The organism is Castellaniella denitrificans (assembly GCF_042653765.1).
In the GTDB taxonomy this organism is placed as follows: domain Bacteria; phylum Pseudomonadota; class Gammaproteobacteria; order Burkholderiales; family Burkholderiaceae_B; genus Castellaniella; species Castellaniella denitrificans.
This window is the reverse complement of the sequence record NZ_JBHSEZ010000006.1, coordinates 1-53,978: the sequence shown is the minus strand read 5'-3', so window position 1 is coordinate 53,978 and position 53,978 is coordinate 1. Positions and strand designations below refer to the sequence as shown.

The window sequence follows — 53,978 nt, the reverse complement described above, 5'->3', positions numbered from 1 at the left end:
CACAGCCCTCGCGCTGCAGCAGCAGGCCGGGGCGGCGGCCTTCGCGGGCGACCAGGGCGAAGTTGTCCTGGCTTTCCTGGCAGAAGCCGGGCGGCGGGAACAGCGGGCTTTCCTCGACCGCGCAGTACAGCAGGAAGGCGTCCAGGAACCGGCTGGTCCCGGCCGCGATGCCGGCGGGCGCCCAGGGGTCGATGTCCATGCAGCGGACCTCGATGTACTGGATGCCGCGCTGGCGCAGCACGGTGTTGGGCCGTTCGCAGCGGCCCGTGGTCTGCTTGGGCCGGATGCTGGAATAGTATTCGTTCTCGATCTGCAGGATGTTGGTGTTCAGCTGGATGCGGCGGCCATCGCGGTGGGTGCCGATGGCCTCGTAGGCGGGCCACGGGGTGGTGACGGCGCGGTGGATGCGGGCGGTGAAGGTGTCCAGGTCGTTGTAGCAGAGCTGCAGGTCGGACTGGATCGGGCTCTTGTAGCCCAGGTCGCTCATGCGCAGGCTGGTGGCCCAGGGCATGCAGTAGGTGTCCGGGCTGAGCCGCGTGAGCCGCGTCTCGTAGCCCGCGCGCTGCAGGAAGCTGCGGGATACGGCGGGCGATGCGCCGAACAGGTACATCAGCAGCCAGGCGTGGCGCGTGAAATTGCGGATCAGGGCCATGTAGCCGGTGTTGCGGCGGTCCTGCGGCGTGTCGCCATCGGCCAGCCGGTCCCAGGCGGCCTCGGGCAGCGAAAAGTTGTAGTGCACGCCCGCGATGCATTGCATGACCTTGCCGTAGCGCCAGGCCAGGCCCAGGCGGTAGACGTGCTTGAGCATGCCGGTGTTGGACGTGCCGTACCAGGCGACGGGGATGTCGGCCTCCGGAGGCAGGTGTGCCGGCATGGACTGGTTCCAGATCGGCTCGCCGGGGTTGCGCAGCGCGACGAAGCTGTGGATGTCGGTCAGTTCGCCGATCAGCGCCTCGGCGTCGGGCAGGGGGCTGGTGATGAGTTCCAGCAGGGATTCGGAATAGTCGGTGGTGATGCGGGGGTTGGCCAGCGCCGAGCCCAGGGCGGGCGGGTGCGGAGTCATGGCCAGGTTCCCCGATGCGTCCACCCGCAGCCCTTCTTTTTCGATCCCGCGCCGGATGGCGCGCAACAGTTCTGGTTGCGCCGCCAGATGGGCGCGCCGTTCCGAGGCCAGGCTCATGATGAATGGGTACCGGGTTGGTCTGAATAAAGAGGGATTTTAGCTGCATCGACGGTGCGTCCCGGATCGCCGCCGGGGCGCCGGGCCGGAGCGCGCGACGTACAATGCGGCCGATGGGCGCCCGGCGCCGCAAGCGGCCGGGCGGGATCGGGAAACGGGCGGGAGACGCGCATGCTCAGAGTGCTGATGGTGGGGTGGTGCGCGATCCTGCTGGCCGCCTGTTCGCCGACCTTCGACTGGCGGCCGGTGGCCTTCGGCCAGTGCGGCGCGGCCGGCGTGCTGCCGGATACGCCGCAGACGCAGACCCGCCCGGTGACGTTCGAGGACCGGACGCTGAACCTGACGATGCGCTCGGCGCGGGCCGGCGGCGTGCTGTTCGCGCTGGGGTCGGCGGAACTGCCGTCCGGATGGGCCGCCGACGCGGCGGCGCGCCGGCGCCTGGCCCGCTGGGCGGTCGATGCCCTGTACCGCAACGCCGGGGCCGAGCCGCCCGGCCCGGACACCGATCCGGAACAGCGGTTTTCCTTTCAGGGGCGCGGGCCGCAAGGCCCGGTGCGGGTCGAGGCGCAGGTCAGGGTGACGTCGTCCGAGTGGCTGGAGGCCGTGGTGATTGCCGGGCCCGACGACCATGCGCGCGCGCCGGTGAATGATTTCTGGCTGTCGCTGCGCTGGCCTGACGGGGCGGGGACAGCAGTTCCTGGCGCATCGCCGCGGTGATGGCCGCTTGGCGAGTGCGCACGTCCAGCTTGTCACAGGTGTTGGCGATGTGGAAATTGGCGGTCCGTTCGCTGATGCCCAGGATGCATCCGATCTCCCAGCTGGTCTTGCCCTGTGCCGCCCAGTACAGGCAGTCGTGTTCCCGCTCGGTCAGCAACTTCATGTGACGCGTCCTCCCGTCGGATCTATCTATGCCTTAATGAAAGCTATCGTGAGCAAATGTATCATCGTCATTCCTGTTGTCGAATGAAGAATCCAGAAAACGTTGATGTGCCTTAATTCCAGGGCGGCCGCGGGTTGTGCCGGCGGGTTCGCGGTGCGCGGCCGTGCCCCGAGCCGCCTTCGTTCCGGATGGGCCGGACGGGCGGACCCGGGCTTGCCAGCGCGGTGGGGCGCGGTGCTAGAATGAAAAACGAATTCGCGCCGATTTGCCTGATCCGCTTGCGGGCGCTCCATAAATCCAGCTAAAGAGGTCTCATGACCACGACCGCCGTTTCTCCCGTGCCCGCCTCCGCGCCGGCCGTTTCCCCCATCGATCCACGCATCGTGCCGGAAGGCAGCGTCGGGTTCGTTTCGCCGGAATTCCTGCATTTCTCCGAACCCCTCACGCTGTCCAGCGGCCAGGTGCTGCCGTCCTATACCCTGGCGGTGGAGACCTACGGCCAGTTGAACGCCGCGCGCAGCAACGCGGTGCTGGTCTGCCATGCCCTGAACGCCTCGCATCACGTGGCCGGCATGGACGCCGAGCGGCCGGACCAGGTCGGCTGGTGGGACAACATGGTCGGCCCCGGCAAGGCCGTGGACACCGACCGGTTCTTCGTCATCGGCATCAACAACCTGGGTTCGTGCTTCGGCTCCACGGGGCCGGCCACGATCGATCCCGCCACCGGCCGCCCCTGGGGGGCGTCGTTCCCGCTGCTGACGGTCGAGGACTGGGTGCATGCCCAGGCGCGCGTGGCCGACCATTTCGGCATCGAGCGCTTCGCCGCCGTGATGGGCGGGTCGCTGGGCGGCATGCAGGCCCTCAGCTGGGCGATCACCTGCCCGGAGCGCGTGGGCGACTGCATCGTGATCGCCAGCACGGCGCGCCTGTCGGCGCAGAACATCGCCTTCAACGAAGTCGCCCGCCGCGCCATCCTGACCGACCCGGATTTCCGCGGCGGGGATTACCATGCCCACGGCGTGGTCCCGGCCAACGGCCTGTCGGTGGCGCGCATGGTGGGCCACATCACCTATCAGTCCGACGAGGTCATGGCCTCGAAGTTCGGCCGCGCGCAGCGCGCGCCCGGCCCCACGGGCGACTACCGCTACAACTACGACGTCGAATTCGAGGTCGAGTCCTACCTGCGCCACCAGGGGGAAAAATTCTCCCGCTACTTCGACGCCAACACCTATCTGCTGCTGACCCGCGCCCTGGACTACTTCGATCCGGCGCGCGCGCACGGCGGCGACCTGGCGCGCGCCCTGGCGGCGGCCCAGGCGCGCTTCCTGCTGGTGTCCTTCACCACCGACTGGCGCTTCGCGCCCGAACATTCGCGCGAGATCGTCCGCGCCCTGCTGAAGAACCAGCGCGAGGTCACCTACGCGGAAATCGACGCGCCGCACGGCCACGACGCCTTCCTGCTGGGGGACCGGCGCTATCATGCGGTGGTGCAGGGCTATTACGACGGCATTGCCGCCCGCCTGGGCCTGGGCGAGCGGCGCCGCGTCGCGGGGGTGCTGGCATGACGGCGATACAGGCTTCGGTGCCGGCGCAGGCCGCGCCGGATGCGGCGGGAACGGACCAGCCGCTGCGGATCGACCTGCTGCGGATCGCCGAATGGATCGAGCCGGGCAGCCGGGTGCTGGACCTGGGCTGCGGCGACGGCCGGCTGCTGGATTATCTGCAGCGGACCCGCCAGGTGCGCGGGGCCGGGGTCGAGCTCGACGACGAGCGCATGATCGCGGCCGTGCGGCGCGGGGTGCGCGTGATCCAGCAGAACCTGGAAGAAGGCCTGGCGCTGTTCGACGACAAGCAGTTCGACACGGTGGTGCTGTCCCAGACCCTGCAGTCCATGCACCATACGGAACACATCCTGCGGGAAATGGCGCGGGTGGCCCGCTACGGCATCGTGTCCTTCCCCAACTTCGGCTACTGGCCGCATGGCTGGTCGATCCTGCGCGGGCGCATGCCGGTCAACGACCAGATGCCCTACCAGTGGTACGACACGCCCAACATCCACCTGTGCACCCTGCGCGATTTCCAGGACCTGGCGGCGCGGCTGGGGCTGCGGGTGACGCACCTGGCGGCGTTCCGGGGCGATCGGGAAATTCATTGGCTGCGCGGCTGGCGCAGCCAGCTGGCGGTCTACCGCTTCGAATCGCCCGGGGTCGGGCGCGCATGACGCAGGCGCGAGGGGCGGATCCCGGCGCGGCCGGCGCCGAGGCCTCGACGCGGGGCTGGCGGGTCTACGGCGGCCGGCGCGTCGCCCCGCTGCTGATCCTGGGCTTCGCCAGCGGCCTGCCGCTGGCGCTGACCTCCGGCACGCTGCAGGCCTGGGCCACGGTGTCGCAGGTCTCGCTGCAGAGCATCGGTTTCCTGACGCTGGCGGGCACGGCCTATACGCTGAAATTCCTCTGGGCGCCGCTGGTGGACCGCTACGCGCCCCCCTGGCTGGGGCGGCGGCGCGGCTGGGTCTTCCTGACGCAATGGCTGCTGGCGGCCTCGATCGCCGCCATGGGCCTGTTCGATCCGGGGTCGGAACTGCGGGTTCTGGCCCTGCTGGCGGTCTGGGTGGCCTTCCTGTCCGCGACCCAGGACATCGCCTTCGACGCCTACAGCACCGACGTGCTGCGCCAGGACGAGCGCGCGGCGGGGGCGGCGCTGAAGGTCATGGGCTACCGGCTGGCGATGGTGGTGTCCGGCGGCCTAGCGCTGATCCTGGCCGACCAGTGGCTGGGCTGGGGCGCCATGTACATGCTGATGGGCGGGCTGATGGCGCTGGCGTCCCTGGCGACGCTGTGGGCGCCGGAGCCGGAGAGCGCCGCGCGGCCGCCGCGCACCCTGCGCGAGGCCGTGGCCGAGCCGCTGAAGGAATTCTTCGGTCGCCGGGGGGCCTGGGCCATCCTGCTGCTGATCGTGCTGTACAAGCTGGGCGACGCGTTCGCGGGCGCGCTGTCCACCACCTTCCTGATCCGGGGGGCCGGCTTCGACGTCACCGAGGTCGGCATGGTCAACAAGGTCTTCGGCCTGGCCGCCACCATCGTCGGCGCGCTGGCCGGCGGCGCACTGATGACGCGCCTGGGCCTGTACCGCGCCCTGATGGCCTTCGGGCTGCTGCAGGCGGTCTCGAACCTGGGCTACTGGATGCTGGCCGTCACGCCGCCGCACTTGTATTCCATGGCCCTGGTGGTGGCGGTGGAGAACCTGTGCGGCGGCCTGGGCACGGCGGCCTTCGTGGCGCTGCTGATGGCCCTGTGCCGGGTCGAGTTTTCCGCGACGCAGTTCGCGCTGCTGTCGGCGCTGTCGGCCGTGGGCCGCACCTACCTGGCCGGGCCGCTGACGCCGGTGCTGGTCGCCGCGTTCGGCTGGCCGGTCTTCTTCATCCTGACCGTGGCGATCGCCCTGCCGGGGCTGGGCCTGCTGTGGTGGATGCGCGGGCGGGTGCGGGAGCTGGATGCGCGGGACTGAAGCCGCGCCGGGCTTGCGTCCGGGCGGTTCGCATCCCGCCGGATCGCCGTGTTCCGGCGGTTCAGCCGGGGATTGGCGGGTCGTCTTCCCGCGCGCCGGCGGCGAACGCCCGGGGCGTGACGCCGGTGTGCGCGCGGAAGGCCGCGATGAAGGACGACAGGCTGTCGTAGCCGCAGGCCAGCGCCACGTCGGTGATGCGGTCGCCGCGTTCCAGCAGCGGCAAGGCGTGCACCAGCCGGGCGCGCTGGCGCCACAGGCGGAATCCCAGGCCAGTCTGCCGCTGGAACAGGCGCGTCAGGGTCTTGTCCGAAACCCCCAGGCGGCGGCTGAACGCGCCCAGGTCCGGCGCGCTGTCGGGATGGCTCTGCAACTGGCGGCACACGGATTGCAGGCGCGGATCGGTGGGCCAGGGCAGGATCAGCCCGGCGTCCGGGCTGACGGCGATCTGGTCCGCGAGCACCCGCGCCAGGCGGCCGTCCGGGCCATCGGGGTCGTATTCGACGGGCAGGGTGCTGAAGCGCCGGATCAGTTCGTGCAGCAGCGGGCTGACGGCCAGCACCCGGCACGCGGGCCAGTCCAGGCCCAGCGCGTCGGCGTCCAGGTACAGGCTGCGGATGACGGTGTGGGGCGATTGCCGCACCTGGTGCGTCACCCCGGCCGGAATCCAGACCGCGCGCTGCGCCAGGGCGACGAAGCGGGCGTCCGGCGTCCAGACCTGCAGGTAGCCCTGGGTGGCGTAGGACAGCTGCGCCCAGGTGTGCTTGTGGTGCCGGGGGATCAGGATGTTCGATTGGCTGTCGATGTGGCCGTAGACAGGGCGGGGCAGGCGGCGCAGGCCGCCGCGCCGGCCCGGGACGGCGGCGTTGCCGGGGGCTTTGCCAGGATTGCTGCCGGTTCGGACGGTGTTCGCAGGGCCCTGGATGACGCTTTGCATGTCCGTTCGCGAATGTTTCATAGCTGTTTACCGCCAAACATGGCTTCCAGCCCAGTTTAACCTTCTCTTCGAGAGCCCCGGACCGCCGGAGCACCCACTTCCATGATGTCGAAATTACGTCTGCTGTTCGATCGTTTCACCCTGATCCTGATCGCGGTCGTCACGGCCGCCACGGTCTTGCCGGCCCACGGCCAGGGCGCGGTGTTCTTCGAACGGCTCACGGCTGCGGCAATCGCCTTGCTGTTCTTCCTGCATGGGGCCAAGCTTTCCCGCGAGGCCATCATCGCAGGCGCGACGCACTGGCGGCTGCACGGCGTGATCTTCATTTGGACATTCGTGATCTTCCCCATCATGGGGTGGGTGCTTCGGCCGGTTCTTCTGCCCTTGCTGGGCGAACCGCTCTACGTGGGCATCGTCTACCTGACGGTACTGCCCGGCACGGTCCAGTCGGCCATCGCCTTCACGTCGATCGCGCGCGGCAATGTGCCCGCCGCCGTCTGCGCCGCCTCGGCGTCCAGCATCGTCGGCATCGTCATCACCCCCCTGCTGCTGCAGCTGTTCCTGGGCGCGGACACGTCGGCCCTGGGCGGCAGTTCGCTGCTGCAGGCGATCGGCCGCATCAGCGTGCAGATCTTCCTGCCTTTCGTCGCCGGCCACCTGATGCGTCCGGTGATCGGCCGCTGGATGGACGGCCACCGCAAGCTGGTCACCAGCGTGGACCAGAGTTCGATCCTGCTGGTGGTCTACACGGCGTTCAGCGAGTCGGTGATCGGCGGGCTGTGGCAGACGGTGGATACGGTGTCGCTGGTCTGGCTGGTAGTGGCCTGCGGTGCGCTGCTGGCGCTGGTGCTGGTGCTGAACACGTGGTCGGCGCGGCGCATGGGTTTCAACCGGGCGGATGAGATCACGATCGTGTTTTGCGGGTCGAAGAAGAGCATGGCCACGGGGGTGCCGATGGCCGGGGTGCTGTTCAGCGCGGGCGCCATCGGGCCGGTGCTGCTGCCGCTGATGATCTTCCACCAGATCCAGCTGATGGTGTGCGCGGTGCTGGCACAGCATTATTTGCGGGTGGGGCAGCAGGATCAGGGTTCCGGGCGGCGTCGTGCCGCTGCTTGATTTGGGTTTTTAACCCGCCCGCCGCCCCCGCACCCCGACGGGGCCTGGTCGGTGCGGCTCGGACGCAGGTCGTGCGCCTTCGGCCTACGGCTTCCCGCCCCTCCAACAGGCCCCGTCGGGGTGCGGGAGCGTCGGGCTGATGGTAGTGGATGCTGGGTTATTGATATAACGCACGGCAATCCTCCGGGAGATTTCGAAACTCTACTGGCTGGTGTCTACTCAGAGGGGGCTTACGATTACGCATCGAAGTTTGCTCAAATGCCAAGAGCCTTGATGTACTGCATTGCCTTGTCCAGAAGATATTTCTTCATATGTGAAGCAGCCAGGGTGTTTTGCCCGCCGTCCAGTTCTCCTGGAATGCCCTTATCCGTCGAACGCCATGTTGGTTCGATGCAGATGTAGTCTAGGTCATTAATGTGCAGACAAACATCAGGCTTCAGATCGCAGTTCGGAAGTGATTGCTTTTCGCTCACAACCTTGACTGTCGGGGCATCTTCTTTCAGGCACTCAGAAAGCAGAAGTCCGATAGCTTTATTCAAAGACTTGTCGCCTTTGGATGCAACTGCTTGTATCCGACGATACTCATTTGACGTTTCCTCTACGTCCCGACTAGCGCCAGCGAACGGTGTTTTGTTAATACCAAGTTCCGCTTCAATCTCTTTGTAAAGTTTGCTATTGCGCATAGCAGTCTTAGCATCTTCAAGTTTGGCTGCGGGCTGTTTAAGCTTTTCCTTGACGGAGGCCTCACCATATGCGCGGACGGCCGCGAGGGAGACATTCGGCGGTAATTCGAATAGCCGCAAGTCAATTGCCCTAAGAATGTGTGCCATCGCGGAACGTCTTGCCTTCCAATCGGCAACATATATGGGTGCCTTCTCGTCAGGCTGATCAATAAACTCTGCCACCAACTCAATGTCTACTCTATTTCGCGAACCCTGAGTTAGTGACAAAACGGTAGAGCGGATTGCAGAAGGAACGTCGCCCGGCAGTACAACCCAAAGGCGAGCCCGTACCTTTGTCTTGAGAATCGACCAGGTTTTTTCTCGCTGCATTTCGGCATAGAGATCGACGGCGTTGAAGAAATCTGCAATAGTTTGAGCTTCAGCCAATAGATCGTTCGCTACTTCAGGCGTGACGCCAAAGGTTTCGAGGCCGTCTCCGGTTAAATTTCGGGTGGTGGTGTCTGCGACTGCATAGAAGCGCTCTTTTGGGAGTCCGGTGAAGTTATAGAAACCTCTAGAGCGAGTGTCGGCCATGGAATCGCGTCCGGTCGTCCAAGCCTCCTCCGCGATTTTATGTGCAGAAGGCTCACGAGTAACGGGCCAGAGGACAAGTGCAGCCCCTTTGGGATCACGAAATACCTCGAGCAGTTCCGCGAAGGTTTCACTAAGGTTCTGCATATCTCGCTGCGATGGATTGTCTCGGCGCTCGATCAAGATGACTCGGGCACTCGTGTCCCCCGGAACGTACGTATCGTGAATGAACGTTGGAAGCGTGCTTAAATCCATGTCCTTCGGAAAAGACGAGACTCGAATCTGCTGAAACTGTTTGGGGAGTGTTTTGAGAAAAGTTGTCTTGCCACTGCCGGACAGGCCATAGAACACTTCAAATAGACCTCCACCGCCGGTTTTCACGCGTTGCAGAAGGTAATCGATGCGATCTGCCGCACTATCGACTCGCTCAACAAAGAGACCAGCGTCAAGCCCGGCTGCCTGCGCTCTTTGTTCCAGCAATTCCCAACGCTTCGGTAATTCAAGTTTTGTGAGTGTGTTCATTAAGTTGCTCTGTGTTTAAGGGCGCGACGGTTAGTTGTACTAGAAGGCTGATATTGTGCTGGAGCTGCAGTATCCGTAGGGTCTGCCTGTAAGCCGGCATCTGCTGGTTCGTTCAAATATACCAGGTGTGGATAACACTACCTGTAAACAGACGTCTGCCAGATGGAGCTGGAATGGGCCTGCTACGAAAAAATGGGTGGGTTGTTTACATCATGTCCGAAGTTCCCTTGATCATGGTGGTCTGATTTGGTTGCGATTAACGCGGACGAAGGTTGGCATCAATCCTCGCCACCATGTCCAGTACATCTGACTGTTCCTGGCCGAAAGCAGTCTGTGCAATGATCGAGCCACCCCAACCACCCACGAAAAAGGGCCTGGAAACCCAGGCCCCAATCCACGGAGAAAAGCTTTCGTCAGGCGGTCGTGTGCAGCAGCGTGCCCACCATGCCGCCGTTTGCCAGTTGCGGGACCGAGGGCACCGAGTTGACCAGGCTGAGGATGGTGTTGGACTGGCCGTCCAGGACCTTGCGCAGCAGCAGGTTGTCTTTTTCCTGCATCATGTTCCAGTTTTGCAGGCCGGTCGCCGCGGCGACTGTGCCTTCGATGGAATCGGACATGGGGGCTCCTGTAAAAATGCGGCCTTCACGCGGTGAGGCGGGCGGCGAAAAACGGATCTGCTCTCTTCTACGACATCGAGTGTACTTTCTTTAGGCCGCGGTTTTATGACCAATCGTAATCGATGGTCAGTGGCGCGTGGTCGCTGAACCTCGGTTCGCGGTGGATGGAGGCGGCGCGCGCGCGGGCGGCGATGCCGGGGGTGGCGATGTGGTAGTCGATGCGCCAGCCGACGTTCTTGGCCCAGGCCTGGCCGCGGTTGCTCCACCAGGTGTAGGCTTCGCCGGTGGCGTCCGGGTGCAGGCGGCGGTAGACGTCCACCCAGCCGTGTTCGTCGAAGATCTTGCTCAGCCAGGCGCGCTCTTCGGGCAGGAAGCCGCTGTGCTTCAGGTTGCCTTTCCAGTTCTTCAGGTCGATTTCCTTGTGGGCGATGTTCCAGTCGCCGCAGATGACGAATTCACGGCCGGTGTCGCGGTGTTCCCGCATCAGTCCGTCCATCCAGGTTTCGAAGTGGTCCAGGAAGCGGTATTTGGCCGTCTGGCGTTCGTCGCCGCTGGATCCTGAGGGCAGATAGGCGCTGATGACGGTCAGGCCGGGCCAGTCGGCGCGCAGGATGCGGCCTTCGGCGTCGAATTCGGGGCAGCCCATGCCTTCGGTCACGGCGTCGGCCGGGCGGCGCAGGTAGAGGCCCACGCCGCTGTAGCCCTTTTTTTCGGCGTGGTGGAAATACCCGGTCAGGCCGTCCGGATGCCGCAGGTCGTCGGCCAGGTCGCCGTCCTGGATCTTGATTTCCTGCAGGCAGACGATGTCGGGGCGGGCGTCGGCCAGCCAGTCGGCCAGCCCTTTGCGGAAGGCCGAGCGGATGCCGTTGACGTTCAGGGAGGTGATGCGCAGCACGTGGGTGTCCGGTTGGTCATTGCAAGCTTGAACTTTAACCTACCCGGCTCACGAGGCTTGAGACGAGGCGCCCGCCAGCCGGGAGGCGGCCCGGGCTCAATCGAAGCGGAAGCTGGACACGGTCAGCCCGCCCGCGGCCTCGGTTTCGTGGTGGCAGAGGCTGGCGGGGCCGTCGCCCGCCGCACCGTTGGCGACGAACAGGGGCACCAGGTGGTCCTCCATCGGATGGGCGATCCGGGCGGCAGGGGCTTCTTCCCAATCCCTCAGCCGCTCATGGCGCGCCGCCGCCGTGGCGGGCGCCATGGCTTCCTGGAGCCAGGCGTCGAACTGGACGGAGGGCTCGCGGCCCGCCGGGCCGAACAGGCGCAGGTTGTGGTAGCTGAGCCCGCTGCCGACGATCAGGATATTCTCGTCGCGCAGCGGAGCCAGGGCGGCGCCCAGCCGGTGGTGCCAGTCCGGATCGAAGCCGCGTTCGATCGAGAGCTGGACCATGGGGATGTCCGCTGCCGGGAACATGACGTGGGCGGGCACGAAGGCACCATGGTCGAAGCCGCGTTGCGGATCGAAATCCACGGGGATGCCGTCGGCCCGCAGCAGGTCCGCCGTACGCGCGGCCAGTTCCGGCGAGCCGGGCGCGGGATAGCGGATCTCGTAGGTGTGGGCGGGAAAGCCGTAGTAGTCGTACAGCATGCCGGGCTGCGGGTGGCTGCCCAGCAGCACGCCGCCGTGCGTGATCCAGTGCGCCGACACCATCAGGATCGCGTCGGGCCGCCGGGGCAGGGCGGCGGGAATCGCCCGCAGTGCGGCGGTCAGGGGCGCGTAGGCGTCCCGCTTTTCGGGCATCCAGGGCCAGGGGCCGCCACCGTGGGACAGGAAATAGACGGGTTGGCGCATGAGATGGCCTTGCGGGTCGGCAGGAACGAAAAGGACATGATAGCCGCACGGCCGTGTTTTATCCGTTCCAGGGCGACATGCGCCCGCCATGGCGCACAGGAGCATGCTCCGTCTCCATTCACGCTCGGGTCCCGCTCAAATATCCGATAATGTCGCCTTTCCCGCACAGAGATCATTCGCCATGCCCGGTTCCCGCGCCCAAGCCTTCGTCCGTTTCGCCCTGGAGCAGGGCGTCCTGAATTTCGGCGACTTCACGATGAAATCCGGCCGCCGCAGCCCGTATTTCTTCAACGCGGGCCTGTTCAACGACGGCGCCAGCGTCGGCCGCCTGGGCCAGTTCTACGCCCAGGCCCTGGCGGATTCCGGGCTGGGTTTCGACATGCTGTTCGGCCCCGCGTACAAGGGCATCCCCCTGGCCACCACCGCCGCCATCGCCCTGTCGAACCACCCCGCGATGGCCGACCGTCCGGTGCCGTTCGCTTTCAACCGCAAGGAAGCCAAGGACCACGGCGAAGGCGGCACGCTGGTCGGCGCGCCGTTGAAGGGCCGCGTGGTGATCATCGACGACGTGATCACGGCGGGCACGTCCGTGCGCGAATCCGTCGCCCTGATCCGTGCCGCCGGCGCCCAGCCCGCCGCCGTGCTGATCGCCCTGGACCGCATGGAACGCGCCGGCGCGGACGACGCGCTGTCCGACGGCTCGGCCGTCCAGGAGGTCGAACGGGCCTACGGCATCCCCGTGGTCAGCATCGCCTCGTTGGCCGACATCATGGCGCTGCTGGAAGACGACGCCACACTGGCCAAGCACCGCGACGCCGTGTCGGCGTACCGGGGCAAATACGGGGTGTGAGTTTGCGTCAGGACGGCGAGCGCCCCGATGCGGTCATGATGCCCGGGCAGTCCCGGCAAAGCCGGGACCGGGCGAGCTGCGCGCCGGGCGGGGGCGCGCGCCGGCCGAGATACCGGACCACGGCCCAGATGCCTGAACAGCCCCCGCCAAGACCGATCAAGAATCCAGCTTCCGCTTCAGGATCTCGTTCACCTGCTGCGGATTCGCCTTGCCCTTCGCCGCCTTCATCACCTGGCCCACCAGCGAATTGAACGCCTTCTGCTTGCCAGCCCGGTATTCCTCCACGATCGCCGGATGCGCCGCCAGCACCTCGTCGATCATCGCCTCGATCGCCCCCGTGTCGCTGATCTGGCGCAGCCCGCGCGACTCGATGATCGCGTCCGGATCGCCGCCCGATTCCCCCGTCCACATCGCCGCGAACACATCGCGCGCGATCTTCGTCGAGATCGTCCCGTCCAGCACCCGCGCGATCAGCGCCGCCAGCCGCTGCGGGGACACCGGCGACGCGCCGATGTCCAGCTCGTCGCGGTTCAGCGCCGCCGACAGCTCGCCCAGGATCCAGTTCGCGGCCTGCTTCGCCTGCCCGGACGGCAAGGCCGCGGCCGCCGCCTCGAAATAATCCGCCGTCGCGCGGTGCAGCGTCAGCTGGGCCGCGTCGTAGGCCGACAGACCCAGGTCCGCCTCGAAGCGCGCGCGCTTGGCCGCCGGCAGTTCCGGCATCGCCTGGCGCACCCGCTCGATCCAGTCCGGCGCCACCACCAGCGGCGGCAGGTCCGGATCGGGGAAATAGCGGTAATCGTCGGAATCCTCCTTCGTCCGCATGCTGCGCGTCTCGTCGCGGTCGGCGTCGTACAGGCGCGTTTCCTGCACCACCTTGCCGCCGTCCTCGATCAGCTCGATCTGGCGGCGCGCTTCGTACTGGATCGCGCGTTCCAGGAAGCGGAAGGAATTCAGGTTCTTGATCTCGCAGCGCGTGCCGAATTCGGCCTGGCCGCGCGGGCGCACCGACACATTGGCGTCGCAGCGGAACGAGCCTTCCTGCATGTTGCCGTCGCAGATGCCCAGCCACACCACCAGGCCGTGCAGCGCGCGCGCGTAGGCCACGGCCTCGGCGGCCGAGCGCATCTCCGGTTCCGACACGATTTCCAGCAGCGGCGTGCCGGCGCGGTTCAGGTCGATGCCGCTGGACGATTCCCCGTGCGGCCCGGTGAAATGCTCGTGCAGCGACTTGCCCGCGTCCTCTTCCAGGTGGGCGCGCGTCAGGTTCACCGTGTGTTCCTGCTCGCCGACGAAGAACGACAGCTTGCCGCCCACCACGATCGGCAGCTCGAACTGGCTGATCTGGTAGTTTTTCGGCAGGTCGGGGTAGAAATAGTTCTTGCGCGCGAACACCGAGCGTTCGGCCACCCGGGCGCCCACGGCCAGGCCGAACTGGATCGCGCGTTCCACCGCGCCCCGGTTCATGGCCGGCAGCGAGCCGGGCAGGGCCATGTCCACGGCGTTGGCCTGGGTGTTGGGCTCGGCGCCGAAACGCGTGCTGCTGCGGGAAAAGATTTTCGACCGCGTGGAGAGCTGGGTGTGGGTTTCCAGCCCGATGACGATTTCCCAATCCATTATGCGTGTTCCGGAATGCGTTGGTGCCAGTCGGTGGCCTGCTGGTAGCGGTCGGCCAGGGCCAGCAGGCGGCCTTCGTCGAAGTACCGGCCGATGAGCTGCAGCCCGATGGGCAGGCGGCCCGATTCGCCGCCGAAGCCGCAGGGGACGGACATGCCCGGCAGGCCCGCCAGGCTCACGCCCAGCGTGTAGACGTCGCCCAGCCAGTCGGCGATCGGGTCCTGGCGGTTGTCGCCGATGCGGCGGGCCACGGCGGGCGTGACCGGCCCCATGATCACGTCGCAGTCCTCGGTCAGGACCCGGCGGAAATCGTCGGCGATCATGCGCCGCACGCGCTGGGCCTGCAGGTAGTAGGCGTCGTAGTAGCCGTGCGACAGCACGTAGGCGCCCACCAGGATGCGGCGGCGGACCTCGTCGCCGAAGCCTTCGGAGCGGGACCGGCTGGTCATGTCGAACAGGTCGCCGTATTCGGCCGCGCGGTGGCCGTAGCGCACCCCGTCGTAGCGCGACAGGTTGCTGGAGGCTTCAGCCGGGGCGATGACGTAGTAGGCCGGGATCGACAGGCGCGTGCGCGGCAGGGACACGTCCACGCGGACCGCGCCCAGGGATTCGAAGACCTTCAGGGCCGATTCCACGGCGGCGCCGACCTCGGCGGACAGGCCCTCGTTGAAGAACTCGCGCGGCACGCCGATGCGCAGCCCCGCCAGCGGACGCTCGCCGCCCGCCTGGAAGCCGGCCTGCGCGGCATCGAACGCGGCCTGGACGCGGCCGGCGGCGTTGGCCGCGCCGTCGCAGGTTTCCAGGCTGGTGGAGTCGCGCGGATCGAAGCCGCTCATGGCGTCCAGCAGCGGCACCAGGTCGCGGGCGCTGCGCGCCAGGGGACCGGCCTGGTCCAGACTGGAGGCGTAGGCGATGATGCCGTAGCGCGAGACCGTGCCGTAGGTGGGCTTGATGCCGCTGACCCCGCACAGGGCGGCGGGCTGGCGCACCGAGCCGCCGGTGTCCGTGCCGGTGGCGCCCAGCACCAGGCCGGCGGCCACGGCGGCGGCGGAGCCGCCGGACGAGCCGCCCGGGATCCGTTCGGGATCCCAGGGGTTGCGTACCGGTCCGAAAGCGGAATTTTCATTGCCCGAGCCCATGGCGAACTCGTCGCAGCTGAGCTTGCCCAGGGATACGGCGCCAGCCGCGCGCCAGCGGTCGACCACGGCGGCGTCGAAGGGGCTGACGTAGCCGGCCAGCATCTTGCTGGCGGCGGTGGTGCGCCAGCCGCGCGTCACGAACAGGTCCTTGTGGGCGACGGGGATGCCGGTCAGCGGCCCGGCGGCGCCTTCGGCCAGCGCCCGGTCGGCGGCGCGCGCCTGTTCCAGGGTCAGTTCGTCGTCGATGTGCAGGAAGACGTTGGGGTCGGCGTATGCGCGGGCCGCGCGCAGGGCGTCGGCGGCCAGCTCAAAGGCGCTGACGCGCCGGGCGCGCAGGGCTTCGCCCAGCGCCTGGATGCTGCGGAATTCTGAAAGCTGGGTCATGGCATCATTCGATGACGGTGGGCACCAGGAACAGGCCCTGATGGGAGGCCGGGGCATTGGCCATGCAGGCGTCGCGCTGCTCGGGCGTCTGCGCCGGATCGGGCGTGTCGTCGCACAGGCGCAGGGCGATGTCCTGGTGGGCGGCCAGCGGGTGGGCCATGGGTTCGACGCCGGCCGTGTCCACGGCCTGCAGTTCCTCGATCAGGCCCAGGATGCGGTCGAGCTCCTGGCGGGCGCGGATCTGGTCGCTGGAATCCAGCCGCAGGCCCGAGAGCCGTGCCAGCCGGGCGATGTCCTGTTCGGTGAGTGCCATGTCGTCGTGCCTACGTTCCGCCGCCGGGAAGGGGGCGGCCGGATTGAGTGTGTGCGGATGTGACCGGAGCGGCGAAAAGCGGGAATTTTGCAAAACATTCCCCTCTGATCCGGGTCTAGCCGTAGGGGATTATAAGTTATCATTGCTGATTCCATGCGGTTTGCCCGGCCTGCGCCTTCGTTCTGGCGGTCTTGGTACAGTCGGCACCGGGTCGCTCGCGCGGATCCACAGACACCCCATTTTATTAGTGCGCCCATGTTCGGATTCCTACGCAGCTACTTTTCCAGCGACATGGCGATCGACCTCGGCACGGCGAATACGCTGATCTATGTCCGCAGCAAGGGCATCGTGCTCGATGAACCCTCGGTCGTCGCCATCCGCCATGACGGCGGCCCCAATGGCAAGAAAATCATCCAGGCCGTCGGCCGTGAGGCCAAGCAGATGCTGGGCCGCGTGCCCGGCAACATCGAAGCCATCCGGCCCATGAAGGACGGCGTGATCGCCGACTTCACCGTGACCGAGCAGATGCTCAAGCAGTTCATCCGCATGGTGCATCCGCGCAGCATGCTGGCCCCCAGCCCGCGCATCATCGTCTGCGTGCCCTGCGGCTCCACCCAGGTCGAACGCCGCGCCATCCGCGAATCCGCCCTGGGCGCGGGCGCCAGCCAGGTCTACCTGATCGAGGAACCCATGGCCGCCGCGATCGGCGCCGGCCTGGCGGTGTCCGACGCCAGCGGCTCGATGGTGGTGGACATCGGCGGCGGCACCACCGAGGTCGCCGTCATCTCCCTGGGCGGCATGGTCTACAAGGGCTCGGTGCGCGTCGGCGGCGACAAGTTCGACGAAGCCATCATCAACTACATCCGCCGCAACTACGGCATGCTGATCGGCGAACCCACGGCCGAGCTCATCAAGAAGGAAATCGGCTCGGCCTTCCCCGGCTCCGAGATCCGCGAGATCGAGGTCAAGGGCCGCAACCTGTCCGAAGGCGTGCCGCGCAGCTTCACGGTGTCCTCCAACGAAATCCTGGAATCCCTGACCGACCCGCTCAACCAGATCGTGTCGGCGGTGAAGACCGCCCTGGAGCAGACCCCGCCCGAACTGGGCGCCGACATCACCGACAAGGGCATTGCCCTGACCGGCGGCGGCGCGCTGCTGCACGATCTGGACCGCCTGCTCCAGGAAGAAACCGGCCTGCCCGTGGTGGTCGCCGAAGACCCGCTCACCTGCGTGGTGCGCGGCTGCGGCGAGGCGCTCGAACATCTCGAGCGCCTGGGCGGGGTGTTCATCTACGACTGATCGGCCGGGCAGGCGTTCCTCGTCATGCGTGAACCGGGAACCCTGAGACTCTTCAAGCGCGGTCCCAGCATCGAAGTCCGGCTGGTCCTGCTGCTGGTCCTGTGTCTCGGGATGGTCGTGACCGACGCGCACTGGCCCGTGCTGGGCCCGGTGCGCAGCGCCCTGTCCATGGTCCTCTATCCCTTCCAGCGCGTCGCGCTGGCGCCGCGCGACGCGCTGGAATATTTCGACAGCTGGTCGCAGGCGGCCGCGCTGGCGCGCGACGAGCAGGAAGCCCTGCGCCGCCAGCGCATCGAAATGGCCCAGCTCTCGACCCACGCGGCCCAACTGGCCACGGAAAACGAGCAGCTGCGCCGTCTGCTCAACGTGTCCGAGTCCATCGCCCAGCAATCCGTGGCGGTCGAAGTCTTCTACGTGCCGTCCAACGCCTTCAGCCATCGCCTGATCTTCAACAAGGGCTCGCGCGCCGGCATCGCCCCGGGCATGCCGGTGATCGACGAGGGCGGGGTCGTGGGCCAGATCGTGCGCGTCACGCCCTTCACCTCCGAGGCCGCCCTGCTGATCGACGACCAGGTGTCCATCCCCGTCCAGGTGCTGCGCAACGGGCTGCGGCTGATCGCGTTCGGCGGCAACGAGGTCGGCAAGCTCGAAGTCCGCTACCTGTCGGCCGGCGTGGACGTGCGCGCCGGCGACGTGCTGGTGACCAGCGGCATCGGCGGGCTGTTCCCGGCCGGCCTGTCGGTCGGCCGCGTGGAAAAGGTCGATCGCGATCCGGGGACCGGCTTCGCCATGGCGATCGCCGAGCCGCTGTCGCACCCCGAACGCTACCGCCATTTCCTGGTCCTGCGCGTGGACGTGGCCGACGTGCCCCGGCCCGAGGAGATCGAGCATGCCCTCGACGAACAGTAGGCGCCCGGGGGGCTCTTCCCTCATGGACCTGCAGCCGGTGGACGCCGGCGCGTTCCAGAGCGCCGCCTCCGGCTGGCTGGTGTGGGGCTCGCTGATCCTGGTGTGGGTGGCGTCCCTGCTGCCCTGGCGGCTCTGGCAGCCGGTGCCCGACGTGCTGCTGCTGCTGCTGCTCTATTGGTGCCTGCACGCGCCCGCCCGGGTGGGGCTGACGACGGCCTTCGTGTTCGGCCTGCTGATGGACGTGCAGGATGCCGGCCTGCTGGGGCTGCATGCCCTGTGCTACGTGCTGGCCGCCTATGGCGTGCTGCGGCTGAGCCATCGGCTGCGGCATTTCAGCGCCTGGCTGCAGACCCTCCAGGTCCTGCCGGTGTTCGTGGCCGCGTGCACGCTGTCCAGCCTGCTGGGCGCCTGGCTGAACGGCGCCTGGGAAGGCTGGGACTGGCTGTGGTCGGCGCTGTTCACCGGGGTGCTGTGGCCCCTGCCCGACATCCTCATGTCCCTGCACCCGCGCCGCCTGGGCGGCGACGGCGCGGGACCCGTCTAGGACGGGCATGTTCGAGTTCCGCAAGACCGGCCACCGCCAGCGCCAGACCGTGCTGCTGCGCGCCTGGGTGGCGGGGCTGTTCGCCCTGGCGTGCCTGCTGCTGCTGGCCGGGCGCCTGTGGTATCTGCAGATCGTGCGCTACGACACCCTGTCGGCGCGCGCCGAGCAGAACCGCATCACCATCGTGCCCGTCCCGCCCCGGCGCGGGCAGATCGCCGACCGCAACGGCGCGGTCCTGGCGCAGAACCTGCGGGACTACACGCTGACGGTGACGCGCTCGCAGATCCGGGGCGACATCGGCGACGTGCTCGACCGGCTGGGCGAGCTGGTCTACCTGAGCGAGGGCGACCGGCGCAAGTTCATGCGCCTGTACCAGCAGAGCGGCCGCTACGCGCCGGTCCTGCTGCGCAACAACCTGAACGACATCGAGGCGTCCTGGTTCGCCGTCCACGCCTACCGCTTTCCCGGCGTCAGCCTGGAGGCCCGCTGGGTGCGGTCCTATCCCATGCACGAGTCGGCCGCCCACGTGCTGGGTTTCGTCGGGCGGATCTCCGAGGAAGACCAGCAGGAGCTGGAAGACTCCGGCCAGCTCGGCAATTACCGGGGTACGCTGGTCATCGGCAAGAAGGGGGTCGAGAAGACCTGGGAAAAGGCCCTGCATGGCCGCACCGGGGTCGAGGAACTGGAAGTCACGGCGGGCGGGCGCCCGGTGCGCGAGCTGAGCCGCACGGACCCGGTGCCCGGTTCCAACCTGGAGCTGTCCCTGGACATCGGCCTGCAGCAATTGGCCGAGGCCCAGTTCGCCGGCCGGCGCGGCGCGCTGGTCGCCATCCAGCCGCACACGGGCGAGATCCTGGCCTTCGTGTCCTCGCCGTCCTTCGACCCGAACCTGTTCGTGGACGGCATCGACGTGGAGAACTGGCGCAAGCTGAACGAATCGCCGGACCATCCGCTCATCAACCGGCCGCTGTACGGCACCTACCCCATCGGTTCGACCTACAAGCCCTTCGTGGGGCTGGCTGCCCTGGAAATGGGGCTGCGCTCGGCCCGCGAACTGGTGCCGGACCCTGGCTACTTCGAGCTGGCCGGACAGAAATTCCGCAATGCCGGCGGGGCGGTCTACGGGCCGACCGACATGCACCGGGCCATCGTCGTGTCCTCCGACACCTATTTCTTCTCGCTGGGCGCCCAGATGGACGTGGACGCCCTGCACGATTTCACCAAGCAGTTCGGCTTCGGCCAGATCACCGGCATCGACCTGGACGGCGAGCGCCGCGGCGTGCTGCCGTCCCGCGATTGGAAGCGCAAGACCTACAAGAAGCCCGAACAGCAGCACTGGTACCAGGGCGAGACCGTGTCGGTCACCGTGGGACAGGGCTACAACGCCTTCACCCTGCTGCAGCTGGCGCAGGCGACCTCGGTGCTGGCCAACGACGGCATCTACATGAAGCCGCACCTGGTGCGCCGGATCATCGACCCGCTCACCGGCCGGTTCAGCTACCCGGTGGTCGGGCCGCAGTACACCATCGACCTGAAGCCGGACAATCTGCGCGTGATCCGCGAGGCCATGGTGGACGTCGTGCGCAAGGGCACGGCGCGGCGTGCTTTCGAGGGCGCGGCCTACCAGGCGGCCGGCAAGACCGGCACGGCCCAGGTCTACAGCCTGCGCGGCGCCAAGTACAAGGCGCACTCGGTGGACGAGCGCCTGCGCGACCACGCGCTGTTCATGGCCTACGCCCCGGTCGACGACCCCCAGATCGCGGTGGCCCTGATCGTGGAAAACGGCGGCTGGGGCGCTTCCGTGGCCGCGCCGATCGCCCGGACGGTGTTCGATTACTGGCTGGATCCGGCCCGCGCGGCGCAGCGGCGCGAGCGCCTGCGGGCGGAGCGGGCCGCGCGGGATGCCCAGGCGGGTCCGGCGCCGGCGGCCTCCCCGGGCCGGCCCGACGCGCAGCCGGCTCCCGACGATGAAGGGGCGCCCGAACCGTCCCCCTTGCCCGACGAGGCCTCGGCGCCCGAGGACGGCGCCCAGGAGGAGAACCCATGAAACTGATCGTGCAGGCGGTGCGCCGCATGTTCGCCGTCCTGGACTGGCCGCTGCTGGTCCTGCTGGTGATCATGGCCCTGGTCGGCATGGCCACCATGCATTCGGCGGTGGGCAATACCGATTGGCGCTTCGCCGACCAGCTGCGCAATTTCCTGCTGGCGTTCGCGGCCATGTGGGCCGTCGCGCTGCTGCGCCCGGCCTGGATCATGCGCTCGGCGCCGCTGTTCTACGCGCTCGGGGTGGGGCTGCTGGTGGCGGTCATGCTGTTCGGCGAAACCAGCAAGGGCGCGACCCGCTGGCTGAACCTGGGCATCGCGCGCATCCAGCCCTCGGAAATGATGAAGATCGCCGTGCCGCTGATGCTGGCCTGGTACTTCCAGCGCCAGTCCGCGAACCGCTTCCGCGTCCTGGACTTCCTGGTGGCCGGCGTGCTGCTGGTGGTGCCGGCGGGGCTCATCATCGACCAGCCGGACCTGGGCACGGCGCTGCTGGTGCTGGCCTCGGGCTTCTGCGTCATCTATTTCGCCGGCCTGTCGTTCAAGCTGCTGATCCCGGCGGTGCTGGCGGTCACGCTGGCGCTGGGGACGCTGGTGGCCTACGAGGACCAGATCTGCCAGCCGGAGGTGGACTGGGTGGTGCTGCACGACTACCAGAAGTACCGTGTCTGCGTGCTGCTCAATCCCGGCTCGGATCCGCTGGGCAAGGGCTTCCACACCATCCAGTCCATGATCGCCGTGGGCTCGGGCGGCCTGTACGGCAAGGGCTACATGCAGGGCACCCAGACGCACCTGGATTTCATCCCCGAGCGGACCACGGACTTCATCTTCGCCGTGTTCGCCGAGGAATTCGGCCTGTACGGCGGCGTGACGCTGCTGGTCCTGTACGCGCTGCTGGTGCTGCGCGGCCTGACCATCACCGCGCGGGCGCCCACCCAGTTCGGGCGGTTGCTGGCCGGCGCCATGTCCATGATGATGTTCGTCTACGTCTTCGTGAACATCGGCATGGTGACCGGGGTGCTGCCGGTGGTGGGGGTGCCGCTGCCCTTCATGAGCTACGGCGGCACGGCGCTGATGACGCTGGGCGTGGCCTGCGGCCTGCTGATGAGCATCGGCGCGCACCAGCCGCGCCCGGATCCCTGACCGGTCAGCGCGGCAGCGGCGTGTCCGCGTACAGCCCGGCCAGCAGCCGGGCGACCGGCGCCGGCATGCCGTGGGCGTCCAGGTTCCCGATGGGTGCCCAGGCCCGGCCCTCGCCGGCCGCCGTGGGCGCGGCGCCCGGCAGCCGCAGCCAACAGGGCTGGATGCGCAGCCGGAAATGTGTGAACACGTGGTCGATCGCCGCCAGCGCCAGCGGCGTCCCGGCCGCGGCCAGGCCGGCGCAGGCGGCTTCCAGCGCGGCGGCGTCCTCGAATTGCGGCAGGGTCCACAGGCCGCCCCAGATGCCCGTGTCCGGCCGGCGCTCCAGCAGCACCCGGCCATCGCACTCCGCGATCAGCATCCAGCAATGGCGCAGCGGCTGCGCCCGGCGCGCGCGCGGCGTCGGCAGTTCGTCCTGGCGGTTCCGGATCCGCGCCTGGCAGTCCGGCGCCAGCGGGCAGCGCGCGCAGTCGGGCCGCGTCCGGGTGCAGATCGTGGCGCCCAGGTCCATCTGGCCCTGGGTGTAGGCCGCCATGTCCAGGCCGGCGGGCGCGGCGTCGATCAGCGCCCGCGCGTGCTCCCAGAGCCGCCGGACCGTGCGTGCCGCCGCGGGGTCGCCCTCGACGGCGAAATAGCGCGCCAGCACCCGGCGCACGTTGCCGTCCAGGATCGGCGCCCGCTCGCCGTAGGCGAAGGCGGCAACGGCGGCGGCGGTCGAGGGGCCGATGCCGGGCAGCCGCGCCAGTTCGGCGGCGGTGGCGGGGAAGCGGCCGCCGTGTTCGTCGCGCAGGACCTGCGCGCAGCGGTGCAGGTTGCGCGCGCGGGCGTAGTAGCCCAGGCCGGCCCAGGCCCGCAGGACCGCGTCCTGCGGCGCGTCGGCCAGGTCGACGACGGTGGGGAACAGGGCCAGGAAGCGCTCGTAGTACGGGACGACGGTGGCGGCCTGGGTCTGCTGCAGCATGATTTCGGACAGCCAGATGCGGTAGGGATCGCGGGTGCGCTGCCAGGGCAGCCCGTGGCGCCCGGCCCGGCGCTGCCAGGCGGCGATGCGGGAAGCGGCGTCGGCCGGCGCGCCCGCCGGCCCGGCGGGCGGGGCGGAGGCGTCCGGGCGCGGGGCCGTGGCGGTGCGGCGCGCCATCAGAACCGGGTGCGCCGCGTGACCGACAGGCGTGCGGCGACGGCGCCCAGCAGGGCGACCAGCAGGCCGGACAGCAGCAGGTCCGGGGCGGCCGGCAGGCGGATGGCCCAGTCCACGCCGTAGCTGCGGGCGAAGCCGCCCAGGATCGTGTTCAGCGGGGTCAGCGCCAGCCAGGCCAGCAGCAGCGCCAGCAGGCTCGCGGCCAGGCCCGTCAGGGCGCCCAGGTACAGGAAGGGGCGGCGGACGAAGGACTCGGTGGCGCCCACCAGCCGGGCGACGGCGATTTCCTCGCGCTGGGTCAGGGCCTGCAGGCGCACGGTGTTGAACACGGTCGCCAGCACGACGACGACCACCGCGCCCGCCAGCATGCCCAGGCCCATCCGCACGAAGGAGAGCAGGGATTCCAGGCGCCGCACCCATTCGCTGTCGAGCTGGATTTCCTCGACCTCCGGCCACTGGCGCCAGGCCTGCGCCAGGTCGGCCGCCTCGCGCGCCGGGGCGTCGGAATCGCGCAGGGTGACGATGAGGGCGTCGGGCAGGGGGTTGTCGGGCAGGGCGTCCAGCGCCCGGGCCCAGGTCGGATCGGCGCGCAACTGGGCCATGGCCCGGTCGCGCGGCATCAGCCGGGCCTGGGCGATCCGCTCGCCGGCCTGCTCGCGCACGCGTGCAAGCAAGGCTTGCTGGGCCGCGGGCGGCGTGCCGGATTTCAGGAACAGGGTCAGCTCCGGCGCGACCGCCAGTTGCCGGGCCAGCGGCTGGCTGGACTGCAGGACCGAGGCGCCCAGGATGGGCACGGCCAGCATCAGGGCGATGACCGCGATGTTGGCCAGGGACGAGAAGGGGTGCTGGCGCAGGCGCCGCAGCGCCACCCCCAGGGCATAGCGGTGGTGCCGCAGCCACTTGTTCATGCGATCACCCCCGGGATGTCTTCGAAGCGGCCGGCGTCGATGCGCAGGGTGCGCCGCGCGTAGCGGGCCATGAGGGCGGTGTCGTGCGAGGCGATCAGGGTCGTGACGCCGACCTGGTTGAAATCGCGGAATACGTCCATGATGCGGGTGGCGCTGTCGTGGTCCAGGTTGGCGGTGGGCTCGTCGGCGATCAGGATGGCGGGCCGGCCCACGATGGCGCGGGCGATGGCCAGGCGCTGCTGCTCGCCGCCGGACAGTTCGATGGGCGACAGGTCTTCCTTGCCGCGCAGGCCGACCTTTTCCATGGCGGCGCGGGCGCGGGTCGCCGCCGTGGCGCGGTCCAGGCCCAGCACGGCCAGCGGCAGCATGACGTTGTCGAAGGCGTTGCGGTCGAACAGCAGGTGGGCGTCCTGCAGGATCAGGCCCACGGTGCGGCGCAGGTAGGGCAGCGTGCGCGCCGACAGCCGGTCGATGCGGTGGCCGTTGACCGTGACGGCGCCCCGGCTGGCGGGCTCCAGCCCGCCGACCAGCTTCAGCAGGGTGGACTTGCCCGCGCCCGAAGGCCCGGAGACGAAGACGAATTCCCCGGGCGAGATGCCGAAATTGACGTCGGCGAGGATGTTGCGCCCCCGGCCGAAGGATTTGAAGACGTGCTGAAATTCGATCATGCGTGCCTGGTGTGCCTAGCGGGTCGATCCGGGTCCGGGCCGGCGGGTTCCCGGGCCATGACGAAACCCGGTCGCCATGATGGGTGCAGGGATATCCCGCATGTTTCACGCCTGCGGTGGCAGGCTACGATCTAGGCCAGACGGACCAATTCCACGAGATTGTATTCCGTGTTGTTCAACGCCACTTGCTCAATCGGGAAAGGATGACTATGAAATTGATGAAACTCGCAGCCGTCAGCGCGGCGCTGCTGTTCGCCGGCACGACCGCCCAGGCAGGTGAAACCTACAACGCCGTCAAGGCGCGCGGCTTCGTCCAGTGCGGCGTGAACGCCGGTCTGCCGGGCTTCTCCCAGGCGGACAGCAAGGGCGTCTGGAAGGGCATCGACGTCGACATGTGCCGCGCCGTGGCCGCCATGGTGTTCGGCGACGCCACCAAGTTCAAGGCCACCCCGCTGACCACCCAGCAGCGCTTCACCGCCCTGCAGTCCGGCGAAGTCGACGTGCTCACCCGCAACACCACCGCCACCATGACCCGCGACACCACGCTGGGCCTGATGAGCGCCGGGATCAACTACTACGACAGCCAGGGCGTGCTGGTCAAGAAGAGCCTGGGCGTGAAGAGCGCCACCGAACTGGGCGGCGCCGCGGTCTGCGTGCTGCAGGGCACCACCACCGAGCTGAACCTGGCCGACTGGTTCCGCGCCCACAAGCTCGACTTCAAGCCGGTCGTGATCAACACCTCCGAAGAAGGCTTCCGCACCTTCGAGTCCGGCCGCTGCGACGTGGTCACCAGCGACAAGTCCCAGCTGGGCAGCCTGCGCGCCTCCTCGGCCACGCCGGACGACTACATCATCCTGCCGGAAGACTTCTCCAAGGAACCCCTGGGTCCCATGGTCCGCCAGGGCGACGACGAATGGTTCATGGTCGTGCGCTGGGCGCTGAACGCCATGATCGAAGCCGAGGAATACGGCATCGATTCCAAGAACCTGGACGAGATGCTGAAGAGCCCCAACCCCAACATCCAGCGCATCCTGGGCGTGTCCGGCGACATGGGCAAGGGCCTGGGCCTGGACAAGAAATGGGCCTACAACATCATCAAGCAGGTCGGCAACTACGGCGAATCGTTCGAGCGCAACATCGGCATGGGCTCCCCGCTCAAGCTGGAACGCGGCCTGAACGCCCAGTGGACCAAGGGCGGCGTGATGTACGCCTGGCCGATCCGCTGATCGCCTGATCCGGTCTTCGGTCCTTTCGGCCGCCGGGGTTCTCCCGGCGGCCGGGTTCCGGCGGCGGCCGCCGCCTTCACCGCCCGCATCCTATGACTCAAACAACACATCGCGCACCCAGGGCGCCACGCAGGCGCTGGTCCTGGAACGATCCGGCCACGCGCGCGCTGATCTACCAGGTCCTGATCCTGGGCCTCGTCGCCCTGGGCGTGTGGTACCTGGCTTCCAACACGCTGCACAACCTGGCGGCGCGCAACATCTCCACCGGCTTCGCCTTCCTGCACGAGGAAGCCGGTTTCGCCATCGGCGAATCGATGGTGGAATATTCCCCCGCGGACACCTATGGCCACGCGGTCGTGGTCGGCCTGCTGAACACCCTCAAGGTCTCCGTGATCGGGGTGATCGCCGCCACCCTGTTCGGCACGCTGCTGGGCATCAGCCGCCTGTCGAAGAACTGGCTGATCTCGCGCCTGGCCGGCCTCTACATCGAGGTCATGCGCAACATCCCGCTGCTGCTGCAGCTGTTCTTCTGGTATGCCCTCATCACCGAGATCATGCCCGGTCCCCGGCAGGCGCTGCAGCCCTTGCCGGACGTCTTCATCTCCAACCGTGGCCTGAAGATCCCCTGGTTCAAGGGCGACGCCATGGACTGGATCTTCGGCGGGCTGGCGCTGGCCATCGTGCTGAGCGTGCTGCTGGCCCATTGGGCGCGCCGCCACCAGGACGCCACCGGCAAGATCTTTCCCCTGGGGCGGGCCGCCCTGGGCCTGCTGGTCGTGGTGCCCCTGCTGGCTTTCTGGGTCAGCGGCGGTTCCCTTGAACTGGACCGGCCCGAGCTCAAGGGCTTCAACTTCCAGGGCGGCCTGAACATGTCGCCGGAATTCTCGGCGCTGCTGCTGGGGCTGGTGACCTACACCTCGGCCTTCGTGGGCGAGGTCGTACGTTCCGGCATCCAGGCCGTCAACCAGGGCCAGTGGGAAGCCGCCTCCTCGATCGGCCTGTCGCGGGCGCGCACCCTGCGGCTGGTGGTCCTGCCCCAGGCCATGCGGGTCATCATCCCGCCCATGACCAGCCAGTACCTGAACCTGACGAAGAACAGTTCCCTGGCCGTGGCCATCGGCTATCCCGACATCGTGGCCGTCACCAACACCATCCTGAACCAGACCGGGCAGGCCATCGAGGGCATCATGATCATCATGGCGGCCTATCTGGTGGTCAGCCTGTCGATCTCGATCTTCATGAACTGGTACAACAAGCGCATCGCGCTGGTGGAGCGATAGATGGACCGCACACTCCCTGGCACCGATCGCCTGCCGCCGCGCGCCGACATGGGCGTGCTCGGCTGGCTGCGCAGCCGGCTGTTTTCCTCGCCGCTGAACGCGATCCTGACGATCCTGGCCCTTTGGGTCCTGCTGCTGGCGATTCCGGCCCTGATCGACTACCTGTTCGTGAAGCCCGACTTCGCCGCCACGACGGCGGCCCAGTGCCGGGAAACCGGCGGCTACTGCTGGGCCTTCGTGCGTGAAAAGCACCGCCTGATCCTCTTCGGCATCTATCCCTACGACGAGCAATGGCGCCCCCTGCTGGCCTCCCTGATCCTGATCGCGACGATCGTCTGCAGCTGCATCCGCTGGTTCTGGAAGCCGTTCCTGGGGCTGATGTGGGTGGTCGCCCTGGTGGCGGTCGGCGTGCTGATGTGGGGCGGGATTCTGGGCCTGACCTACGTGGAAAACGCCAAGTGGGGCGGCCTGCCGCTGACCCTGATCCTGTCGACCTTCGGCATCGCCTTCGCCTTTCCCTTCGGGCTGCTGCTCGCCCTGGGACGGCGCTCGCACATGCCGGGCGTCAAGGCCGTATGCGTGGTCTACATCGAGCTGATCCGCGGGGTGCCCCTGGTCAGCCTGCTGTTCATGTCCTCGGTGATGCTGCCGCTGTTCCTGCCGGAAGGCTTCTCCATCGACAAGCTGCTGCGCGCTCAGATCGCCATCATCCTGTTCGCGGCGGCCTACGTGGCCGAGACCGTGCGCGGCGGCCTGCAGGCCATCCCCAAGGGCCAGTACGAGGGCGCCGATTCCCTGGGCCTGGGCTACTGGCAGCAGATGCGCAAGATCATCCTGCCGCAGGCGCTGAAGATCGTCATCCCGCCGCTGGTGGGGATCTTCATCTCCCTGTTCAAGGACACGTCCCTGGTGGTGATCATCGGCATCTTCGACCTGACCCAGGCGGCCAAGGCGGCCGTGTCCGACGCCGTCTGGCGCGGCTTCAGCACGGAATCCTACCTGTTCATCTCGGTCATCTACTTCATCTTCTGCTACTCGATCTCGCGCTACAGCCTGTCGCTGGAACGCAAGCTGGATCAGGGGCAGCATCGTTAATCTTCGTACCGGCGGGGCCCTGGTCCCGCCGCAGGAGCCTCCGCCCATGTCGGAACCCATCATCCGCCTGCAGAACGTCAACAAGTGGTACGGCCAGTTCCACGTCCTGAAGGACCTGAACCTGGACGTCGCGCCCGGCGAGCGCATCGTGATCTGCGGACCCTCCGGGTCGGGTAAGTCGACCATGATCCGCTGCATCAACCGCCTGGAGGAACACCAGGAAGGCCAGATCATCGTCGACGGCACGGAACTGACCAACGACCTCAAGCAGATCGAGGCCATCCGCCGCGACGTCGGCATGGTGTTCCAGCACTTCAACCTGTTCCCCCACATGACCGTGCTGGAAAACCTGACGCTGGGGCCGGTCTGGGTGCTCAAGCGCCCCAAGGCCGAGGCCGAGGCGACCGCCATGAAGTACCTGGAACGGGTGCGCATCCCCGACCAGGCGAACAAGTTCCCGGGCCAGCTGTCCGGCGGCCAGCAGCAGCGCGTGGCCATCGCCCGGTCCCTGTGCATGAACCCCAAGATCATGCTGTTCGACGAGCCGACCTCCGCCCTGGATCCGGAAATGGTCAAGGAAGTGCTGGACGTCATGGTCGAGCTGGCCGAGGAAACCGGCATGACGATGCTGTGCGTGACCCACGAAATGGGCTTCGCGCGCAAGGTCGCCGACCGGGTGATCTTCATGGACCACGGCGAGATCATCGAGGAGAACGCGCCGGACGAATTCTTCGACAATCCGAAGAACGAGCGCACCAAGCTGTTCCTCAGCCAGATCCTGCACTGAGCGCGCGGTTCCGGCCGCCGGGGCGGATCACCGCGCCCGGGCGGCACCCCGCGAGTGCCTGCCTGGCCGCGGCGCATGCCAGCCGTCCGGCCCGCCCGCCTGGCGGAAATTTCCTGTCTCGTTTGGCAGCATCGGCTTACACCGCCGCCGGGGCTTCTTGCTACGCTGTCCACGTCCCCACAACAAGGAGAATGCGATGCGCACAGCAACGGAACGGGCCGCCCGGACGGCGGTGATCGGCAGCCTGGTGCTCTTGACGGCCTGCGCCAACATGTCGCCCCAGGGCCAGAACACGGCGGTCGGGGCCGGCGCGGGCGCCGCGCTCGGCGCGGGGCTGGGGGCGCTGATCGGCGACAGCAGCCAGGCCGCCCTGATCGGCGCCGGCATCGGCACCGTGGTGGGCAGCGTCGTCGGCTACAACTGGAAAGGGGTCAAGCAGGACGTCGAGAAGTCCGGCGCGTCCAGCCTGGGGATCGCCGTCATCGAGATGCCCGACGGCACGCTGAAGGTCAACATCCCCAGCAACGTTTCGTTCGACACCAACAAGGCCGTGCTGAAGCCGGAACTGCTGCCGGTCCTGGACAGCGTGGCCCGGGCCCTGAGCCAGCATCCCGAACTGCGCGCCAAGGCGATCGGCTACACCGATTCCACCGGCACCGACGCCATCAACGTGCCGCTGTCCCAGCGCCGGGCCGGCGCGGTGACGCAGTACCTGGCGGGGCAGGGCGTGGCCGCCGACCGGCTCACGGCCGAGGGCCGCGGCGCCGCCAACCCGGTGGGCGACAACAACACCGTGGAAGGCCGCGCCCTGAACCGGCGGGTGGAACTGTTCCTGTACGCGGTGAAATAGGGACGAGGCGTCAGCCAGTCTCCGCGGGCTGGCCGGCGCCTGGCGCAGCCTTCACGCCTTCTGGTAGATTTCCGCCCCCTGGCTGATGAACTCCGCCGACTTCGCCGCCATGCCCTGTTCCAGCGCGGCGGCCTCGTCCAGGCCGTTTTCCCTGGCGTAGTCGCGCACGTCCTGGGATATCTTCATGCTGCAGAACTTGGGTCCGCACATGGAGCAGAAGTGCGCCACCTTCATCGAGTCCTTGGGCAGGGTTTCGTCGTGGAAGGCGCGCGCCGTGTCCGGGTCCAGGCCCAGGTTGAACTGGTCTTCCCAGCGGAACTCGAAGCGCGCCTTGGACAGGGCGTTGTCGCGGATCGCCGCGCCTGGGTGGCCCTTGGCCAGGTCGGCCGCGTGGGCGGCGATCTTGTAGGTGATGATGCCGTTCTTCACGTCCTTCTTGTTGGGCAGGCCCAGGTGCTCCTTGGGCGTCACGTAGCACAGCATGGCCGTGCCGTACCAGCCGATCAGCGCCGCGCCGATGCCCGAGGTGATGTGGTCGTAGCCCGGCGCGATGTCCGTGGTCAGCGGGCCCAGGGTGTAGAACGGCGCCTCGTGGCAATGCTTGAGCTGCAGGTCCATGTTCTCGCGGATCATCTGCATGGGCACGTGGCCCGGTCCCTCGATCATCACCTGCACGTCGTGCTTCCAGGCGACCCGGGTCAGTTCGCCCAGCGTGCGCAGCTCGGCGAACTGGGCCTCGTCGTTGGCGTCGTAGCCGGACCCCGGACGCAGCCCGTCGCCCAGCGAGAAGCTGACGTCGTAGGCCTTCATGATCTCGCAGATGTCCTCGAAGCGTTCGTAGAGGAAGCTTTCCTTGTGGTGCGCCAGACACCACTTGGCCATGATCGAGCCGCCGCGCGACACGATGCCCGTCATGCGGCTGGCCGTCATGGGCACGAAAGGCAGGCGCACGCCCGCGTGGATGGTGAAGTAGTCCACGCCCTGCTCGGCCTGCTCGATCAGCGTGTCGCGGAAGATCTCCCAGTTCAGCTCCTCGGCGATGCCGCCGACCTTCTCCAGCGCCTGGTAGATCGGCACGGTGCCGATGGGCACCGGCGAATTGCGGATGATCCATTCGCGCGTTTCGTGGATGTGCTTGCCGGTGGACAGGTCCATCACCGTGTCGCCGCCCCAGCGGATCGCCCAGGTCATCTTCTCGACTTCCTCGCTGATGTCCGAGCGGATGGCGGAATTGCCGATGTTGGCGTTGACCTTGACCAGGAAGTTGCGCCCGATGGCCATGGGTTCGACCTCGGGGTGGTTGATGTTGGCCGGAATGATGGCGCGGCCGCGGGCGACCTCGTCGCGCACGAATTCGGGCGTGATGCGTTCGGGGATGGACGCGCCGAAGGACTGGCCGGGGTGCTGGCGGGTCAGGCGCTCGGCCAGGCGGGCGCCGTCCGGGCCGCTGCGGCGCAGGGATTCGACGTACTGTTCGCGGCGCAGGTTTTCGCGGATGGCGACGAATTCCATTTCCGGGGTGACGATGCCCCGGCGGGCATAGTGCATCTGCGACACGTTCGCGCCGGGGCGGGCGCGGCGCGGGGGGCGCTTCAGGTCGAAGCGCAGCGCGTCCAGCTCCGCGTCGGCCAGCCGGGCGCGGCCGTACTGGCTGGTCAGGCCGGGCAGCTCCTCGGTGTCGCCGCGCTCCAGGATCCAGGGCAGGCGCGGGGCGGGCAGGCCCTTGCGGATGTCGATGACGGCGTCGGGGTCGGTGTACGGGCCGCTGGTGTCGTAGACTGTCAGGGGCGGGTTGGCTTCGCCGCCGAACAGGGTGGGCGTGTCGTCCTGGCGGATTTCGCGAAAGGGCACGCGGATGTTGGGCCGGGATCCGGTTTCGTAGATCTTGCGGGATTGCGGCAGCGGTTCGATCGCGGCCAGGTCGACGGTGGCGCGGGCGGCCAGGAATTGCGGATTGGCGTTCAAGATGTAGCTCCAGGTTCGAAAAGGATTCGGAAATGGAGCCGAGTCGGGGAGGGGGGAAGCGCGTTCCGGAGGGAATGGTTCCGGGCATGGATGGAACCGGTGAGGAAACCGCGCACGCTCCCAGCATCGGCATTATCCGTACTGGTACGAAGGGTTTCTCTCAACACGCCGGCCAAGCCGGCGAGTACCCCTGCGTGGAAGGGAGTATACCTGCCTTTCGCCGCCGGGCCGTCCCTACTTTTTTCCTGAAATCAGCAGGCTGTCGATCAGCGCGCCGACGGCGCTTTCCACCACCAGGCGGTCCTTGCGGGTCAGGGTCCAGAATTGCCGGGGATCGATCGAGGGGAAGGGCCAGGCGCCTTCCCCCACGGAGCCGGCCGCGCCGGGCGCCGGCGTCATGTCGCCCAGGCCCCGGCTCAGCCAGTAGATGTCCACTTCCAGGACCTGGGCCAGGTTCAGCAGCTTTTTCGGCGATTGGCGGGTGCCGTTCTCGTAGCTGGAGATGGCGCTTTGAGACAGGCCGCAGGCGCGCGCCAAGGTCTCCTGCGACAGGCCGCGCAGGAGCCGGGCGTGCCGGAGCCGTTCTGCAAAGGTTTCCACCCGCCCATTGGACTAAAAATGACAATCACGTTGGTGTTCGTGAAATAATACTTTTGTAATATTTAGCAGACATTCGGGGGAGAAATGTATGCGAGACCGCCGGGTTTGGGCGTTGGCGCCGGACGACAACGCCGAGTTGCAGTATCTGCGGGCACTGGGCTGCCAGGTGCGGCGCTGCGGGTCCATCGAGGACGCCGACCGGGAAACGATCCGGACCGGCCTGCTGTCCAGCGATGCCGTGCTGCTGATGGCGGACGCGGCCTCCAATTGCAGGACGGCGCGGCTGGCGCGCGGCATGGGCCTGCCGCTGGACATGGTGGCCGTCATGGGTCCCGCGCGCCGGGGCGAGCTGACGGCGCTGCTGCGGGTCGGGGTGGACTGGGTCATGCGGCAGGACGACTCGCCGGCCCTGCTGGCCGCCGTCCTGCGGACCTTGCGCCTGCGCCGCCTGGATCATGCCGCGGACGCGGCGGGCCTGGTGCGCCATGGCATCGGGCCCTGGACCCTGGAGGACCAGGGCTGGAGCCTGCGGCATCGCGACGGGGCTTCGCTGCGCCTGACGGTCTCGGAGCGCGCGATCCTGGTCTGCCTGTTCGAGGCGCCCGGCCACGTCGCCAGCCACGCCATGCTGAACCAGGCCCTGCTCCAGGGCTGGCGGCACGCCTACGGACGCCGGCCGCACGACCCCAAGCCGCGCGGCGTCATCAGCCGCCTGCGCTGGCGGGGCTTGCAGGCCGGCATGGAACCGCCGATCGAATCCCTGCGCGGCTATGGCTACGTCTGGGAAATCTGATCCGGCTGCCGCCGGCCCGGGCGTTCAGCGGTAGCGCTGGACGCCCAGGTCGTCGTGACGGATGTCGGTCGGCTTGCCGGACACGATGTCCGCGATCAGCCGGCCGCTGCCGCAGGACATGGTCCAGCCCAGCGTGCCGTGGCCGGTGTTCAGGAACAGGTTGCCCAGCCGGGTGGGGCCGACGATGGGGGTGCTGTCGGGGGTCTTGGGGCGCAGGCCGGTCCAGAAATGCACGTCGCCCGGGGTGTAGCTGCCCGGGAACAGATCGTTCAACACCATTTCCAGGGTCCGCTGGCGGCGCGGATCCAGGGCCGTGTCGTAGCCCACGACCTCGGCCATGCCGCCGACGCGGATGCGCTGGTCGAAGCGGGTCAGGGCGATCTTGTAGGTCTCGTCCAGCAGGGTGGACACCGGTGCCCGTTCCGGATCGGCGATGTCCACGGTGATGGAATAGCCCTTCATGGGATAGACGGGGATGTCGACCAGGCCGCGCAGCAGCAGGGGCGAATAGGATCCCAGGGCGACCACGTAGGCGTCGGCCCGCTGCGGGCCGGACGCGCATTGCACGCCCGTGACGCGGTCGCCCGCCGTCAGCAGGGACTGGATGGTCTCGCCGTACTGGAAGCGTACGCCCGCGGCCTCGGCCAGCCGGGTCAGGGCCTGGGTGAACAGGCGGCAGTCGCCGGTCTCGTCGTCCGGCGTGCGCAGGCCCCCGACCAGCTTGTGGCGGACCTGGGCCAGCGCGGGCTCGTACTGGGCCAGCCGGTCGCCATCGACCAGTTCGTGGGCAACGCCGGCCTCGCTCAGGGCCTGGACGTCGCGCTGGGCATCGTCCATCTGCTTCTGTGTGCGGAAGACCTGCAGCGTGCCCTGGCGCCGACCCTCGAACTGGATGCCGGTGTCGGCCTGCAGCGCGTGCAGGCACTGGCGGCTGTAGGCCGACAGGCGCAGCATGCGTTCCTTGTTGGCGGCGTATCGGGCCGGCGTGCAGTTGCGCCACATGTCCAGCATCCAGCGCAGCTGGAACAGGCTGCCGTCGGGCCGGATCGTCAGCGGCGCGTGCGGCGTGAACAGCCATTTGAACGCCTTCAGCGGAATGCCGGGCGCGGCCCAGGGCGAGGAATAGCCGAAGGACAGCTGGCCGGCGTTGCCGAAGCTGGTTTCCTCCGCCACGCCATTCTCGCGGTCGATCACGGTGACTTCATGCCCTTGCCGGGCCAGGTAATAGGCGCTCGTGACGCCCACGACGCCCGCCCCTAGAACCAGAACCTTCATGATGCATCCTCAGTGGATTAATTTTTCATGATGATAGGCAATGTACCCAGGTAAATTTTTATGAAAAAATCAAGTTTTCATGAAAACACACAGGTATAGGCGAGGGCCGGTGCGGGTGCGCAGGACAAAATCCTGGTGCGCCGCACAGCGCCCGTTCCACGGGGGCGTCCGGGCGGATTTTCCGCGCGCGGGCGCGAACCCGGGCCTTCGCCGATTTCCCCGTTCCGGAGAATGATCATGCGCGTGCAAAAGGAATCCGTCCATGCCCTGGACAAGATCGACCGCCGCATCCTGGACCTGCTGCAGCAGAACGGCCGCCTGTCGATGACCGAGCTGGCCGACGCGGTGGGGCTGACGGTGACGCCCTGCATCGAGCGCGTGCGCCGCCTGGAGCGCGACGGCGTGATCACCGGCTATCACGCGCGGGTGTCGCCCGCCGCCCTGGACGCCGGCCTGCTGGTGTTCGTGGAAATCAGCATGTCCAGCAAGTCCGGACGCACCTTCGAGGACTTCCGCCGCGAGGTGCTGTGCGTGCCGCAGGTGCTCGAATGCCACCTGGTGTCCGGGGACTTCGACTACATGATCAAGGCCCGGATCAAGGAAATCGGCCAGTACCGCAATCTGCTGGGCGAGATCCTGCTGCGCCTGCCGGGCGTGACTCAGACCAAGAGCTGCGTGGTGATGGAGGAGGTCAAGGAGACCCAGTTCATCCCGGCGCAGCGCTAGGCCCTATGCACCGCCGCTCGCTGCGTTGCCCCGGCTCAGGTGCGCGGTCGCACGACGACCATGTTGTCGCGGTGGATCAGTTCCGGGTCGGACAGGTGGCCCAGGATCTCCGCGATGCGGGCGCTGGGCTGGCGCAGGATGCGCGCCGTGTCGGCGGACGAATAGTTGACCAGGCCGCGCCCGCATTCCACGCCGTGCTCGTCCACGCAGGCCACCACGTCGCCGCGTTCGAAATCGCCTTCGACGGCGATCACGCCGATGGGCAGCAGGCTGCGGTGGCCCTGGGTCAGCGCGCGCACGGCGCCGGCGTCCAGGGTGACGCGTCCGCGCAGGCGCAGATGGTTGGCCAGCCAGCGCTGCCGGGCCGAGCGGACCGGCAGGACGGCCCGCAGTTCGGTGCCGATGGGTTCGCCCGAGGCCAGGCGCCGCAGCACGTCGGGCTCGCGGCCGGAGGCGATGATGGTGTGGCCGCCGCTGTTGGCGGCGCGCCGGGCGGCCAGGACCTTGGTCAGCATGCCGCCGGTACCGATGGCGCTGCCCGAGCCGCCCGCCATGGCTTCCAGCGCCGGGTCGCCCGCCTGGCCCTGGTGGATGAAGCGCGCGTCCGGATGCTTGCGCGGATCGGCGCTGTACAGGCCGGACTGGTCGGTCAGGATGACCAGTACGTCGGCTTCGATCAGGTTGGTCACCAGGGCGCCCAGGGTGTCGTTGTCCCCCACGCGGATCTCGTCGGTGACGACCGTGTCGTTCTCGTTGACGATGGGCACCACGCCCAGGGCCAGCAGGGTGTTGAGCGTGCTGCGCGCGTTCAGGTAGCGGCGCCGGTCGGCCAGGTCCTCGTGCGTCAGCAGGATCTGGGCGGTGCGCACGCCGTGGCGGGCGAAGGCGGCTTCGTAGGCCTGGATCAGGCCCATCTGGCCCACGGCCGCCGCCGCCTGCAGCTCGGACATGAGCTTGGGCCGCCGAGGCCACCCCAGGCGCGCCATGCCCTCGGCGATGGCGCCGCTGGACACCAGCACCAGTTGCCGGCCCGAGGCGTGCAGGCCGGCGATCTGCTCGGCCCATTGGGCCACGGCCTCCAGGTCGATGCCCCGGCCCTCGTTGGTGACCAGGGAGGAGCCGACCTTGAGGACGAGGCGTTGCGCGTCCTGGGCGACGGAAGGGGAAAGATCCGGGCGAGTCATGATGGCGGCGGGCGGGGCGGGAAACGGGGTGGTCAGCGTGCGAGGCGGGGGTCGTCCGGATCGCCGGCGTCCGGCGCGCCCGGGCCGGCGTCGCCGCGCGTGAAGCGGGGATCCTCGTCGTGGGCGTGGGCGCTGCGCTGCTGTTCGTCCAGCCAGGATTGCAGCGCCCCGGTCAGGGCCTGGGTGCCTTCGCCGGTCAGGGCGGAGATGCCGAAGACCGGTCCCGTCCAGCCGAGTTCGCGGCAGACGCGGTCCTGGACGGCGGCCGGGTCCTCCACCATGTCCAGCTTGTTCAGCACCAGCCAGCGCGGCTTGGCGGCCAGGTCGGGGCTGTAGCGTTCGAGTTCGCGCGCGATGGCCTGGGCGTCCCGCACGGCCTGGGCGCAGGCATCGACGTCCGGATCGGGCGAGTGCACGTCCAGCAGGTGCAGCAGCACGCGGGTGCGGCTCAGGTGGCGCAGGAACAGGTGGCCCAGGCCGGCGCCTTCCGAGGCGCCCTCGATCAGGCCGGGAATGTCGGCGATGACGAAGCTGTGCGACGGCGAGGTGCGCACCACGCCCAGGTTCGGGTGCAGGGTGGTGAAGGGGTAGTCCGCGATCTTCGGGCGGGCGTTGGACACGCGCGTGATCAGGGTGGACTTGCCCGCGTTGGGCATGCCCAGCAGGCCCACGTCGGCCAGCACCTTCAGTTCCAGGCGCAGGCGGCGCTGCTCGCCCTCGCGTCCGGGGGTGAACTGGCGCGGCGCGCGGTTGGTGCTGGACTTGAAGTGCAGGTTGCCCAGGCCGCCGGCGCCGCCGGCCGCCAGCGTGACCTGCGCGCCGTGGTGGTCCAGGTCGAAGAGCTGCTCGCCGCTGTCGGCGTCGTGGATCACGGTGCCCACGGGCATGCGCAGGACAATGTCCGGCGCGCCGGCGCCGTACTGGTCCGAGCCCCGGCCGTTCTCGCCGTTCTTGGCGCGGTGCAGCCGGGCGTAGCGGAAATCGATCAGGGTGTTGATGTTGCGGTCGGCCACGGCCAGGATGGAACCCCCCCGGCCGCCGTCGCCGCCGTCGGGTCCGCCCATGGGAATGAATTTTTCCCGGCGGAAGCTGGCGACGCCATTGCCGCCTTTGCCGGCGATGACCTCGATGGTGGCTTCGTCTACGAATTTCATGGTGGAACCATTCTAATGAAAAAAAAGCCCTGCTGAATGAGCAGGGCCTTTTGCGGATACGCGGTGATCAGTTCGCCGCGTTCACCGAGACGGTGCGCTTGTTCTGCGCGCCCTTGATGGAGAACTGCACGACGCCGTCCACCAGGGAATACAGCGTGTGGTCCTTGCCGATGCCGACGTTGACGCCGGGGTGGAACTGGGTGCCGCGCTGGCGGATGATGATGCCGCCGGCCGAGATCTGCTGGCCGCCGTAGACCTTCACGCCCAGTCGTTTCGATTCGGAATCGCGGCCGTTGCGAGTCGAGCCGCCGCCCTTTTTGTGTGCCATGATGAGCTCCTAAATGCGATGACCGGATCAGGCAGCGACGGCGTCGATGCGGATTTCGGTGTAGTTCTGGCGATGGCCTTGATGCTTCTGGTAGTGCTTGCGACGGCGCATCTTGAAGATCTTGACCTTGTCGTGACGGCCTTGTGCAAGAACGGTGGCTTTGACCGCGGCGCCTTCGACGAAGGGCGCGCCGATCTTCAGCGTTTCGCCTTCGCCGACGGACAACACCTGGTCGAGCGAGATTTCTTGCCCAATGTCAGCCGGTATCTGTTCGATTTTCAGTTTCTGGCCGGCGCAAACGCGATATTGCTTGCCGCCGGTTTTTATGACCGCGTACATGGGGATTTCCTGTGAGAATGCCCGGGTCCGCATCCGAGTCCGGGCGCCGATGCCTTGACATCAGCGCCTGCCCACCGACTTGGCCGGGTATGCCAAAAACGGCCCAATCCGGTGCGGATAAGGCCAAGCCCTGTATTTTATGCAGAAATCCTTTTGTAAATCAAGTGGTTTCTGCGCGTCCGCGAGCCGTCCCTACGACCGGTAGTCCGCGTTGATGCTGACGTATTCGTGCGAGAAGTCGCAGGTGTACACCGTGTCGGCGACGTCGCCGCGCCCCAGGGCGACGCGCACCAGGATTTCGGATTCCTTCATCACGCGCTGACCGTCTTCCTCGCGGTAGTCGGGGTCGCGGCCGCCTTGCGAGGCCACGCGCACGTCGCCCAGCCACAGCGTCAGCTTCGAGACGTCCAGGTCGTCGATGCCGGCGTAGCCGATCGCCGCCAGGATGCGGCCCAGGTTGGGGTCGGAGGCGTAGAAGGCGGTCTTGACCAGCGGCGAATGGGCGATGGCGTAGGCGACCTTCAGGGCTTCCTCGGTGGATGCGGCCTGCTCGATGCGGATGGTCATGAATTTCGTCGCGCCTTCGGCGTCGCGCACGATCTTCTGGGCCAGGTCGCGCGCGGCGGCCGTCAGGGCTTCGGCCAGGGCGGCGAAGCGCGGATCTTGCGTGGATTCGATGCGCGCGCCGCTGGCGCCGGTCGCGATGAGGATGAAGGAGTCGTTGGTGGAGGTGTCGCCGTCCACCGTGATGCGGTTGAAGGACTGGTCGGCGATGCGCTTGGCCAGGTCGCGCAGCAGCGCGGGCGGCAGGCCCGCGTCCGTGCCCAGGAAGCCCAGCATGGTCGCCATGTTGGGGCGGATCATGCCGGCGCCCTTGCTGATGCCGGTGATCGCGACCGGGGTGCCGCCCAGGTCGATCCGGGTGGAGTGGATCTTGGGCTGGGTGTCCGTGGTCATGATGCTGTGGGCCGCCTGGAACCAGTGGTCCGGGCGGGCGTCGTCCAGGGCGGCCGGCAGGCCGGCGATCAGGCGGTCCACGGGCAGCGGTTCCAGGATGACCCCGGTGGAGAACGGCAGGATCTGTTCGGGCGCGACGCTCAGCCGGTCCGCCAGGGCGCGGCAGGTCTCGCGGGCGGCCCGCAGGCCGGGTTCCCCGGTGCCCGCGTTGGCGTTGCCGGTGTTGATGACCAGGGCGCGGATGCCGGCGCCGGCGGCCAGGTGCGCCTCGCAGACCTGGACCGGCGCGGCGCGGAAGCGGTTGCGCGTGAAGACCCCCGCCACCGACGCGCCTTCGTCCAGCAGCAGGACGGTCAGGTCGCGGCGCCCGGCCTTGCGGATGCCGGCCTCGGCCGTGCCGATGCGGATGCCGGGGATCGGGTGGATGGCGTCTTGCGCCGGGATGATCAGGTTGATGGCCATGGCGGGGGAAATCCGTAGCAAAAATAAGCCCCCATTCTATGCCGAATGGGGGCGTCGGGGATGCCGCGCGCGGGGAGTCAGATCGCCGGCAGGCGCGCGTAGGTGGATTGCTTCAGGTCGCCCAGGAGATCGAACAGCGCCGCGCGCGCGGACGGCGCCAGGCCGCCCAGCAGGGACTGGATCCAGGTGGCGTGCGCCCGCTGCATGCGGCGATGGTAGCGGCGGCCTTTCAGGGTCAGGCGGATCAGCGAGCTGCGGCGGTCGGAGTCGTCCTTCAGGCGTTCGACCAGGCCGTCTTTTTCCAGCTGGTCGGTGATGCCGGTGATGTTGCCGTTGGTGACCATCATCAGGCGGGACAGTTCGCTCATTTTCAGGCCCTTGGGGGCATGGGTGAGCTGGGACATCAGGTCGAAGCGCGGCAGGGTGGTCTGGAATTCCGTGCGCAGCCGGCTGCGCAGTTCGTTTTCGATCAGCGTGCAGCAGCTGAGCATGCGCAGCCACAGGCGCAGATCCTGGGGTTCCTGGCCGGTGGCCTGGGTTTCGAGGTCCGGCACCGGGGGGGTGACGGCGGGGTGCTGGGTCGCAGCGTATTGGGTGTAGTCGGTCATGACGCGCCTCCGGGCGGACTTGATCAGAGCGTCCCCAGTGTAGGGAACCGCCGGAGGCGTGTCCTTGTCCTGCGTCAAGAAACTTGAAGTCCGGACTATTTAAACCCGGCGAAGACCCGGTCGGCCGCGTCCAGCGTCGCCTGGATGACGGCGTCGTCGTGGGTGGCCGAGACGAAGCCGGCCTCGAAGGCCGAGGGCGCGAAATGCACGCCTTCGGACAGCATGCCGTGGAAGAAGCGCTTGAAGGCTTCCGTGTCGCTGGCGGAGACCTCGGCCAGGCTGGCCGGCACCGTGTCGCGGAAGTACAGGCCGAACAGGCCGCCCTGCCAGTCGCCGCTGAAGGCCACGCCGTGGCGCCGCGCGCGTTCGACCAGGCCCTGGATCAGCAGGCCGGTCCGCCGGTGCAGGGCGTCGTAGAAGCCCGGTTCGGCCAGGCGGCGCAGGGTGACGCGCCCGGCGGCGACCGCCACCGGGTTGCCCGACAGCGTGCCCGCCTGGTAGACCGCGCCCAGCGGCGCGATGCCGGCCATGATCTCGGCGCGGCCGCCGAAGGCGCCCACCGGCATGCCGCCGCCGATGATCTTGGCCAGCGTCGTCATGTCGGGCGTGACGCCGCACAGGCCCTGCATGCCCTGCGGGCCGACGCGCAGCCCGGTCATGACTTCGTCGAAGATCAGGACGGCGCCATGGCGGGTGCACAGGGCGCGCAAGCCTTCGAGGAAGCCGGGCGCGGGGCGCACCATGTTCATGTTGCCCGCGATGGGCTCGACGATGACGCAGGCGATGTCTTCGGGATATTGGGCGAAGGCGGCCTCGACGGCGGACAGGTCGTTGTAGTCCAGCACCAGGGTGTGCTGGACGAATTCGGGCGGTACGCCGGCGGAGGTGGGGTTGCCGAAGGTCAGCATGCCCGAGCCGGCCTTGACCAGCAGGCTGTCGGCGTGGCCGTGGTAGCAGCCTTCGAACTTGATGATCTTGGGCCGGCCGGTGTGGCCGCGCGCCAGCCGGATCGCCGACATGGTGGCTTCCGTGCCGGAGCTGACCAGGCGCACCTGCTCGATCGAGGGGATGCGCTCGATGATGGCCTCGGCCAGCTCGATTTCGGCTTCGGTGGGCGCGCCGAAGGACAGGCCGTCCACGGCGGCGGCCTGCACGGCCGCGACGACCTCGGGATCGGCGTGGCCCAGGATGGCGGGGCCCCAGGAGCCGATGTAGTCGATATAGCGCGTGCCCTCGGCGTCCCACAGGTAGGGACCCTGGGCGCGGGCGATGAAGGGCGGGGTGCCGCCCACGGAGCGGAAGGCGCGCACGGGCGAGTTGACGCCGCCCGGGATGGCGCGGCAGGCGCGTTCGAAGAGTTCGGTGTTGCGGGACATGGCGGGATTCCGGTTGCTGCGGGGTTTCAGGAGAGGTCGGCGTCGAACAGGTCGGCGCAGCGCCGCGCGGCGGCGCGGATGTCGGGGGCTTCGAACAGGGCGCTGATGACGGCGATGCTGTCGGCGCCCGCCTGGATCACGGGGGCGGCGTTGTCGGGAGTGATGCCGCCGATCGCCACCACGGCGGCGCGGCGCATCCCGCCGGCGGGCGCGCCGGAGACCTGTGCTTCGGCCAGGCGGCGGCCGGCGCGCACGTGGTCCAGGGTGGCGCGCACGGCGTCGGGCTTGACGCTGGACGGGTACATCGCGCCGAAGGCGATGTAGTCGGCGTCTTCCCGCAGCCGCCGGGCGGCCAGCTCGGGCTGGTCGTAGCAGGAGCAGCCGATCAGCTTGTCCGAGCCCAGCGCCAGGCGTGCCTGGGCGACGGCGCCGTCGTCGCGGCCCAGGTGGGCGCCGTCGGCGTCCAGGTCGGCCGCCAGGCGCCAGTCGTCATTGACGATCAGCACCAGGCCCAGCCGCAGGCACAGGTCCCGGACCGCGCGGGCCTGGGCGCGCAGGTCGGCCGGGGCGCCGTGCTTGCGGCGCCATTGCAGGGCGGTCATGCCGCCGGCATGGGCCTGTTCGATGGCGGCCAGCAGGCGGCCGGTGTCGGCCCAGTCGGGCGTGACGCCGTACAGGCCGCGCGGGAACCGGGGAGTGTGCGTCTGGGAGCGGTCTTGCGTGTTCATGGCGCGGCGTGCAGCAGGATGCGTTGCCCCATGCCGGGATGGAAGTGCCGTTCCAGCAGGGCGGTGGCGGTGGCCACCGCCTGGGAGACGGCTTCGGCCGGGTCCAGCCCGCGGGCCAGCAGGCAGCACAGCACCGTGGCCAGCAGGCTTTCGGCGTCGCCCGTGCGCACGCGCGGGGCCGGCCAGGGCCAGCGGCGGCTGGCCTGGTCCCGCGTGTGCAGGATCAGGCCGTTCAGGCCGGGACCGAGCGCCGCGTTGCAGCACAGGACGAGCGGCGCGCCGAATTCGTGCAGGGCGCCGATCGGGTCGTCGGCCCGCGCCGAGGACAGCAGGCCCTGGCCGGCCCATTGCTCCGGCAGCCGGGCATCGACGACGACGAGGTGCGCCTGGGGCACCAGCAGTTCGAGCAGCGCGCCGACGGTTTCCTCGGGGTCCAGGTCTTCCAGGTCGGGGACCGGCGGCGGCGCGCTCAGCTGCAGCACCAGCGGCAGGGCGCTGTAGTCGGCCGCGATCTGCGCCAGCGTCGAGATGGTCTCGGGGTCGTATTGCGGGCCGATCTTCAGGGCGCCGATGGCCATGTCTTCCAGCAGGCAGCGGGCCTGGTCGTCGACCAGGTCCGGGGCCAGGCGCTGGATGGTTTCAGTGCCGGCGGTGTCCTGGACGTGGATGGCGGTGACCACCGACCCCGCGTGCGCGCCCAGGCCGGCGCAAATGACCGCGTCGATCGGCAGGTGACTGGCCCCGCTGGGGTCGAACGGACCGAAAATCAGGGGCAGGGGAATGGCAGGGGAATCGGGGGCGGACATGATGGCGGAAAGGGAAGCCGGTCGCCATGGCCGGCGGTTTGTGTACTATGGCATCCATTCTAATCGAATGAATGAGGCCGGACGCCAGGCAGTCCCCTGCGGACGGCCTGGCGCCTGCCGAATCCGAGTGCCTTGCAAGGCACGAGGTGGAGGGATGTTGCGGCTGGAGATGCCCGGCGCCTGCCGAATCAGAGGATAAGGATTGGATTGTCATGCGAACCTGGATGTGCCTGATCTGCGGCTGGATCTACGACGAGGCGGCCGGCTTCCCGGAAGACGGGATCGCGCCCGGCACGCGCTGGGAGGACGTGCCCCCCAACTGGGTCTGTCCCGAATGCGGCGCCCGCAAGGAAGATTTCGAACTGATCGAGATATGACCCCGGCCGATCCATTCGTGATCCGGTCCGTTTCTGATACTCTAGCGTCATGGGCACGGGGAACCTCCGAACAAGTCCTCGCGCCGCGTGCATCTGCGGACTCGGGCGGTCTGCGGCGCTGCTCATCCCCGCCATGGCTACGGACATGGCCGCGGTTCGCGCCTTGCATCCCATCCCGATCCGCGGCGCCCGCTTACCGCCCGACTTATTCAGAGGCTCCCTCGGGGCCGGACTACAGGGGATCGCCATGACGAAAGTACCGCATGCTTCCGACGCCGGTTCGCGTATCGACCTGTCCCGGCAGTTCCTGCTGGCCATGCCGGGGATGGTGTCGGGCGAACTGGCCAATACCGTGATCTACGTCTGCGAACACACGGAACACGGCGCGCTGGGGCTGGTGATCAACCGGCCCACCGATCTCACCATCGGCGATCTGCTGCAGCGCATCGACCTGCCGCTGTCCCTGGAAATCGGCCCGGTGCGCGAATCGCCGGTCTTCTTCGGCGGGCCTGTGCAGACCGATCGCGGCTTCGTGCTGCACGTGCCGCGCGGCGAATACAGCTCCAGCATCGAGCTGGGGGGCGACGTGGCGCTGACCACGTCCCGCGACGTGCTCCAGGACGTCGCCGCCGGCCATGGCCCGGCCCGTCTGCTGGTGACGCTGGGCTACGCGGGCTGGGGCGCGGGCCAGCTGGAAGACGAACTCGCCCGCAATGCCTGGCTCAACGTGCTGGCGTCCAACGACATCCTGTTCGATACGCCCGCCGAGGACCGCTACGACGCCGCCCTGGCGCAGCTGGGCATCCGCGCCTCGATGCTGGCCAGCGACGCGGGTCATGCCTGAATCCGAGCAGACGCTGCTGGCCTTCGATTTCGGCCTGAAGAAAATCGGCGTGGCGCTGGGCAACACCCTGACGAACCAGGCCCGCCCGCTCTGCATCCTGACGCCGGCCACGCGCGAGCAGCGTTTCTCCCAGGTCGGTGCCCTGCTGACCGAGTGGCAGCCCGACCGGGTGGTCGTGGGCCTGCCCCTGACGCTGGACGGGGGCGAACAGCCCGCCTCGCAGCACAGCCGCCGCTTCGCGCACCAGCTCGAAGGGCGCTTCCGCGTGCGCGTCGTGCTGGTGGACGAGCGCGGCTCCAGCCTGGAAGCGCAGCACATCCTGGGCACCCATGCTCCCGACGACGCCATGGCCGCCGCCGTGATCCTGCAGCGCTATCTCGATGATCCGGCGCGGGCGCGCGTCGCTGGATGAGGCGGTGGCCGGTCCGTTCGCGCGGCTGGCCGGTGTCTCGCTGACGGGGCGGGTATGATGGGCGCCATTGCCCATTCCGGGCGGAGGATGACGGTGGCGCCGTTTCTTTTCCTGTTCCGTTTCGTCTGCGTGTCGGCCTGGATCTTGCTGGGCCTGTCGATCGAATTGATCGTGTTCCCGGTCCTGGGCCGCGCCGGGAGGCGCCGGATCGTGGGCGCCTGGTCCCGGGGGCTGCTGCGGCTGTGCGGGGTCCGCGTGCGCCGCCTGGGCGAGCCCGTGACGCGGGGCGCCATCCTGTGGGTGGCCAATCACGTGTCCTGGGTCGACATCTTCGTGCTCAACAGCGTGCGCACGACGTCCTTCGTGGCCAAGAGCGACATCCGGCGCTGGCCGGTGATCGGACTGCTGGTGGCCTGGGCGGGCACGCTGTTCATCGACCGGCGCCACCGGCACGCGGTGCGCGCCGCCGGCCGCCAGATGCGCACCTGCTTCGACCAGGGCGACGCTGTGGGGCTGTTCCCCGAAGGCACGACCACGGATGGTTCGGACGTGCTGCCTTTCCATGCGGGCCTGTTCGATGCCGCCGTGCGGGCCGGCGTGGCGACGCAGCCGGTGGCCCTGCGTTTCCTGAAGCGCGGACGGCGGGCGCCGGAACTGGCCTTCGTCGGCGAGCAGACCCTGGTGGCGAACCTGTGGTTCCTGCTCGGCGCCCGGGGCGTGTCGGTCGACTGCGTCTTCCTGGCGCCGATCCCGGCGGCGGACGTCCCGGTGCGGGGCGACCTGGCGCGGCGCGCGCATGCCGCCATCCGCGCGGCCGTGCGGGGCGAATGAGCGCGGGCCGGTCCCCCCGACGGGGATGGGCCAGGCGCGGCGGCCTCAGCGGCAGGTGGCGCAGTCCTGCTGGATGATCCGGTGGTCGCGCAGCCGCAGCGCCGTCAGCGAACGCCCCCAGACGCAGCCGGTGTCCAGGCAGATCGCGTCCGGGCGGATGTGCAGTCCCAGGGCGGACCAGTGGCCGAAGATCACCGGCACGGCCGGGTCGCGCCGCCCGGGCAGCTCGAACCAGGGCACCAGTCCCGGCATGGCGTGGGGCTCGCCCTTGTAGTGGAAGTTCATGCGGCCGTCTTCGGCGTGGCAGACCCGCATGCGGGTCAGGGCGTTGACGATCACCCGCATGCGGTCCGGCCCGCGCAGGGCGTCGTCCCATTGCAGGGGCTCCTCGCCGTACAGGTCGTGCAGGGCGGGGTGCCAGCCGGGCTGGCGCAGGGCGGCTTCGATTTCGCCCGCCAGGGCCTGGGCCTGGTCCAGTGTCCAGGCGGGCAGGATGCCGGCGTGGACCATGACGTGGCCGCGGTCGCGCACCAGCAGCGGCCGGTGGCGCAGCCAGTCGATCAGTTCGGCGGCGTCGGGTGCCTCCAGGATGTCCTGGATCGTGTCGGACTTGCCCGGCGGACGCACGCCGGCCACCACGGCCAGCAGGTGCAGGTCGTGGTTGCCCAGGATGGCGCGGGCGCGGGGGCCCAGGGACCGGATCAGGCGCAGCGCCCCCAGGGAATCGGGGCCGCGGTTGACCAGGTCCCCGGCGAACCACAGCTCGGTGTCGGGGCGGGAGAGTTCGGGATGGGCCAGCAGGGCGCGCAGGGCGCCCGCGCAGCCCTGGACGTCGCCGATGACCCAGACGTCGCCGCGCGGATCGCGCGCCGCCGGGGATGCTCCGGAAAGCGTCATGCGGGGCTCCGCTGGAGCCGGCGCTGGCGCAGCCACAGGGACAGCGGGTGGCGGTGCTCCATGCCCAGCAGGGCCAGCAGGGCGGCCGCCTGGCCGGCCAGGCTGGGCACCAGGGCCGTGGCCCAGGGCGGCCAGTCGCCCAGCATGCCGGCGTTCAGGGCCAGCTGGTTGAGCATGAAGAAGCCGACCCCCAGGATGATGCCGGCGAAGACCTTGAGCCCGACCCCGCCCCGGCGCGTCTGCATGAAGCCGATCGGCGCGGCGATGGTGACCATGACCAGCAGGGTGAACGGGTAGGCGATCTTGCGCCACAGGGCGACTTCCTGGCGGTCGGCATCCAGCTGGTTGTGCTTCAGGTAGCGGATGTAGTCCAGCAGGTCCGAGATCGCCATGCGTTCAGGCGTCAGGATGCGGGCGATCAGGCGTTCGGGCGTGAGGGACGTGGGGATGCTGCGCTCGTCCAGGTGGACGAGTTCGCTGATGGGCGCGTCGGGGATGCGGGCGTCGGCCAGGGCGCTGGCGGATTGCGGGTGGATGCGGGTCTCGGTCAGGTCGCGCAGCACCAGCCGCCCCTGTTCGAACTGCCCGTCGGCGGCCCGGACGACGTCCCGCAGGGTGTCGTCCGGCGCGAATTCGTAGAGCACCACGTCGTCGACGCGGCCCTGGCCGGTGAGATGGCCGATGTTGATGATGCGGGTGCCGCCCTGGTCGTCGGCTTCCTTGAACCAGTAGCCGCTGGACAGGCGGCCGCCGTCGGTGCGGCCCAGCAGCGCCAGGCGGGACTCGCTGCCGCGCAGTTCGGCCGCCGGCGTGATGAATTCCGACAGGATGAAGGCGCCCAGCACCAGCGGGATCGTGATCAGCCACAGGGCGCCCAGCAGGCGCATGCCGCTGACGCCGGAAGCCCGCAGGATGGTGAGCTCGTTGCGTTGCGCCAGCCCCGCGAGCGCCAGCACCGCGCCGATCAGCAGGCCGATGGGCAGCAGTTCATAGAGGTGGTTGGGGACGTCCAGGGCCTGCAGGTAGAACAGGTTCAGCAGGGTCAGGCGCTGGCCGACCTTGTCCAGGCCCTCGATCAGCGCGAAGAACATGAAGAGGCCCACCAGGGCCACCAGGACGACGGCGGTCGAGCGGTAGATTTCGCGGGCGATGTAGCGTCGTGCCGTGCGCATGGGGGGAAATGCGATGAAAACCTCAATAGTACCCCGAACGGCGGCGAAGGCCGGGGCCGCGTCCGCCCGCGGCGTTTCCCGGCGGGGCGCGCGCGTCCCGCCTACGGCACCGCGACCTGGGACATGCGGGCGCGCACGGTGGCCGCGCGGGACCGCAGGTAGGCGGTGGCGCCGTGGCGGTCGTAGTAGGCCGGGTTGGGCAGCATGGCCGCCAGTTGCGCGGCCTGGCCGGACGACAGGCGCGCCGCGTCCGTGCGGAAGTAGTGCCGGGCCGCGGCCTGGGCGCCGAAGGTGGCGGCGCCCCACTGGGCGACGTTCAGGTAGAGCTCCAGGATGCGGCGCTTGCTCATGACCGCCTCGATCATGTAGGTCAGGATCAGTTCCTGGCCCTTGCGCAGGTAATTGCGCGAGTTCGACAGGAACAGGTTCTTGGCGAGCTGCTGGGTGATCGTGGAGCCGCCGCGCCGCCGCGAGCGGCCCAGGTCGGCCTGGCGCTGGTTGTAGCTCCAGGCCTTGCGGATGGCATCCCATTCGACCCCGTCGTGGTCGACGAAGCCGCTGTCCTCGGAGGCGATCACGGCGCGCTTCAGGTTGGGGCTGATGCGTTCGTACGGCACCCACTCGTGCGCCAGCCGGGCCCGGGGGTCTTCCGCCCGCAGGGCATTGAGCGTGTCCTGCATGACGGGGGTGTTGGACGGGTTGCGGAAATTGAACCAGACCACCATGCCCAGCAGGCCGATCTGGTACAGGAAGGCGGCGCACAGCGCCGCCAGCAGGACGGTGGTGATCAGCCTGCGGCCCGGTCCTTTCATGGCGCGTCCGTGTCCAGGCCGTCGCGGGTGAAGTGCCAGGTCCGCGTGATGGCCAGGATGTCGGTGTGCCGCGCCAGTTCCGGCGGCAGCGGATCGAAGGGCGCGGCCAGTTCGACGATGCGCCGGGCGGCGCCGTTCAGGACGGCCTGGTCCGAGGGCCGGTCGAACTGGATGTGGTCCAGGCTGCCGTCGCGCCGGATGTAGACGGTCAGCTGCAGGTCGCCGTAGATGCGGCCGCGCGCCTCGGGCGGATAGTGCTGCGTGCCGATCAGTTCGATGCGCTGGCGCCAGGCCTCCACGTACCGGGCGTCGTCCGAAGCCCGGGCGGATGGGGCGGTGAAGGTCTGCCGGGGCAGGGCGTTGTAGCGTTCGATGCGCTCTTTCAGGGCGGCGATGCGGGCGCTGAGCACCAGGCTGTCCTGCTGGCGGTCGTCCTCGCCCGGGTCGGCGCTGCGGCCGAGCAGTTCCGGTGACGGCTGGTCCGCCCGGACCGTGTCCAGGGACTCCAGCCGGGTCAGCAGGCGGCGCTGTTCGGCCTCGAGCTCGGCCTGCCGCCGCCGCAGGGCGGCCAGCACGGTCTCCTCGGCGCTGCCGTCGGTGGTCCGGGGCAGGGGGGAAGAAGCCATCCCCCGCGCCTGGTCGCCGCCGCCGTCCAGATTCTGCTGGGCCAGCGCCTGGGGATTCAGGGGCGCCTGCTCGCTGCGGCTGTTGACCAGGGTGACTTCCAGGACGGACGGCTGCGTGTCCGGGGGCGCGGGCAGGACGCGCCAGGCCAGCAGCGCCGCGTGCGCGGCCAGGGACAGCAGCAGGGCCGCTGCCATGCGGCCGCGGCCCTCATGCCGGTGCTCCAGCAGTTGCAGCGGCAGCGTGTCCATGGCGTCCTCCTCAGCCGGTTTCCCGCAGGCGGAACTCGACTTCCAGGCCGATCTCATCGTAGCCCAGGATGTCCAGCCGCACCTCCTGGCCGCGCTCGAGCTCGGGCAGGCCGTTGATGCGGGTGACGAAGGGCGCGCAGGCCAGCCGGACCAGGTTTTCCCGCAGCACGTGGGCCCGGACTTCCTTCAGCCCCTGCTGCCGCATCCAGCGGATGCACCAGTAGCGTTCCATCGAGGACTGGAATTCGCCCCACAGCGTGTATTGCGAGTCGAAGGCGCCGATCAGGGCGTAGAGGTCCGCGTCCTTGGGCTTGAAGGGCGCCGCCAGGCGCGCGGAGACGCCGTGCTCGGCCGCCGCCAGGATCTGGCCCTGGTTGACCAGGTCCACGTAGCGGCGCAGCGGCGAGGTCGACCAGATGTACTGCGGCACGGCGATGGATTCGTGCGGCAGCGCCTGCGTGGACATGCGGGTGCGGCCCGCTTGCTGGGACCGGTAGATGCCCGGCACGCCGTGGCGGGCCAGCAGCGCGCCCCATTGCGTGTTGGCCAGGATCATGTATTCGGCCACCAGCCGGTCCAGCGGGGCGTTGCGCTGGCGCGGCACCAGGCGGACGATCGAGTCCGGGTCGTCGGGCGGGCCGTCGATCTCGAAGCCGTATTCGATCCGGTCGTTGTTTTCGGGCTTGCCGCGGACGCGGTCGCGCACCGCGCACAGCGCCTGGGCGAACTGCCACAGGGGGCGCAGCCAGTGGCCGTGCGGCAGGGGCGCGCCGGGGTCGGCCAGCGCGGCCTCCGTGACGTCGCCGCCGATCAGGCCGTGGCGCAGGTTGGCGGCCACCCGGATGCGCTCCAGCCGGGTCTCGGTGTCCAGGATCTCGCCGTCGGCCAGACGGCCGGTGACGTACAGCGACAGGGCCGGACGCCACTGGCCTTCGTCCAGGGAGAAGGCCGAGATCAGCTCGGGCGACAGCATGGGGATCTTGTCGCCCGGCATGTAGACGGTGGACATGCGCGCGCGCGCCTGCTCGTCCAGGGCGCTGCCGCGCGTGATGGCCAGGGCCGGCACGGCGATGTGGATGCCGACGCGGACCGTGCCGGGTCCGGGGACCGAGACCGACAGGGCGTCGTCGATCTCGATGGTGCTGGCGTCGTCCAGGGAATAGGCCTCGACCTCGGCCTGCGGCAGGTCCGCGCCCCAGTCCTGGACTTCCACGGGCGGCCAGTCCGTGCCGCGGGGGAAGTGGGCCGACAGGAAGCGGTCGCGCATCATGGCCAGGGGATGGGGCCAGACGCCCAGGGACAGCAGCAGCCGTTCGGGGCTGGCGCCCGACCGCTGCACGGCGGCGTCGAAGGCCTTCCATTCCAGCGTGTTCTTGTCGGGCCGGTCCAGGAAGGTGGCGGCGACGGGCCGCAGGGCGTCGGGCAGCGTGCCGGCCAGCATGGCCTCGGTCCATTCCTCCTGCTGCTCGGCCTGGCGGCGCTTCTTCTCGATCGCGGCCAGGGCGGCCTGCAGGATGTCGGGCGGCGCGGGGCGGAAGGCGCCCTTGCCGCGCCGGTGGAAATAGGCCGGCGCGGCCGACAGGGCCAGGATGGTGGCGGTCTTTTCCACCGCGTCGGGCGCGTGGCCGAAGTAGTCCTCGGCCAGCGCGGCGGCCTCGAATTCCTGCTGCGGCGCGCATTCCCACAGGAAACCGGCGTCCAGCGTGGCCGCCAGGGCCTCGGCGGCGGGCAGCAGGCCGTCGGGGGACGGCTGCTCGAAGGTGAACAGCACGGCGTTGCGCTTGATCTTGCTGCGCTTGCCGCTGGCCGACTCGACCTGCAGCGAGGTGTCGGCTTCGGAGAAAATGGTTTCGGCCTTGAGCTTGCCGGCGTCTTCGTAGAGAACGTGCATAAAGGAAAGGGGCAGCGGGGTTCAGTGGGGGGACCGGGGGCGGCGGCGCGCCAGCCGGTCGAGCAGGGTCTGGTGGATGCCGCCGAAGCTGCCGTTGCTCATGACGAGCACCTGGTCGCCGGGCTGCGCCGCGTCGCAGACGGCGTCGGCCAGGGCGTCCAGGTCGTCGCCCGCCCACAGGCGTTCGCCCAGGGAGGCCAGCACCTGCCGGGGATCCCAGCCCAGGGCGTGCCGGCCCTGGGTGGCGCCGTGGCAGAAGACCCGGTCGGCGCCGGCCAGCGCTTCCGGCAGCCGGGCGGCCATCGTGCCCAGCTTCATGGTGTTGGAGCGCGGCTCGATCACCGCCAGGATGCGGGCGTGCGGGCCGACGCGGCGGCGCAGGCCGTCCAGGGTGGTGGCGATGGCGCTGGGGTGGTGGGCGAAATCGTCATAGACGGCCACGCCGTCCCGCGTGCCGCGCAGTTCCAGGCGGCGGCGCACCCCCTGGAAACGGTTCAGGGCGGCGATGCCGTCTTCCGCCGCGATCCCGGCGTGCCGGGCGGCCGCCAGGGCCGCCAGGGCGTTGGCCTGGTTGTGGGCGCCGGCCAGCGACCAGTCGAGCGTTCCGGCCGGCCGGTCCCGGTGCAGGATGCGGCAGCGCCGGCCGTCGTCCGTTTCCGGTTCCGCCCGCCAGTCGCCGCCGGGGCCGAAGGTCTCGACCGGGGTCCAGCAGCCGCGCGCCAGGACCCGGTCCAGGGCCTCGTCGGCCGCCGGCCGGATCAGGTGTCCCGACGCCGGGACGGTGCGCACCAGGTGATGGAACTGGGTCTCGATGGCGGCCAGGTCGGGGAAGATGTCGGCGTGGTCGTATTCGAGGTTGTTCAGGATGGCGGTGCGGGGGCGGTAGTGGACGAACTTCGAGCGCTTGTCGAAGAAGGCCGTGTCGTATTCGTCGGCTTCGATCACGAAGTGGCGGCGCGCGGGATCGTAGCGGGCCGAGACGCCCAGGTCCGGCGCCACGCCGCCGATCAGGAAATTGGCGGGTTCGCCGGACTGCTCGAAGATCCAGGCCAGCATGGCGCTGGTCGTGGTCTTGCCGTGCGTGCCCGCCACCGCCAGGACGTGCTGGCCGCCCAGGACGTGGTCGGCCAGCCACTGCGGGCCGGACGTGTAGGGCAGGCCCTGGTCCAGGATGGCTTCCATCAGCGGGTTGCCCCGGCTGACGACGTTGCCGACCACGTACAGGTCCGCGCCCAGCCCGGTCTGGCCGGCGTCGAAGCCTTCGATCAGGTCGATGCCCTGTTCGCGCAGCTGTGTGCTCATGGGCGGGTAGACGCCCGCGTCGCAGCCGGTGACCCGATGGCCCGCGGCGCGGGCGATCAGGGCCAGGCCGCCCATGAACGTGCCGCAGATTCCCAATATGTGTACGTGCATCGTATCCTCCGGCCTGTATTGTAAGGTTGTAAGGGTCCGATGCTATGATCGACCCGATATCATTGGGTGTAAGCACGAAGGGTGCAGCGTGGGGGGGTTTTGCCGCCGGGCCGCCCCAAGGCAAAACGCGCCCCCTCGGGGGGCAGCAAGCGGGCGAAGCCTGCGCAGCGTGGGGGTATTTTCTACATGGACAGGCGGAAATTCTTGCGCACGGCTTCGCTGGCTGCGCTGGGGCTCACGGCCGGGGCGCGCGGCGCGGGGGCTTCGATCCTGCCGGCCGACCCGGTCTTCGGCCGCTCGTTCGCCGACCTGCAGGGCCGCGACCAGGCCCTGTCGGTTTACGTGGGGCGGCCGGTGCTGATGAATTTCTGGGCCAGCTGGTGCGCGCCCTGCGTGCGCGAGATGCCCTTGCTCGAAACCCTGCATCAGCGCCATCCCGACCTGGCCCTGCTCGGGCTGGCCATCGACACCCAGGCCAACGTCGAGCGCTTCCTGAAAAAGGTGCGGGTGTCCTACCCCTTGCTGCTGACCGGCACCCAGGGCATCCCGCTGATGCGCGAACTGGGCAACAAGGGCGGCGGCCTTCCGTTCACGCTGCTGTTCGACCGCCGCGGCCGTGTCGCCGATTCCATCGTGGGCGAACTCGATCCGGACGATATCCAGACCCGCCTGGCGCAGATACTTTAACTTTCAATAATAGGGTTGCAGGCCCTCGCCGGCCCTGTTTTTATGGACAAATCGGCGGTTTTAGCGTAAAAAGGCGCTTTGAAGGGTATCTCCATACCCAGGATCAGGCGGCTTCGGGCAGGACTCCAGGGCTGCCCGCTGGCAGCAGCAACACATGTGGCCGTCGTGGATTCTCCCCGCATCGCCGGGGTCGGACCGACGGCGCATTTGTTTTCGCCGCCCGGATCCGACCGTCGAACGGCCCCCTCCCGCATGGGCCAGCACACAGGAATTTATCGTCATGGATCTCCGAAAACTGAAAACGCTGATCGACCTGGTGGCCGATTCGGGCATCGCCGAACTGGAAATCACCGAGGGCGAAGGCAAGGTCCGCATCGTCAAGTTCTCCCAGACCGCTCCGGGCGTCCCGGCCACCGTGGCCGCCGCGCCCGCCCAGGTCGTGGCGGCGCCCGCCGCGGCGCCGGCGGCCGCCGCCCATGAC

53 protein-coding genes and 2 pseudogenes (1 of these 55 running past the window's edge) are annotated in these 53,978 nt (G+C 68.7%); 24 read left to right on the top strand and 31 right to left on the bottom strand.

The genetic code is table 11. From position 1 onward, the window contains the following. Positions 1–1,183, bottom strand: the 5' portion of a protein-coding gene (gene gshA / locus ACFO27_RS08875; protein WP_376817178.1) for a glutamate--cysteine ligase. It extends 389 nt beyond the left edge of the window; the window shows 1,183 of its 1,572 coding nt (coding positions 1–1,183); the start codon lies at positions 1,181–1,183; its stop codon lies beyond the left edge, outside the window. Positions 1,184–1,351: 168 nt separating this feature from the next. Between gshA and ACFO27_RS08870 the strand changes: the two genes are divergently transcribed. Next, a complete protein-coding gene (locus ACFO27_RS08870; protein ID WP_376817023.1) occupies positions 1,352–1,897 on the top strand; it encodes a hypothetical protein in 546 nt (181 codons plus the stop codon). A 52-nt stretch (positions 1,898–1,949) separates the two neighbouring features. On the opposite strand, the pseudogene ACFO27_RS08865 reads toward ACFO27_RS08870, so the two are convergent. Continuing rightward, positions 1,950–2,060: pseudogene (locus ACFO27_RS08865) on the bottom strand (helix-turn-helix domain-containing protein); the annotation flags it as partial. 314 nt (positions 2,061–2,374) lie between these two features. On the opposite strand from ACFO27_RS08865, the gene metX reads away from it, so the two are divergent. Genes metX through ACFO27_RS08850 form a run of 3 tightly spaced genes read left to right on the top strand, consistent with a single transcriptional unit; the run spans position 2,375 to position 5,567 of the window. Continuing rightward, a complete protein-coding gene (metX, locus tag ACFO27_RS08860; RefSeq protein WP_376817022.1) occupies positions 2,375–3,625 on the top strand; it encodes a homoserine O-succinyltransferase MetX in 1,251 nt (416 codons plus the stop codon). Then, positions 3,622–4,281 carry a methionine biosynthesis protein MetW gene (metW, locus tag ACFO27_RS08855; protein WP_376817021.1) on the top strand — a complete coding sequence of 220 codons (660 nt, stop codon included), beginning with the start codon at positions 3,622–3,624 and terminating at the stop codon, positions 4,279–4,281. Before metX ends, metW begins: the two co-directional genes overlap by 4 nt. Beyond that, positions 4,278–5,567 (top strand): muropeptide transporter, encoded by a 1,290-nt coding sequence (locus tag ACFO27_RS08850; RefSeq protein ID WP_376817020.1) that lies wholly within the window; start codon positions 4,278–4,280, stop codon positions 5,565–5,567. Before metW ends, ACFO27_RS08850 begins: the two co-directional genes overlap by 4 nt. A 61-nt stretch (positions 5,568–5,628) precedes the next feature. Here ACFO27_RS08850 and ACFO27_RS08845 read toward each other — a convergent pair whose 3' ends face one another. After that, positions 5,629–6,522, bottom strand: coding sequence for an AraC family transcriptional regulator (locus ACFO27_RS08845; protein ID WP_376817019.1), 894 nt, complete (start codon positions 6,520–6,522; stop codon positions 5,629–5,631). An 84-nt stretch (positions 6,523–6,606) separates the two neighbouring features. On the opposite strand from ACFO27_RS08845, the gene ACFO27_RS08840 reads away from it, so the two are divergent. Then, positions 6,607–7,617, top strand: coding sequence for a bile acid:sodium symporter family protein (locus tag ACFO27_RS08840; protein WP_376817177.1), 1,011 nt, complete (start codon positions 6,607–6,609; stop codon positions 7,615–7,617). 254 nt (positions 7,618–7,871) lie between these two features. Here the strand turns inward: ACFO27_RS08840 and ACFO27_RS08835 are convergent, their stop codons facing one another. The 4 genes from ACFO27_RS08835 to ACFO27_RS08820 form a co-directional block, all read right to left on the bottom strand. Further along, positions 7,872–9,392, bottom strand: coding sequence for a hypothetical protein (locus ACFO27_RS08835; protein WP_376817018.1), 1,521 nt, complete (start codon positions 9,390–9,392; stop codon positions 7,872–7,874). 413 nt (positions 9,393–9,805) lie between these two features. Beyond that, on the bottom strand, positions 9,806–10,009 hold the full coding sequence (locus ACFO27_RS08830; protein ID WP_323026101.1) for a hypothetical protein: 204 nt from the start codon (positions 10,007–10,009) through the stop codon (positions 9,806–9,808). 103 nt (positions 10,010–10,112) lie between these two features. Further along, positions 10,113–10,904 (bottom strand): exodeoxyribonuclease III, encoded by a 792-nt coding sequence (locus ACFO27_RS08825; RefSeq protein WP_376817017.1) that lies wholly within the window; start codon positions 10,902–10,904, stop codon positions 10,113–10,115. Positions 10,905–11,000: 96 nt separating this feature from the next. Continuing rightward, the gene (locus ACFO27_RS08820; protein WP_376817016.1) at positions 11,001–11,798 is read right to left on the bottom strand and encodes a DODA-type extradiol aromatic ring-opening family dioxygenase; all 798 of its coding nucleotides are present in this window, start codon (positions 11,796–11,798) and stop codon (positions 11,001–11,003) included. Between the two features lie 181 nt (positions 11,799–11,979). On the opposite strand from ACFO27_RS08820, the gene pyrE reads away from it, so the two are divergent. Next, positions 11,980–12,648: an orotate phosphoribosyltransferase gene (gene pyrE, locus ACFO27_RS08815; protein ID WP_376817015.1), complete on the top strand. Its 669-nt coding sequence runs from the start codon at positions 11,980–11,982 to the stop codon at positions 12,646–12,648. A 156-nt stretch (positions 12,649–12,804) separates the two neighbouring features. On the opposite strand, the gene gatB is transcribed toward pyrE, so the two are convergent. The 3 genes from gatB to gatC are packed head-to-tail and all read right to left on the bottom strand — an operon-like array spanning position 12,805 to position 16,098. Then, entirely contained in the window at positions 12,805–14,262 is a 1,458-nt protein-coding gene (gene gatB / locus ACFO27_RS08810; protein ID WP_376817014.1) for an Asp-tRNA(Asn)/Glu-tRNA(Gln) amidotransferase subunit GatB, read from the bottom strand. Then, positions 14,262–15,785, bottom strand: a complete 1,524-nt coding sequence (gatA, locus tag ACFO27_RS08805) for an Asp-tRNA(Asn)/Glu-tRNA(Gln) amidotransferase subunit GatA (protein WP_376817013.1) — start codon at positions 15,783–15,785, stop codon at positions 14,262–14,264. Before gatA ends, gatB begins: the two co-directional genes overlap by 1 nt. A gap of 4 nt (positions 15,786–15,789) precedes the next feature. Next, on the bottom strand, positions 15,790–16,098 hold the full coding sequence (gatC, locus tag ACFO27_RS08800) for an Asp-tRNA(Asn)/Glu-tRNA(Gln) amidotransferase subunit GatC (protein WP_323026107.1): 309 nt from the start codon (positions 16,096–16,098) through the stop codon (positions 15,790–15,792). Positions 16,099–16,353: 255 nt separating this feature from the next. On the opposite strand from gatC, the gene ACFO27_RS08795 reads away from it, so the two are divergent. Genes ACFO27_RS08795 through rodA form a run of 5 tightly spaced genes read left to right on the top strand, consistent with a single transcriptional unit; the run spans position 16,354 to position 22,036 of the window. Further along, a complete protein-coding gene (locus tag ACFO27_RS08795; RefSeq protein WP_323018576.1) occupies positions 16,354–17,397 on the top strand; it encodes a rod shape-determining protein in 1,044 nt (347 codons plus the stop codon). A 24-nt stretch (positions 17,398–17,421) separates the two neighbouring features. Beyond that, positions 17,422–18,306, top strand: a complete 885-nt coding sequence (gene mreC, locus ACFO27_RS08790) for a rod shape-determining protein MreC (protein WP_376817012.1) — start codon at positions 17,422–17,424, stop codon at positions 18,304–18,306. Next, complete coding sequence (gene mreD, locus ACFO27_RS08785; protein WP_376817011.1) at positions 18,287–18,850, top strand: rod shape-determining protein MreD; 564 nt, start codon at positions 18,287–18,289, stop codon at positions 18,848–18,850. Before mreC ends, mreD begins: the two co-directional genes overlap by 20 nt. A 7-nt stretch (positions 18,851–18,857) precedes the next feature. Beyond that, complete coding sequence (gene mrdA / locus ACFO27_RS08780; protein ID WP_376817010.1) at positions 18,858–20,897, top strand: penicillin-binding protein 2; 2,040 nt, start codon at positions 18,858–18,860, stop codon at positions 20,895–20,897. Continuing rightward, positions 20,894–22,036 carry a rod shape-determining protein RodA gene (gene rodA / locus ACFO27_RS08775; protein ID WP_323026111.1) on the top strand — a complete coding sequence of 381 codons (1,143 nt, stop codon included), beginning with the start codon at positions 20,894–20,896 and terminating at the stop codon, positions 22,034–22,036. The genes mrdA and rodA overlap by 4 nt, the downstream gene beginning before the upstream one ends. A 4-nt stretch (positions 22,037–22,040) precedes the next feature. On the opposite strand, the gene mutY is transcribed toward rodA, so the two are convergent. From mutY to ACFO27_RS08760, 3 genes are read right to left on the bottom strand one after another with little or no spacing between them, the layout of a single operon-like run. Further along, entirely contained in the window at positions 22,041–23,171 is a 1,131-nt protein-coding gene (mutY, locus tag ACFO27_RS08770; protein ID WP_376817009.1) for an A/G-specific adenine glycosylase, read from the bottom strand. Continuing rightward, positions 23,171–24,079 carry a cell division protein FtsX gene (locus ACFO27_RS08765; RefSeq protein WP_376817008.1) on the bottom strand — a complete coding sequence of 303 codons (909 nt, stop codon included), beginning with the start codon at positions 24,077–24,079 and terminating at the stop codon, positions 23,171–23,173. The genes mutY and ACFO27_RS08765 overlap by 1 nt, the downstream gene beginning before the upstream one ends. After that, on the bottom strand, positions 24,076–24,747 hold the full coding sequence (locus ACFO27_RS08760; protein WP_376817007.1) for a cell division ATP-binding protein FtsE: 672 nt from the start codon (positions 24,745–24,747) through the stop codon (positions 24,076–24,078). Before ACFO27_RS08760 ends, ACFO27_RS08765 begins: the two co-directional genes overlap by 4 nt. Positions 24,748–24,956: 209 nt before the next feature. On the opposite strand from ACFO27_RS08760, the gene ACFO27_RS08755 reads away from it, so the two are divergent. The 5 genes from ACFO27_RS08755 to ACFO27_RS08735 all read left to right on the top strand — a co-directional run bounded on the left by ACFO27_RS08755 (position 24,957) and on the right by ACFO27_RS08735 (position 29,985). Continuing rightward, positions 24,957–25,973: an amino acid ABC transporter substrate-binding protein gene (locus ACFO27_RS08755; RefSeq protein ID WP_376817006.1), complete on the top strand. Its 1,017-nt coding sequence runs from the start codon at positions 24,957–24,959 to the stop codon at positions 25,971–25,973. A gap of 92 nt (positions 25,974–26,065) precedes the next feature. After that, positions 26,066–27,253: an amino acid ABC transporter permease gene (locus ACFO27_RS08750; protein ID WP_376817005.1), complete on the top strand. Its 1,188-nt coding sequence runs from the start codon at positions 26,066–26,068 to the stop codon at positions 27,251–27,253. Beyond that, the gene (locus ACFO27_RS08745) at positions 27,254–28,348 is read left to right on the top strand and encodes an amino acid ABC transporter permease (RefSeq protein ID WP_376817004.1); all 1,095 of its coding nucleotides are present in this window, start codon (positions 27,254–27,256) and stop codon (positions 28,346–28,348) included. It begins immediately after the preceding gene. A 46-nt stretch (positions 28,349–28,394) separates the two neighbouring features. Beyond that, a complete protein-coding gene (locus tag ACFO27_RS08740; protein WP_376817003.1) occupies positions 28,395–29,135 on the top strand; it encodes an amino acid ABC transporter ATP-binding protein in 741 nt (246 codons plus the stop codon). A gap of 196 nt (positions 29,136–29,331) precedes the next feature. Beyond that, positions 29,332–29,985: a YiaD family glycine zipper/OmpA-like lipoprotein gene (locus ACFO27_RS08735; protein ID WP_376817002.1), complete on the top strand. Its 654-nt coding sequence runs from the start codon at positions 29,332–29,334 to the stop codon at positions 29,983–29,985. A gap of 51 nt (positions 29,986–30,036) precedes the next feature. On the opposite strand, the gene thiC is transcribed toward ACFO27_RS08735, so the two are convergent. After that, positions 30,037–31,950, bottom strand: coding sequence for a phosphomethylpyrimidine synthase ThiC (gene thiC / locus ACFO27_RS08730; RefSeq protein ID WP_376817001.1), 1,914 nt, complete (start codon positions 31,948–31,950; stop codon positions 30,037–30,039). A gap of 234 nt (positions 31,951–32,184) precedes the next feature. Next, positions 32,185–32,550, bottom strand: coding sequence for a helix-turn-helix domain-containing protein (locus ACFO27_RS08725; RefSeq protein WP_376817000.1), 366 nt, complete (start codon positions 32,548–32,550; stop codon positions 32,185–32,187). 88 nt (positions 32,551–32,638) lie between these two features. On the opposite strand from ACFO27_RS08725, the gene ACFO27_RS08720 reads away from it, so the two are divergent. Then, positions 32,639–33,343, top strand: a complete 705-nt coding sequence (locus tag ACFO27_RS08720; RefSeq protein ID WP_376816999.1) for a hypothetical protein — start codon at positions 32,639–32,641, stop codon at positions 33,341–33,343. 24 nt (positions 33,344–33,367) lie between these two features. On the opposite strand, the gene ACFO27_RS08715 is transcribed toward ACFO27_RS08720, so the two are convergent. Further along, on the bottom strand, positions 33,368–34,618 hold the full coding sequence (locus tag ACFO27_RS08715; RefSeq protein ID WP_376816998.1) for a D-amino acid dehydrogenase: 1,251 nt from the start codon (positions 34,616–34,618) through the stop codon (positions 33,368–33,370). A gap of 237 nt (positions 34,619–34,855) precedes the next feature. Between ACFO27_RS08715 and ACFO27_RS08710 the strand changes: the two genes are divergently transcribed. After that, positions 34,856–35,344 carry a winged helix-turn-helix transcriptional regulator gene (locus tag ACFO27_RS08710; protein WP_323026123.1) on the top strand — a complete coding sequence of 163 codons (489 nt, stop codon included), beginning with the start codon at positions 34,856–34,858 and terminating at the stop codon, positions 35,342–35,344. A gap of 35 nt (positions 35,345–35,379) precedes the next feature. Here ACFO27_RS08710 and proB read toward each other — a convergent pair whose 3' ends face one another. The 9 genes from proB to thiD form a co-directional block, all read right to left on the bottom strand. Then, on the bottom strand, positions 35,380–36,528 hold the full coding sequence (gene proB, locus ACFO27_RS08705) for a glutamate 5-kinase (RefSeq protein WP_376816997.1): 1,149 nt from the start codon (positions 36,526–36,528) through the stop codon (positions 35,380–35,382). A gap of 32 nt (positions 36,529–36,560) precedes the next feature. Beyond that, complete coding sequence (gene obgE, locus ACFO27_RS08700) at positions 36,561–37,682, bottom strand: GTPase ObgE (protein ID WP_376816996.1); 1,122 nt, start codon at positions 37,680–37,682, stop codon at positions 36,561–36,563. Positions 37,683–37,749: 67 nt separating this feature from the next. Next, positions 37,750–38,010, bottom strand: coding sequence for a 50S ribosomal protein L27 (gene rpmA / locus ACFO27_RS08695; RefSeq protein ID WP_376816995.1), 261 nt, complete (start codon positions 38,008–38,010; stop codon positions 37,750–37,752). A 27-nt stretch (positions 38,011–38,037) separates the two neighbouring features. Next, entirely contained in the window at positions 38,038–38,349 is a 312-nt protein-coding gene (rplU, locus tag ACFO27_RS08690) for a 50S ribosomal protein L21 (RefSeq protein ID WP_043685103.1), read from the bottom strand. A 192-nt stretch (positions 38,350–38,541) separates the two neighbouring features. Further along, positions 38,542–39,768 carry a bifunctional glutamate N-acetyltransferase/amino-acid acetyltransferase ArgJ gene (gene argJ / locus ACFO27_RS08685; RefSeq protein WP_376816994.1) on the bottom strand — a complete coding sequence of 409 codons (1,227 nt, stop codon included), beginning with the start codon at positions 39,766–39,768 and terminating at the stop codon, positions 38,542–38,544. A 77-nt stretch (positions 39,769–39,845) separates the two neighbouring features. Then, positions 39,846–40,376, bottom strand: coding sequence for a MarR family winged helix-turn-helix transcriptional regulator (locus tag ACFO27_RS08680; protein WP_376816993.1), 531 nt, complete (start codon positions 40,374–40,376; stop codon positions 39,846–39,848). Positions 40,377–40,471: 95 nt separating this feature from the next. Then, positions 40,472–41,752: a glutamate-1-semialdehyde 2,1-aminomutase gene (gene hemL / locus ACFO27_RS08675; protein ID WP_376816992.1), complete on the bottom strand. Its 1,281-nt coding sequence runs from the start codon at positions 41,750–41,752 to the stop codon at positions 40,472–40,474. Between the two features lie 26 nt (positions 41,753–41,778). Beyond that, positions 41,779–42,480, bottom strand: coding sequence for a thiamine phosphate synthase (gene thiE / locus ACFO27_RS08670; RefSeq protein WP_376816991.1), 702 nt, complete (start codon positions 42,478–42,480; stop codon positions 41,779–41,781). Then, entirely contained in the window at positions 42,477–43,286 is an 810-nt protein-coding gene (gene thiD, locus ACFO27_RS08665) for a bifunctional hydroxymethylpyrimidine kinase/phosphomethylpyrimidine kinase (RefSeq protein ID WP_376816990.1), read from the bottom strand. The genes thiE and thiD overlap by 4 nt, the downstream gene beginning before the upstream one ends. A 212-nt stretch (positions 43,287–43,498) precedes the next feature. Between thiD and ACFO27_RS08660 the strand changes: the two genes are divergently transcribed. The 4 genes from ACFO27_RS08660 to ACFO27_RS08645 all read left to right on the top strand — a co-directional run bounded on the left by ACFO27_RS08660 (position 43,499) and on the right by ACFO27_RS08645 (position 45,750). Then, positions 43,499–43,663 carry a rubredoxin gene (locus ACFO27_RS08660; RefSeq protein WP_043685094.1) on the top strand — a complete coding sequence of 55 codons (165 nt, stop codon included), beginning with the start codon at positions 43,499–43,501 and terminating at the stop codon, positions 43,661–43,663. A 247-nt stretch (positions 43,664–43,910) separates the two neighbouring features. Further along, on the top strand, positions 43,911–44,507 hold the full coding sequence (locus tag ACFO27_RS08655) for a YqgE/AlgH family protein (RefSeq protein ID WP_323026132.1): 597 nt from the start codon (positions 43,911–43,913) through the stop codon (positions 44,505–44,507). Then, complete coding sequence (gene ruvX / locus ACFO27_RS08650) at positions 44,500–44,919, top strand: Holliday junction resolvase RuvX (RefSeq protein WP_376816989.1); 420 nt, start codon at positions 44,500–44,502, stop codon at positions 44,917–44,919. Before ACFO27_RS08655 ends, ruvX begins: the two co-directional genes overlap by 8 nt. Positions 44,920–45,006: 87 nt before the next feature. Then, on the top strand, positions 45,007–45,750 hold the full coding sequence (locus ACFO27_RS08645) for a lysophospholipid acyltransferase family protein (protein WP_376817176.1): 744 nt from the start codon (positions 45,007–45,009) through the stop codon (positions 45,748–45,750). 45 nt (positions 45,751–45,795) lie between these two features. On the opposite strand, the gene ACFO27_RS08640 is transcribed toward ACFO27_RS08645, so the two are convergent. The 6 genes from ACFO27_RS08640 to mpl form a co-directional block, all read right to left on the bottom strand. After that, entirely contained in the window at positions 45,796–46,647 is an 852-nt protein-coding gene (locus ACFO27_RS08640; RefSeq protein ID WP_376816988.1) for a symmetrical bis(5'-nucleosyl)-tetraphosphatase, read from the bottom strand. Next, positions 46,644–47,819 carry an LPS export ABC transporter permease LptG gene (gene lptG / locus ACFO27_RS08635; RefSeq protein WP_376816987.1) on the bottom strand — a complete coding sequence of 392 codons (1,176 nt, stop codon included), beginning with the start codon at positions 47,817–47,819 and terminating at the stop codon, positions 46,644–46,646. The genes ACFO27_RS08640 and lptG overlap by 4 nt, the downstream gene beginning before the upstream one ends. A gap of 101 nt (positions 47,820–47,920) precedes the next feature. Further along, entirely contained in the window at positions 47,921–48,631 is a 711-nt protein-coding gene (gene mtgA / locus ACFO27_RS08630) for a monofunctional biosynthetic peptidoglycan transglycosylase (RefSeq protein ID WP_376816986.1), read from the bottom strand. Beyond that, positions 48,628–49,506 carry an energy transducer TonB gene (locus ACFO27_RS08625; protein ID WP_376816985.1) on the bottom strand — a complete coding sequence of 293 codons (879 nt, stop codon included), beginning with the start codon at positions 49,504–49,506 and terminating at the stop codon, positions 48,628–48,630. The genes mtgA and ACFO27_RS08625 overlap by 4 nt, the downstream gene beginning before the upstream one ends. Before the next feature lie 10 nt (positions 49,507–49,516). Beyond that, positions 49,517–51,397: a ribonuclease catalytic domain-containing protein gene (locus ACFO27_RS08620; RefSeq protein WP_376816984.1), complete on the bottom strand. Its 1,881-nt coding sequence runs from the start codon at positions 51,395–51,397 to the stop codon at positions 49,517–49,519. 21 nt (positions 51,398–51,418) lie between these two features. Beyond that, complete coding sequence (mpl, locus tag ACFO27_RS08615; protein WP_376816983.1) at positions 51,419–52,810, bottom strand: UDP-N-acetylmuramate:L-alanyl-gamma-D-glutamyl-meso-diaminopimelate ligase; 1,392 nt, start codon at positions 52,808–52,810, stop codon at positions 51,419–51,421. A 204-nt stretch (positions 52,811–53,014) separates the two neighbouring features. Between mpl and ACFO27_RS08610 the strand changes: the two genes are divergently transcribed. After that, complete coding sequence (locus ACFO27_RS08610) at positions 53,015–53,497, top strand: TlpA family protein disulfide reductase (RefSeq protein WP_376816982.1); 483 nt, start codon at positions 53,015–53,017, stop codon at positions 53,495–53,497. Positions 53,498–53,777: 280 nt separating this feature from the next. Next, a pseudogene (locus ACFO27_RS08605) lies at positions 53,778–53,978 on the top strand (acetyl-CoA carboxylase biotin carboxyl carrier protein); the annotation flags it as partial.

What these genes read in the sequence shown, in the direction of transcription:
- rodA (WP_323026111.1), top strand. Translation starts at nt 20,894, where the DNA reads ATGAAACTGATCGTGCAGGCGGTGCGCCGCATGTTCGCCGTCCTGGAC.
- ACFO27_RS08840 (WP_376817177.1), top strand. Translation starts at nt 6,607, where the DNA reads ATGTCGAAATTACGTCTGCTGTTCGATCGTTTCACCCTGATCCTGATC.
- rpmA (WP_376816995.1), bottom strand. Translation starts at nt 38,010, where the DNA reads ATGGCACACAAAAAGGGCGGCGGCTCGACTCGCAACGGCCGCGATTCC.
- proB (WP_376816997.1), bottom strand. Translation starts at nt 36,528, where the DNA reads ATGACTCGCCCGGATCTTTCCCCTTCCGTCGCCCAGGACGCGCAACGC.
- ACFO27_RS08760 (WP_376817007.1), bottom strand. Translation starts at nt 24,747, where the DNA reads ATGATCGAATTTCAGCACGTCTTCAAATCCTTCGGCCGGGGGCGCAAC.
- hemL (WP_376816992.1), bottom strand. Translation starts at nt 41,752, where the DNA reads ATGTCCCGCAACACCGAACTCTTCGAACGCGCCTGCCGCGCCATCCCG.
- ACFO27_RS08845 (WP_376817019.1), bottom strand. Translation starts at nt 6,522, where the DNA reads ATGAAACATTCGCGAACGGACATGCAAAGCGTCATCCAGGGCCCTGCG.
- ACFO27_RS08715 (WP_376816998.1), bottom strand. Translation starts at nt 34,618, where the DNA reads ATGAAGGTTCTGGTTCTAGGGGCGGGCGTCGTGGGCGTCACGAGCGCC.
- ACFO27_RS08645 (WP_376817176.1), top strand. Translation starts at nt 45,007, where the DNA reads ATGACGGTGGCGCCGTTTCTTTTCCTGTTCCGTTTCGTCTGCGTGTCG.
- rplU (WP_043685103.1), bottom strand. Translation starts at nt 38,349, where the DNA reads ATGTACGCGGTCATAAAAACCGGCGGCAAGCAATATCGCGTTTGCGCC.
- ACFO27_RS08640 (WP_376816988.1), bottom strand. Translation starts at nt 46,647, where the DNA reads ATGACGCTTTCCGGAGCATCCCCGGCGGCGCGCGATCCGCGCGGCGAC.
- thiE (WP_376816991.1), bottom strand. Translation starts at nt 42,480, where the DNA reads ATGAACACGCAAGACCGCTCCCAGACGCACACTCCCCGGTTCCCGCGC.
- lptG (WP_376816987.1), bottom strand. Translation starts at nt 47,819, where the DNA reads ATGCGCACGGCACGACGCTACATCGCCCGCGAAATCTACCGCTCGACC.
- mrdA (WP_376817010.1), top strand. Translation starts at nt 18,858, where the DNA reads ATGTTCGAGTTCCGCAAGACCGGCCACCGCCAGCGCCAGACCGTGCTG.
- ACFO27_RS08755 (WP_376817006.1), top strand. Translation starts at nt 24,957, where the DNA reads ATGAAATTGATGAAACTCGCAGCCGTCAGCGCGGCGCTGCTGTTCGCC.
- gatB (WP_376817014.1), bottom strand. Translation starts at nt 14,262, where the DNA reads ATGGATTGGGAAATCGTCATCGGGCTGGAAACCCACACCCAGCTCTCC.
- ACFO27_RS08680 (WP_376816993.1), bottom strand. Translation starts at nt 40,376, where the DNA reads ATGACCGACTACACCCAATACGCTGCGACCCAGCACCCCGCCGTCACC.
- ACFO27_RS08820 (WP_376817016.1), bottom strand. Translation starts at nt 11,798, where the DNA reads ATGCGCCAACCCGTCTATTTCCTGTCCCACGGTGGCGGCCCCTGGCCC.
- gatA (WP_376817013.1), bottom strand. Translation starts at nt 15,785, where the DNA reads ATGACCCAGCTTTCAGAATTCCGCAGCATCCAGGCGCTGGGCGAAGCC.
- pyrE (WP_376817015.1), top strand. Translation starts at nt 11,980, where the DNA reads ATGCCCGGTTCCCGCGCCCAAGCCTTCGTCCGTTTCGCCCTGGAGCAG.
- argJ (WP_376816994.1), bottom strand. Translation starts at nt 39,768, where the DNA reads ATGGCCATCAACCTGATCATCCCGGCGCAAGACGCCATCCACCCGATC.
- ACFO27_RS08795 (WP_323018576.1), top strand. Translation starts at nt 16,354, where the DNA reads ATGTTCGGATTCCTACGCAGCTACTTTTCCAGCGACATGGCGATCGAC.
- metX (WP_376817022.1), top strand. Translation starts at nt 2,375, where the DNA reads ATGACCACGACCGCCGTTTCTCCCGTGCCCGCCTCCGCGCCGGCCGTT.
- mreC (WP_376817012.1), top strand. Translation starts at nt 17,422, where the DNA reads ATGCGTGAACCGGGAACCCTGAGACTCTTCAAGCGCGGTCCCAGCATC.
- ACFO27_RS08655 (WP_323026132.1), top strand. Translation starts at nt 43,911, where the DNA reads ATGACGAAAGTACCGCATGCTTCCGACGCCGGTTCGCGTATCGACCTG.
- mutY (WP_376817009.1), bottom strand. Translation starts at nt 23,171, where the DNA reads ATGGCGCGCCGCACCGCCACGGCCCCGCGCCCGGACGCCTCCGCCCCG.
- ACFO27_RS08850 (WP_376817020.1), top strand. Translation starts at nt 4,278, where the DNA reads ATGACGCAGGCGCGAGGGGCGGATCCCGGCGCGGCCGGCGCCGAGGCC.
- ACFO27_RS08620 (WP_376816984.1), bottom strand. Translation starts at nt 51,397, where the DNA reads ATGCACGTTCTCTACGAAGACGCCGGCAAGCTCAAGGCCGAAACCATT.
- ACFO27_RS08830 (WP_323026101.1), bottom strand. Translation starts at nt 10,009, where the DNA reads ATGTCCGATTCCATCGAAGGCACAGTCGCCGCGGCGACCGGCCTGCAA.
- ruvX (WP_376816989.1), top strand. Translation starts at nt 44,500, where the DNA reads ATGCCTGAATCCGAGCAGACGCTGCTGGCCTTCGATTTCGGCCTGAAG.
- ACFO27_RS08660 (WP_043685094.1), top strand. Translation starts at nt 43,499, where the DNA reads ATGCGAACCTGGATGTGCCTGATCTGCGGCTGGATCTACGACGAGGCG.
- ACFO27_RS08750 (WP_376817005.1), top strand. Translation starts at nt 26,066, where the DNA reads ATGACTCAAACAACACATCGCGCACCCAGGGCGCCACGCAGGCGCTGG.
- ACFO27_RS08835 (WP_376817018.1), bottom strand. Translation starts at nt 9,392, where the DNA reads ATGAACACACTCACAAAACTTGAATTACCGAAGCGTTGGGAATTGCTG.
- thiD (WP_376816990.1), bottom strand. Translation starts at nt 43,286, where the DNA reads ATGTCCGCCCCCGATTCCCCTGCCATTCCCCTGCCCCTGATTTTCGGT.
- ACFO27_RS08745 (WP_376817004.1), top strand. Translation starts at nt 27,254, where the DNA reads ATGGACCGCACACTCCCTGGCACCGATCGCCTGCCGCCGCGCGCCGAC.
- obgE (WP_376816996.1), bottom strand. Translation starts at nt 37,682, where the DNA reads ATGAAATTCGTAGACGAAGCCACCATCGAGGTCATCGCCGGCAAAGGC.
- ACFO27_RS08710 (WP_323026123.1), top strand. Translation starts at nt 34,856, where the DNA reads ATGCGCGTGCAAAAGGAATCCGTCCATGCCCTGGACAAGATCGACCGC.
- ACFO27_RS08720 (WP_376816999.1), top strand. Translation starts at nt 32,639, where the DNA reads ATGCGAGACCGCCGGGTTTGGGCGTTGGCGCCGGACGACAACGCCGAG.
- mtgA (WP_376816986.1), bottom strand. Translation starts at nt 48,631, where the DNA reads ATGAAAGGACCGGGCCGCAGGCTGATCACCACCGTCCTGCTGGCGGCG.
- ACFO27_RS08740 (WP_376817003.1), top strand. Translation starts at nt 28,395, where the DNA reads ATGTCGGAACCCATCATCCGCCTGCAGAACGTCAACAAGTGGTACGGC.
- ACFO27_RS08870 (WP_376817023.1), top strand. Translation starts at nt 1,352, where the DNA reads ATGCTCAGAGTGCTGATGGTGGGGTGGTGCGCGATCCTGCTGGCCGCC.
- ACFO27_RS08735 (WP_376817002.1), top strand. Translation starts at nt 29,332, where the DNA reads ATGCGCACAGCAACGGAACGGGCCGCCCGGACGGCGGTGATCGGCAGC.
- ACFO27_RS08765 (WP_376817008.1), bottom strand. Translation starts at nt 24,079, where the DNA reads ATGAACAAGTGGCTGCGGCACCACCGCTATGCCCTGGGGGTGGCGCTG.
- mreD (WP_376817011.1), top strand. Translation starts at nt 18,287, where the DNA reads ATGCCCTCGACGAACAGTAGGCGCCCGGGGGGCTCTTCCCTCATGGAC.
- mpl (WP_376816983.1), bottom strand. Translation starts at nt 52,810, where the DNA reads ATGCACGTACACATATTGGGAATCTGCGGCACGTTCATGGGCGGCCTG.
- metW (WP_376817021.1), top strand. Translation starts at nt 3,622, where the DNA reads ATGACGGCGATACAGGCTTCGGTGCCGGCGCAGGCCGCGCCGGATGCG.
- gatC (WP_323026107.1), bottom strand. Translation starts at nt 16,098, where the DNA reads ATGGCACTCACCGAACAGGACATCGCCCGGCTGGCACGGCTCTCGGGC.
- ACFO27_RS08625 (WP_376816985.1), bottom strand. Translation starts at nt 49,506, where the DNA reads ATGGACACGCTGCCGCTGCAACTGCTGGAGCACCGGCATGAGGGCCGC.